Source organism: Arthrobacter sp. S39 (assembly GCF_004320525.1).
Lineage (GTDB): Bacteria > Actinomycetota > Actinomycetes > Actinomycetales > Micrococcaceae > Arthrobacter.
In genome coordinates this window covers 1-55,157 of the sequence record NZ_SIHX01000007.1, presented here as the reverse complement: position 1 = coordinate 55,157, position 55,157 = coordinate 1, and the positions used below count along the sequence as shown (strand labels likewise).

The following is a 55,157-nucleotide window of genomic DNA, read 5'->3' as shown; positions in this document are numbered from 1 at the left end:
GTCGTCTTCGAAGACTACGATTTCCCCGGCCTGAAGACGGAGAACGGCGTTGCTGACAATGAATGGGGGAAGTCCGCCTGGTTCCTGGACAGTGAGGGCAACATTCTCAACATCTCCCAACGGAAGTAGCCCGGCCACAAGCCCGCGCGGGCACCGCGCCCGCGCGGGCTTGGCCCTGCAGGGTGAGGAATACACATGGGCGCGATCGAACACTCGGTCTGGATCAACGCCCGGCCTGTGGATGTGTGGCGGACGTACGTTGACCCATCGCGCCTGCCCGAATGGCAGACCGGCTCGCCCGTCATCGCCGAAATTCACGGTTCCGGAGGCCAGCCCGGCTCCACCTACACATCAACCCGGGGCCCGGGAACCGCCCGGACCATCGTGCTGTCCGCGGATCCGCCGCGCAGGATCGTCACCAGGACCGTGGCCTACTTCGGGCTGAAGTTCGACGTCGGTACGCACTTTCTGCCCGAAGCCGACGGCACCCGGCTTCGGCTTCGGGCAGACACGCACTGGCCCCGCGGGCTGGGGCTGGGGGGCAGGCTGGTTGAACTAGCCATCCTTAGCGGCTCAGAGGCACGTAAGGAGCTCGCCAACATCAAGGCACTCGTGGAGCGGGAAGCCGGAGAGAAAGGGACCGGGGAGCCTCCGGTTTAGCCGCGTCCCCGGAGGGCCCTTTAGAGGTGCGCGGTCAGCGCGCCGACGTCCCGCCGTACACTGTCCGGTTCGGCGTCGGCGGGCATGTTCGCCTGGTCCCGGACGCCGTCGAAGGAACCGGCCGGGTCCTTGTCCAGAGTTCCGAAGACTGGCTCCAGGTCATCCTGCGCCGGCCCGTGCTCGGCAACAAGTTCGAACGTCAGGTGGTCGGCGGCGTCCGAGGCGAGGCTGTCCACCAGCACGCGGGCAATCTGGTGCCGGGCAATGACGCCGTCCGCGGGGCTTCCGGCGTGGCGCGTATCGCCCTGCAGCGGGGTGATCTTCAGCTGGTCGCCGTCGTTGTAGTCGAACCAGCCGGGACGGACGATCGTGTAGGCGTTGCCGCTGGCGCGGACAATGCGTTCGCTGCGCCGCTTCCAGTCGTGGGTGCTGCCGCGCCGGGTGACCCCGATGGCTGTCATGAGGGCGATGCGCACGCGGCGGCCGCCGAGCGACTGGAGCACGTTCTTCACTGCTCCGTAGTCGACGGCTTCGGCCGCTTTGGCGTCGCCGTATGAGGAGCCCTGGGTGAAAACGACGGCGTCGATTCCGGCGACTGCGTCGGCGAGGGTTTCGGCCCGGGTCAGGTCGCCCACCACCTTCTGCGCGCCGGGGTCGAGCCGGCCTGCCCGTGATTCGTCGCGCACGAGGGCCCTCGTCTCGTAGCCCTGGCGTACTGCTTCCGCCACGACATGGCGGCCGACACTTCCGGTCGCGCCGACCACGAGTACGGTGCCGGGCTTGCTGGATTTCTCTGTCATGCGTGGCGTTTCTTTCTTATGATCTTTGGTCGAGGGTGGCGGGCGCGGGGAGTTCGCTGGGTGCGGTCGCGGCCCAGCTGGCGAGCAGTTTCAGGCGTTCGTCGCTGGCCGAGCCGGGTTCGGCGGTGTAGGCGAACATCGTCCAGCCGGGGTTGGCCGGCAGTTCCATCGCTTCGTAGCTGAGTTCGAGGCCCCCGACGACGGGATGGTGCATTCGCTTGAGCCCGGTCCGGTGGAACCGGACGTTGTGGGCGGCCCAGCGGGTGCGGAATTCCTCGCTGCGGGTGGCGAGCTCCCCGATCAGGTCCGAGAGGCTGCGGTCATGCGGCTTCCGGCCGGCGTAACCGCGCAGGACGGCGACGACGTCGTTGGCGTTCTGCTCCCAGTCCGGGAAGAACGTGGGTGCTTCGGGATTGAGGAACATAAAACGGGCCGTGTTGGCCGGCTGGACGTGGTCGGCCAGGACCGGGGCGTAGAGGGCGCGGCCCAGCGCGTTGGCGGCGATGAAGTCCATGCGGTCGTTGCGGACCCAGGTGGGGGCGCCCGTGACGGCGTCCAGGAACCGCTGCAGGCTGGGCCGCAGTTCCTGCGCCTTGGCTGCCCGCCTGCGGCGGGCGGGCCCGGGCTGGGCTGCACGGGCTAGGGCAAAAAGATGTGACGTTTCGGCTTCGTCCAGCCGCAGCGCGTGGGCGATGGAGTCGAGCACCTCATCCGAGACGCCGGAGAGGTTGCCGCGCTCGAGCCGGGCGTAGTAATCCACGCTGACGGCGGCCAGCGTGGCCACCTCTTCCCGCCGCAGGCCCGGCACGCGCCGGTTGCCGCCGACGATCAGATTCACCTGGTCGGGGGAGACTTTTGCCCGCCGGGAACGCAGGAACTCGCTCACATCATTTCGACTGTCCATGCTTTCAGGCTACGGCCGGCGACGGAGCCGTGGGAGGGCCTGTCAGTACACCCTTCCCCGCTACAAAGCCGCTGAAGGGTGGTCTGCCAGTACATGGAACAGCAGGCACTGCCGCCGTTTATCCGAGGGTGGTGAGCTTGATATATGAACATCACCACAGCCGTGCCACCCACCCGGGTCCGTCCCGCGGCGGTCTTGGCGATCATCCTTGTCGCCTACTTCATGATCATCCTGGATGCCTCGATCATCTTCACCGGCCTGCCCAGGATCCAGGCGGAGCTGGACCTGTCAACCACCGGGCTCTCCTGGGTGCAGAACGCCTACACGCTGGTGTTCGGCGGCCTGCTGCTGCTCGGCGCCCGCCTCGGGGACATCCTGGGCCGGCGCAGGGTGTTCATCGCCGGCCTCACCGTGTTCGCCATCGCGTCCCTGCTGATCGGGCTCGCCCCCAACGAAGCATGGCTGATCGCCGCCCGGGCTCTCCAGGGCGTCGGCGCGGCCGTCGTCGCGCCCTCCTCGCTGTCCCTGCTGACCGCGACGTTCGCCGCCGGCCGGGAACGGACCCGCGCCGTCGCAGCCTACGGCGCCGTGGCCGGAATCGGAGCCAGCCTCGGGCTGGTGGTCGGCGGCGCTCTGGCCGAATGGGTGTCGTGGCGGGCCGGGTTCTTCGTCAACGTGCCCATCGGCGCCGCCATGATCATCGCCGCGCTCAAAACCATCCCGGAATCCCCGCGCGCCACTGGCCGCTTCGACCTCCCCGGCGCCCTTTGCTCCACCCTGGGCATGGGCGCCCTCGTCTTCGCCATCGTCAACTCCACCGACGCCGGCTGGGCGGCACCGGAAACCGTCACCGCCCTCGCCGCAGCCGCGGTGCTCCTGACCCTGCTGGTGGTCAACGAAGGCAAAGCAAAGCAACCCATCATGCCGCTGCACCTGTTCGCCAGCCGGGAACGGGCCGGCGCCTACGCCGCACGGCTCCTCTTCGCCGGCACCATGATCGGGTTTTTCTTCTTCACCACCCAGTTCCTCCAGGGCGTCTACGGCTTCAACCCGCTGCAGGCCGGTGTGGCCTTCTTCCCCATGACGGTGGTGAACTTCTTCGTCGCACTGGCCGTCCCGCGGCTCACGCACCGATTCGGCAACGCCACGCTGCTGGCCGCCGGGCTCGCCCTGACCCTGGCCGGCATGACCTGGCTCAGCACCATCACCGCCGGCACCCCCTACCTTCCCGGCGTCGCGCTCCCCATGGTGCTGATCGGCGTCGGGCAGGGCCTCGGGTTCGCGCCGCTCACTTCCGCCGGCATCGCAGGAGCCAGCGCCCACGACGCCGGAGCCGCCTCCGGACTGGTCAACACCTCGCACCAGCTCGGCAGCGCCCTCGGCGTCGGCGTCCTGGTGGCGGTCTCGGCCAACGCCGGCTCACTCGCCGGGACCGTCGCCGTCGCCTATACCGGCGGGTCAATCATGCTGGCAGCGGCACTGCTCGTCGCCCTGGTGCTCATCGTTCCCGCCGAACAGGCAGCACGCCGCACCGCCCGAACCATGCCCTGACAGTACCTGTTCAGCGGAACCGTTCTGCGGTTACCTGATCAGTAGGACCCGGAAACTACGAAAGGAATCACCCCATGGCTACCTGGCTCATCACAGGATGCTCCACCGGACTCGGCAGCGCGCTTGCCCAGGCGGTGCTCGCCCACGGGCACAACGCCGTCGTCACAGCCCGGAACCCCACCACGCTCGAGGACATCGCGGCCGCCTATCCGGACACGGCCCTGGCACTGCCCCTCGACGTCACCGACCGGGACCAGATCAGCTCGGTGGTGCAGGAGGCGCAGACCCGTTTCGGCGGCATCGACGTCCTTGTCAACAACGCCGGGTATGGTTACCGCGCGGCGGTGGAGGAAGCGGACGACGCCGACATCCGGCAATTGTTCGACACGAACGTTTTCGGCGCGGTGGACATGATCAAAGCCGTCCTGCCGGGCATGCGTGCGAACAGGTCGGGGTCCATCCTGAACATCTCCTCGATCGGGGCGCGCATCACGCCGGCCGGATCCGGCTACTACTCGGCCACGAAGGCGGCGCTCGAGGGCCTGTCCGGCTCACTGCGCAACGAACTGAAGCCGCTGGGGATCAGCGTCACCGTCGTCGAGCCCGGCGCGTTCCGCACCGACTTCGCCGGCCGTTCACTCACGCAGTCGGCGACGCCGATCGCGGACTACGCGGACACGGCCGGGAAGCGGCGCAAGGAGAACGACACGATGGACGGCACCCAGCCGGGTGATCCGGCCAAGGCTGCGGAAGCCATCGTGACGGTCGTGAACAGCGGGAACCCGCCGTCGCTGCTGGTGCTCGGACAGGACGCGTTCGGCGCGTTCGGCGCCGTCGCCGAAGCAGAACGCGCCGATCTGGACCGGTGGCGGGACCTCAGCCTGAGCACCGGAATCGAGGACTAGCGTCGGCGCCCACGGCCTGGCGGGGGACCGCCGCGCTCATTGTTTGGACAGTGATTCGGGCAGCAGTCCGAGCTGTCCCAGGAACTCCATCTGGTCGAAGTAGAAATGGTGGCTGATGATTTCGCCGTTTTCCACCCGGGCGACGTCGCAGCTTCTGACCCGAACCTCCCTGCCGCTGGGCGGCAGGCTTTCGCCGGTGGGCAGGTTCAGCGGCCCGGTGTGCGTTCCGACGATGATGCCCTCATCGATCGCCACGTCGCCGGACTCGTGCCTGTCCGTGTAGTCGTACCTGACATCCGGCAGGGCTACCCAGAATTCGAAAAGGTAGTTGCTGATGGCGTCGCGGCCCCTGATTTCGCCCTGGTCGGGGGTGAATGCCACGGCGTCAGCGGCGTAGCAGCCGCTCAGGGTGTCTTTGTCCTTTTCCCCCATGGCCGTGGTTAGACGGTCCATGACCTCCCGTGCCTGTCCCATTGCGACCTCCATTTGAGTGGCGGCCACACGGAAGCGCGGGCCGCTTCGTGGTTTTTTGGCCCGCTGGTGCAGGGCCAGTTTAAGTACACGTCCGCCCCGAGGCGCTGTCAACGAGCCCGGCTACCCTGCTTTGGACGCGGGGCGAAGGTGCCCATCACAAACTTGTCCTTGTGGTGTCCGGGTTCCCGGGCCACTCTGTAGGTGTGGGCCCGATCCTTTGAGAAAGCGACGGCGGACGCCCCTTGGGGACGCCCGGACATCGCTGGAAAGGCAGCCATGGACGGCGACATAGAGCTGGAACTTGCAGCCGGTTCGGAGCCGGGCGAGTACTCCGTGCGCGTGGTCCAGGCTCCGGCGGGCGGCAACGCCTCCGGTGTCTTCCGGCTTGATGTGGAGGGCATCCTGGAGCGCCGGACCGAGCTGGAATCCACGGTCCTGGCTTCGGCGGTGGCGGCCCGCCGGACCACCCCCGTCGCTGAGCTTCCCGTCCGTGGAGTGGGCCAGCAGCTGTTCCAGGCATTGTTCACTCGGGAGGTCTACGGCACGTATCGTGCCAGCCTGGGTGCGGCGCAGCATAGCGGGCAGCAGCTGCGGGTGGTGCTGCGGCTGGCGGCGCCGGAACTCGCGGCGCTGCCGTGGGAAATGCTGTTTGACCCGGAAACGGAAACCTACCTGTGCCAGACCGAACCGCTCCTGCGGCACATTCCGGCACCGGACTATCACCTGAAACCCCTGGAGATCGTGCCGCCGCTGCGCATCCTTGGGCTGGTCGCGGCTCCCCGGGACCTGCCGTCGCTGGATGGGGAGGCCGAAAAGCGGCACCTCGCCGCGGCGCTCGGTGGTCCAATTTCCGAGGGGCGGATCGAGCTGGTCTGGGCGCCAGGCGGAACGTGGGAGGACATCCAGTCCAGCCTGCTGGCGGGACCGTGGCATGTTGTCCACTTCATCGGCCACGGGGACTACGATTCGCGCAGCGACGAGGGACGCATCGCCCTGGTCGGCGCGGACGGCCGAGCCGCCATGGTGCGCGCCATCCGTTTTATGGCCCTCCTGAGTGTTGCCGCGCCCCGGCCGCGGCTGGTGGTGTTGAACTCGTGTTCGTCGGGCGAGTCAGGGCAGGAGGACCTGTTCTCCGGCACCGCATCCACACTGGTCCGCAGCGGCATCAGCGCGGTGGCCGCCATGCAGTTCGCCATCAGCGACGTCGCTGCCATAGCCTTCGCGCAGGGCTTTTATGCCGCGATCGCCAGCGGCCGCGGCGTGGACGAAGCAGCCCGGATCGGCCGCATCTCCGTGATGGCCAGCCCGGATGGGACCCTGGAATGGGTCACGCCGGCCCTCTATGTCAGGGGCGGATCCACGCAGCTGTTCACCCTTTCGGCCCCGCCGAAGCCGCCCGTTCGGAAGCAGGCGGACCAGGAAACGGAGGGCCAGCAACAGCGGCTGGACGAGCTTCCGGACCGACTGCAGGACGACGCCCGCGAGCGTGCCCGGCTCAGGTCGCGGCAGGCACAGCTGCACGCGCTCTACGTCCAGGCCTCCGCAGAGCTGCGCGCCAAGCACTATGGTTTGGCTCTTGAGCTACTTGATGACCTGCTGACCTTAGATCCTGATTACCGCGACGCTGCAGCCCTCCGCCTCTCGGCAGTACAACGCCAGGAGCGCGCCGAAGCATATGAGCGGGCCGTCGAAGCCGAGGAGGACGAGGACTGGTCCACGGCCATCAGCGAATTTTCCAAGCTCCAGGATGACCCGGCCTTTGCCGATGCCGCGGCCCGCAAGGAACGGGCGGAGAAGCGCCAACGGATCGCAGACCTGCAGGCCGAACTCGACTACCACGCCGGGAGCGGCAACTGGGAAGCGGTCCTGGACGTCGCGGCGGAGCTCGAGGCTCTGGATCCGGCCGCCGCGGACCCGGATGGACTGACGACGGCGGCGCGGGGCCACCTTGGAGCCGCGGCGGAACCGCCCGCGACGCCCGTCAGCCGTGCTGACCGACAGTCTCCGGTCCCGCCGTCGCAGGCAATCAGCGGCACGGACCGCCCGTCGCCGGTTCCGTCGTCGGACCGTCCGTCCGCTGAACCGGCCGAGGCGCCGTCCGAGCAACCGCAGGGCTTGGACTTCCGGCTCCTGGGATCCGGAGGATTGCTCCTGGCGCTCGCCGGAGGCCTGCTCGCGTTTTTCTACAACTACCTGCTTTGGTATGACGAAAACGACTGGTGGTACAACCGCGGGTCGGGCACCATTCAGTTCATGTACGGGGTCCTGGCGCCGGCAGGCTATACGCTGCTGCTGCTTTCGGGACTCCCTGTCCGGACGGTGCTTGGCCGGGTCGCGCTGGGTGTTGCCATCGGCGCGGAGGCGCTGATGGGGCTTGTGGGGTTCGAAGTCGAGGCCCAGCCGGCGGCACTGGTTTGGAGCTTGGTGCACGCAGTTTTTGGAGTCTGCGCCGGCATCCTGGCCATCCGCGGCGGACACGCCGTGGCTGGGTGGGTGCTGCTGGTCTCCGCCGGATCCCTGCCGCTGGTGTGGGCCGGGCTGGAGGAGTCCGCTGTGATTGGCGTCGGTTTTATGGTGCAGGGCATGGTTGTCGCGGCATGCGGAGCCGTTTTCCTGGTGCTGGCGGTGCAGATGAGAAAGGGTCGGTCAGGGCATGACAAGGCTGGTTGAATTCCCCACCGCGGACGGCGGCACCGTCCTCGTGGAAGTTGCTGACGCTGCGGGCACGGTGGTGACCCGGGGCGGGGACAGCCATACGGGTGTTTTTGCGCGGGCCCAGCAGACCTTCGAGCGGGCCCTCAGCAACGTCCGGCCCGCCGTCCAAGGGGTCATCGACGAGCTTATGAACCTGCCCAACCAACCCGATGAGGTTACCCTCGAGTTCGGCCTCGACCTCCATGCCGAAGCCGGGGCTTTCATCGCGGCCGCAAGCACCAGCTCGAATTTCACCATCACGCTCACGTGGAGCCGCAAAGGTGAGGAAACCGGAGACGGCGGAACCGCGTAAACGCACGTGGATGGCCGGCCCCAGTATCGGCGGCGGCCCAATACCTGGCAGACCGCGGATCTCCGGCATCCGCCAGCGATTGTGAAGCGCATGACTTTCCGTGCGACGAGTTTCCTCAAGATCGGCTCAAGGCTCCATCAGCGTTGTCCGAAGATCGTCGAAGAATTGGTTTTGCCGCGAATCTGGGAAATAGGCTCCTCACCAGCAGCAACATTGGCTTAAGCAAAGGGCCCGGCTATCGCCGGGCCCTTTATTTAATGGGGGAGAACAATGCCGAACTACGAGATGCTTATGCGGACGGCAGGGGCCGTCGCCGCGTCGGTTTCTTTGGCATTTGTTGTCGGGTGCTCCGCCGGTTCGCCGGGGACCGCAACGCGGGAGCCGCAGGCCGCTTCGTCGGCGACCGATGCCTCGTCGGCCGCGTCTGAGGCGAGCGCAGCTGCACAAGCCACGCCGGCGCCGTCGGGCTCTCCGCTTGATCCCGAGACCCCCTTCGTTGTGGCGAACGGCGTCAGCGTCACCGCACCGAAGACGCAGCCTGCCTTCGCGACGAAGGCGGCCGACCTGCTGGCCACTTTGCCCGTCAAGGGCCGCGCACCCAAGACGGGATATGACCGTGCGCTGTTCGGGCAGGCCTGGGCGGACGTGGACCGGAACGGCTGCGATACCCGTAATGACATGCTCAAACGCGACCTGATGGGCATCGCCTATACCAACAGCGTCCCCTGCAAGGTGCAGTCCGGAATGCTGGCGGATCCCTACACGGGCACCAGCATCAGCTTCCTGCGGGGGACTGCCACCAGCAGCGCCGTGCAGATCGACCATGTGGTGGCCCTCAGCGACGCCTGGCAGAAGGGCGCGCAGCAGCTGACCACGGAACAGCGGACGGCGTTCGCCAACGATCCGCTGAACCTCCAGGCGACGGACGGTCCCACCAACATGAAAAAGGGCGACGGCGACGCCGCCACCTGGCTGCCGCCGAACAAGGGCTTCCGGTGCGAGTACGTGGCCCGGCAGGTTTCGGTGAAGGCCACGTACAGCCTGTGGGTAACCCAGGCGGAGCACGACGCGATGGCCAGGATCCTCGGCGACTGCGCCGGCCAGCTGGCACCGACCAACGAGCAGGCGCCGGTTGCTGCGGCGGCACCTGAGCCCGCGCCCGTGGTGGCAGCTGCACCCGTGGCGCCGGCCCCGGTTGCTGCTCCGGTGGCTCCCGCCCCGGTTGCCCCCGCGCCCGTTGTCCCGGCGCCGGCTCCCGCAGTTCCGGCCGCCGTCTACTACGCCAACTGCACGGCTGCGAAGGCCGCCGGCGCGGCCCCGATCTTCGCGGGACAGGCCGGCTACCGGTCCGCGCTTGACCGCGATTCCGACGGCGTGGCCTGCGAGAGCTGACCGCGCCCCATTGCCTTGGGGTTATTTATGCCCCATTTGCATCACCGTCACAAACATTCCTAGGGGAAAAAAATGACAAACAATCCTTATGCTCCTGCAGTCCAAAAAGGCCGCTGGAAACCGACTGTGCTCTTCTGGATCGTTGCGGCAATAGTGCTGCTGGTCCTGATTCCTTTCGCCATAGCCGGCGGAGTGGGTATGGCCTTGTTCATCCTTGGCCTGGTTGCCCTGCTTACCGGGCTCTATGTGCTGCTGTTCAAGCGCCGGTCATGGGTTGGCCTGCCGCACCGCAAATCCGGTGGAATCGTGGCAATTGCCGGATTTGTCGCCTTGATTTTGGGTGCGGGCGTGGTCGGTGCCACCGCCGCCCCGGGCGGAAGTACCGATAAAGCGTCCCTGGCCAGTACATCCCAAAAGTCCGCAACGGCAACGCCAAGTGCGACCCCGACGAATCCGGCGAACTCGGCCTGCCTCACCGCAGCCGAGACGCGAAAGTACAACGACCAGACACTCATCTGCACCTCGGGCAGCGACCAGCGTCTGGTGTGGATGACCGAGGCTGACTCGAAGCGGGTGGTCGCTGAGAAGGCTGCCGCTGACAAAGCCGCCGTTGATAAGGCGGCAGCCGAAAAGGCTGCTGCTGAGAAGGCTGCGGCAGATAAAGCGGCCGCAGACAAAGCTGCGGCAGATGCGGCTGCCGCGCAGCTGGCCGCCGAACAGGCCGCTGCACAGAAAGCTGCGGCCGAACAGGCAGCGGCCCAGCAGGCCGCGAAGCAGGTCCCCGCAGCTCCGGCCGCACCAGCTCCCGTTGCGCCAGCGCCCGCCGCTGCCTACTACCCCAATTGTGCGGCGGCTAAGGCTGCCGGTGCGGCGCCGTTGCGCATTGGGCAGGCGGGCTACCGTGCAGGCCTGGACGGCGATTCCGACGGAGTTGCCTGCGAGAAATAGCCGCCTCGCGTAAGCCGTTTAAAGTGCCGCGGATACCTTCTCCCTCGAAAGTATCCGCGGCACTTTGCTGTTTGAGGCCCCTGCAGCGCCAGCGGGACCAGCGGAGCAGTGTGCTGGGGCAGTCCGCCCCTTCATCCCTCAGCGGGCGTCGGCGTGGTTCTCGTCCCGCTTCATTTCGATCAGCTGGATGAGGTTGCCGCATGTGTCATCAAAGACGGCCACGACTGCGTTGCCGATGTCAGTCGGCGGCTGCGTGAACACCACGCCCTTGCTGGTCAGCCTGGCGTGCTCGGCCTCGATGTCCTCTACAGCGAATTGAGCGAGCGGGATGCCGTCTTCGGCAAGGGCATCCCGATACGGCTTGACTGCCGGGTGGCCCGACGGTTCCAGCAGCAGCTCAGGACCGTCAGGCGATTCCGGCGATACAACGGTGAGCCAAAAGTCATCGCCGAGGGGGATGTCATGGCGTTTCGTGAATCCGAGCACGTCTGTGTAGAAGGCCAGCGCCGCCCGCTGGTCGTCGACGAACAGGCTCGTCAGGGCAATTTTCATGGTTCGGTCCTCTTTCTGGTGGGCCATCGGTTAGTGATCGCGGCGAGTGGCTCAGGGTTGAAGTAGTGGAACTTGGAACGTCCGCGCCGCTCCGTCTCGACGAGGCCGGCCGACTCAAGCACACCGAGGTGCTGCGAGATCGCCTGGCGTGAATGGCTGAGGCCATGCCGCATCGTGAGCGTTGAACAGATCTCGAACAGGGTCTGGCCGTCGCGCATCGACAGTTCGTCAAGGATGGTGCGCCTGGTCTCATCATCCAGAGCTCGGAACACATCGACCATGGATCCAATATAGGCAAGTGGCGGCTTGCATATCAAGGGCAATTATCCGTTTTCGGATGGCGCGGACAGTCAACCTCAGCCCAAGGAACGGAAGAATGCCGTCGTATCCTCGGCCACGCGCTCCGGGCACTCCCACAGAACCAAGTGCGCCACATCGGGGTAGACCTTCATTACCGAGCCGGCGATCCTGGCGGCCAGGGTTTCCTGGTCGCCGGGCGGCAGCAGGTTATCCTCGGCGCCGCACAGGATCAGCGTGGGCGCCAGGATGGTTCCCGCTTCAGTGGGCGGGGTGGCGTCGCACAGCCCATTCAGGATGGCCTTCCACACGTGTGCTGGCATTCTGAGACCGTCGCGCACGCGGTCCTCGAGGAACCACGGTGGAACATCATGCAGCAGGCGGAACCAGGAGAGGGAATCCCGGACCCAGTCCTCGTTGAGGGGGTCGGTGAGTTGGTCCACCTCATCGGCGAAGGGTGCCCGCCCGTGGAGGCTCACCGGGCAGCCCGCCAGCACCAGCGCCCCAACTTTTTCAGGATGGGCGACGGCGAGTTGCTGGGCAACGTACCCGCCGCTGGAGGAGCCGACGACGGCGGCACGGGACACGTCGAGCGCGTCCAGGATCGCCGCGGCATCCTCAGCCTGTTCCCCCAGCGAGTAGCCGGCCTGCGGTTTGTCTGCCTCGCCCTGGCCACGGAGGTCCGGAGCGTACATCCGAAAGCTGGTCAGCAGGGGGATCAGACGGTCAAAGCTGCGCCGGGATTCGCCCCACGCGTGCAGCAGGAGCACCGGTTCGGCGCCGGCGTCGCCCTCGATCCGGCACGGGACCGTGATGCCGGTGCGGAGCTTGAGATCTCGGACTTCGGAGTCCATAACAGTAGGCTACGCCGCGTGGCCGGGGCTTCGGCAACGGGGGCTTCTGCTGAGCTGACGGATTATCAACAAGGGTGTAACGCACCGGTAACGTGCAAATTCCTAGAGTCTTCCTGAACCAGTAAAAGTCCCTCCACGTTTACGCAGGCGGACACCAATGGGGGACGTCATGAACTTCGACCCGCAGAAATTCTTTATCGGTTTGATGGACTTCTTTTCGATACTGCTGCCGGGTGCGCTCCTCACGTATTTAGTGATTGACGAAGTAGGACTGGTGGTATTGGGTGACCGGTATGACCGGCTCGCCAGCGCCGAGGCATGGGCGGCATTTCTGGTGGCAAGTTATCTCGTGGGCCACCTGGTCTTCCTGCTGGGTTCATGGCTGGACGGGATCTATGACCTGCTTCGCAGCCGGACGCTGAACCGCCAGGTTTCGGATGTTGCCAACAGGGGGCGGTTGCTGGGCTGGCCAGCACGGGTCTGTGTTGCGCTGGTGTTCAAGCGTGAGCGCAACCTGGCAGTGGACCGCGTGGTGAAGATCAAGGAACAGGCACTTGGTGGTCTGCAGGCGAAGGACGCCATCAACTCGTTTCAGTGGTGCAAGGCTTTGCTGAATGTCGAAAGCCGGGAGAGCCTGGCCGTGGTGCAGCGTTTCGAAGCTGATTCGAAATTCTTCCGGTGTTTCACGGTGGTGCTGCTGGTCCTGCTCGCAGCGTGGCCTTTCCACCAGAAATGGACGCCCGCCGGAATCCCTGTTGTCCTTGGCCTACTGCTGCTGGCGTTGTGGCGCTACATGGAGCAACGCTACAAGGCCACCAACCAGGCGTACTGGTCCGTCATCACGCTTGAGGCCCGGAAGGGCAAGATCACCATCGATAAGGCGGTGCCGGCCGCCGGCGCTCCTCTGCTCGCGGGCGGTGTGGTGTCCCGGATGCGGCGCGGCGAGGTTGAGTATCTGCTCGTGGAGGCGACGGGGGATCCATCGCAGTGGGTACTGCCCAAAGGGCACGTCGAGGAGGGCGAGCAGCATCGCGAAACCGCCGTGCGCGAGGTCCTTGAAGAAACCGGCGTGTGGGCGGGCATCGTCGACTTCCTGGACGATGCCGAGTACGTGGTCGATGGATCCGCGGTCACCACGCGCTACTTCCTCATGCGTGCATTGGGGCGCGGGCTGCGCAAGGACAAGGAACGGCGCGCTGAATGGTTGAGCCCGCAGCAGGCAGCAGCCCGGGCGACCTTTCCGGAAACACGCAGGCTGTTGGAAGCCGCGGACCTGCGGCGCGCGGCCAACGACGCCGTTTAAGGTGCGACGGCGTGGGGTGGGGGCCGTCCGTCCCTCACTTTGGCGAGCAGCCAGACCGTCCGCGGAACCGGCCAGAGAATGGCCAACGCGAGGATCGGCACCAGCGAGATGCCGACGTCGGGAAACTGCCGGACGATGACAAAGAGGTGCGTGTCGAACCGGGCCGGGGCGTAGGTGAGGCACAGCCAGAGGGCGAACGCGTCGAGAGCGAGTGCGACGGCGCCCCACGCCAGGGGTGCCCAGCGTCGCCGGGGCGGGGATTGCCTCCGGAGCAGGAACCGGAACGCCAGCCACAGGCTCAGTAGCTCCGCCAGCAGAAGCACAAGGGAGACCGCCCAGCTGTAGCGCTGCAGCCAGTCCTCGAACACAACCGCCGGCACGGGGGAATGCCCGTAAAGGATCCGCAGGATATTGGTGTCGATCGCCTTCAGCCGTGACGGGGCCGCGGTGTCGTTGCCGTTGATGACCAGGGCCACGCCGAGGCCGGACTCCGGAACCATCGCCAGGTAGGTGTGGCTGTTGCCCCATTCCCCCTGATGCTCCACGAGCCGTGGCAACGCGCCATCGGGGACAGGCGGTGCCGCGGGATCGGCGGACTCGAACAGCGGCCGGGTGAACCAGCCCATGGCGTAGCCCTTGGACCCGTCCACCTGCACGCGCGGTTCGAACATCGCCGCCACGCTCTGAGGCCGGAGGATCCGGGCGTCGCCGTACCGTCCGTTGTCCAGCAGCGCGACCAGCTGATGCCCCAGGTCCTCGGCCGAGGCATACAGGGTGGACGACGGCATTCCGGCGGCGGGTGCGGGCACATCGGTCCTGAGCCAGAACGATCCGAACCACCGGGAGTAGCCGGCGGCAGCGTTGTCTGCGCGTGCTGTGGCCCGGGTCGGATGGCTGTGCGCCATGTCCAGTGGCCCGAAGACGTGCTGCTTGAGGTAGTCCCCGAACGGCTGACCGGAGACCGTCTGCACCACGACGCCCAGGATGTTGAAGTTGGCGCTCGCGTAGTGGAAGGCCGCGCCCGGTTCGCCGGCCAGGGGGGAGCCCGACAGGGCCCGGACCGCTTCCTCGAGGGCTTCCGGGCGTTGATCGTCTGAGGCCTCGAAGGCCGTGTCCTTCGAGGACATGCCGCTGGTCTGATGGAGCAGGTGGCGGACCGTGATCGCGGACGAGCGGTCGTCGTCGAGCGTGAACCAGGGCAGGTAGGTCTGCACCGGCGCATCCAGGTCCAGCTTGTCGGCCTCGACCTGCTGCATTACGGCGATGGCTGTCAGCGACTTGCTGGTGGAGGCCAGCAGCACCGGCGTTCGGGCGGTCATCGGCCGCCCGGAGTCATTGGCGTGCCCGAACGCGGCGGAGTGCACCTGGACCCCGTGTTGAACGACGGCGACGGCGGCACCCGGGATCCCGACGGCGTCGAGCTGGTCCTGCAGGTAGGAATCGAGCGTCCTGTAAGCCTGGCCGGGATCCGCGGTTTCCGAAGAGGACGGAGGAGCCGGCGACGGCGCCGCGGCGCCGAGGATCCCCATGGCCAGGAAGCACACAACGAGCCAGCGCGAAGACCCAGAAACAGTTCGCATGCCCACACCCGCGTTCGGCTGACCGTTCCTTCACGGTAGGGCCTGGCCGGGCGGAAAACAATCAGTAGAGAATGCGCTGGTACAGCATATGGTCCTGCCAGGAACCGGCGATCTTCAGGTACCTGGGCGCCAGCCCGATTTCCTCAAACCCGGCACGCTTCAGGACCTTCTGTGAGGCCGCGTTGTGCGTGAGCGTTGCGGCCTGGAGGCGGTGCAGTCCCAGCTCCTGGCGCGAGAACTCAATCGCGGCGGCGATGGCTGCCGAGCCGATTCCCCGGCCGCTGCACTCCTTGTCCACCCAGTATCCGACGTGGGCGCTGAGGAACGGTCCGCGCACAATGCCGGTGAGGGTCAGGGCACCGACAACCCGGTCCCCGTCCAGCAGGACAAAAGGAACTTCGGAGCCCTCGGCGTGCTGGGCCAGTTTGGACTCGATGACCTGGCTTTGCCGCTCGACAGTAAAGAACTCGTCCGCGCGTTCGGGTTCCCAGGGCGCCAGGTGGTCCCGGTTGAGCAGGTAGGCGTCCTTCATCGGCTCAGCGTCGGAGGCGCGCAGGGCCCGCAGGTGAACGCCGCCGGTCAGGGGGTATGTCTTTCCAGTCACCCCGCGACTATAGCGGGCGGCCCCCAGGGCGGCGTCTACGTGGCAAACATCCTCGCCAACGACGTCGCCGTCATCGAAGCGGGCGGCACGGCGGTAGCGCGCCGGATCCCGGTGGGCACGGCACCGCAGGAGGTTCTCGCCGCGCCCGACGGGACGGTGTATGTGACCAACAGCCTGGACGACACGGTTTCCGTCATCCCGGCGGGATCGGCGTCCGTGTCGGCGACGGTTCCCACCGGCGACGACCCCGGCCGGATGGTTGTCCGGGCCGACGGCACGGTGGTGGTGGTGAACAGGGGCGCGAGGTCCCTCACGCTGATTCCCTCAGGGCCGGCGGGACCTGTTTCGCCCGCGCCTGCCGAGGGCTCGTCGGCGGGTGCCGCGGCGGCGCCGCAAGGGGCTGCCGGGGAGTACGACGGCGGCGCGCCGGGTCCGGGACTCCCTGCCGTGGCCGCGGGGACGGCTGCGTTGCTGCTGGCTGGCGCCGCCACGCTCGTTGCCGTGCTGCGCAGGCGGCGCGTGAGGAACTCAGCCGGCAGTCCGGCGTCGGCCTGGACTTTCGAGTAAGACCCTTTCCGGGCAACCGGCGCGGACCGGCGGGACAGTTGGCCCTCGGCAAAACGGGCTACCGCGCGTACGTTTGCCTCATGCAGAAGATATCGATCGATGCCCTGGCCCGCCAGCAGATCACGGCCGCCGTGGCTGCCCCCAGCGGGAGAGCGGCCGACACAGCCTACGGCGGGCACGAGAAGCAACTGCGCCAGACCGTCATGGCCTTCCGGGCGGGCACCCAGCTCAGCGAGCATCAGAATCCCGGCGAGGCCACGGTCTTTGTGCTGAAGGGATCGGTCTGGCTCAAGGCGGGCGGCGAGTCCTGGCAGGGCAAAGCGGGGGACCTCCTGATTGTTCCGGAAGGCCTGCACAGCCTCGAAGCCGAGGAGGATTCGGCGGTGCTGTTCACGGTGGTCAAGACCGGCCGGTAGTGGCGCGGGCTATCCCAGCACCACTTGATTGATTTCCGCGAGCCGGTGAAGCGCGATCCCTGTTCGCTGCTCTTTGACCAACGGGTGGTCCACCGACGGGTCGAGCTGGATGGCCGGAACCAGTCCCGGTTCCCTGTTGTGCACCAGAGCTGGAATCGACATCGTTGACGTCTCGTAGGGCAGCTCGTTGCACAGCCAACCGAACATCGGCGCCAGGAACGCACGGGCCGGATTTTCCCAGTGGTGGGCGATCTGTTGCATGTTGTCCTCGCTCAGTGAGACCCACGCCGACCAGGCAAAGACATCTCCAGGGGCGTCCGTGACAGGGATTTCGATGTGTCCCCTGAGGAAGTAGTGCCATTCGCCTTCGATGTTGAGCACGCACATGTCGGCATTCAGTTCGCCGCCCTCGCGTGCCGCGGGAGGGGCCTGGAGCCAGGGATCCGGAGCCTCAGCGCCGAAGACCGTCGCGAGTCCGTCATGTTCTTGTGCACAGATTCCGCATTTCCACATAGCTCTGCCCTGGCCGTCCATTGGATCCCCCTAGTTCCGTTGTCACGCCTCGCTTCCCGTAGCCTACCTTCGCCCTGCGGCGAGGCTGGTTATGCAGGGCGGGCGAGGCTCAACGTAAAGGAAAGCCCGGCAGCAGCGTGCAACACGCTGTTGCCGGGCCGATCAATGAATCAGAGCCATTCATTTCGCCTGGAATTGATTACTTGGTGACGTGGACAACAACTGCTTTGGAAGTCGCCTGCTCGGCTCCGGCATTATCAACGCCTGTGACAGTCCAGTTGCTGAGCAAAAGAACGGTCTTGCCGGTATCAGAGTTGTAGATAACCTTCTGGAACCCCAGCGCTGACAGGTCGTCATCGAGTGCCTCAGCGTTCATCCCCACAACGTTGACGGGAATGAGCGCGGTCGCAGGAACAGCTGGAGCAGCCGCCGGGGCGACGACGACGGCTGGTGTGGGAGCCGCCGGAACGGTTGCTGTCGCTGTCACGGTCGCCGTAGCCGTCTCCGTGACCACATGGGTCACGGCGGGCGCTGCCTGCGGAGATCCACCGCCGCAGCCGGCCAAGGCCAGGCAGAGAAACGTGCTGGCAGCAAGCGCTGTTATGTTTTTCAAAATATTCTTCCCCCTGAGAACTTAACTATTTGACTAAGTCATTCTTTGCCCTCCAGGAATTCAGTTGGCTTTATTATGCGAATCCTCGGTAAACCTTGCGTCTACCTTGAGCTGGATTGTCGCATTCTGGTATTGACCGAAATTCAGTGATCCAGTTAGCTGGACTCCAGCCCGGGAGATCGCCCGGCGGCAGAAAAAATGGGGGCAACATGGCAGCAGAGCAGCTTCGTGACGACATCCAGCAGGCCAAGAATAAAGCCGGGGTCACATGGGGGAGCAACAGGGAGTTCCGGAAGCTTGAATCCCATCTTTGGGAGGGCGAGAAGGTTGAACAGATATTGACCGGCCAGTACGCGGGAGGTCTCGGTATCCTGGTGCTGTCGGACCGCCGGATGTTCTTCCTCAAAGACGGCGTCCTGAAGCAGGTATCTGAAGATTTTCCCTTCTCCAAGATTTCATCCATACAGTGGAACTCAGGCCTTGCCCTAGGCTCTGTCACCGTATTCGTGTCGGGCAATAAAGCCGAAATCACGAGCGTAGCCAAGCAGCTGGGTAAGGCTTTCGTAGACGCCGCCAGGGACCGTATCGCACCCTCCGCCCTGCGGGCTCCTGAAAGCCAATCTGCAGCAAATTTTGTGGCTCAGGAAGTGGAGGACGTCTACGCAAACCTAGCCAAGATCGGCCAATTACGTGACGCCGGTGTACTTACGCCCGAAGAATTCGAAACGAAAAAAGCAGAGCTTTTGGCCCGCATTTGAAGCCTCCGTCCTGACACTTTGGAATATACAAAAACCGGCTCCCGCACTATAAAAAGCGGGAGCCGGTTTTGCATCAGCCCTGGCGTGAAACGCTGGCCGGTCGTCGGTCTCTTAGCCCTGCACCTCGTACGCCTTCGGCAGCTTCAGCCCGCGGTCCTCCATGAGCGTGCGCAGGCGGGTGGGGTAGTCGGTGATGATGCCGTCCACGCCCAGGTCCATCAGGCGCTCCATGTCCGCGGTGGTGTTCACGGTCCACGGGATGACGGGCAGGCCCAGGCCGTGGGCTTCGGCGATCATCGCGGGGGTGATGGAGCGGAACGTGGGGGAGACGACGTCGTACCCCTGCGCGGCTGCCGCCTTGGGGAGGGAACCCTCATAGTCATCGATGTCGATGCCGCCCAGGTTGGGGCTGGCGCCGGGCTGGCCCACGCCCATCCAGGCGTCGCCGCTGGAGAGCGCCACCAGCGGGAGTTCGGGCGCGATCTCCTTGGTGAGGTTCAGCGAAGACCAGTCGAAGGACTGCAGGGTGGTCCGGTCCGCCATGCCGGAGGCCTGGATCTCGGCCACCACGGCGCGGGTGAGGGACTCCATGCCGGCGCCGCCGATCTCACTGCTTTCCACCTTGGTCTCCACGTTGAAGCGGACCTTGGCGGCGCCTGTGTCGCGGACCAGCTGGTGGACGTCCTTGAGCTCGGCGATCCGGTTGCCCTCGACGACGTCCTGCTCCGGGTATCCGGGCAGCTGCACGACGCCGCAGTCGAGCGTTTTGATCTGCGCGAGGGACAGCTCGGCCACCCGGTTGCCGACGTACGGGAACTCGGGGTCTCCGGCGGTGGCGGGTGCGGTGTCCGCGCACTTGGTGGCCTGGATGGTGTCGTCGTGCCAGACGATGACCTTGCCGTCCTCGGTCAGGTGGGTGTCCAGCTCCAGCGTGCTCACGCCCAGCGCCAGCGAGTTCGCGAACGCGGCAAGGGACTCCTCGGTCCATTCACCGCGGCCGCCGCGGTGGCTCTGCAGGTCGAAAGAGCCGTTGCGCTCGTTCACCTTGATCGCGGACGTTGCGGTTCCGGCAGCGTTCGACGGCGGCGTGCCGGCTTCGTTCTCCGGGGCGGCGACGGCGGGGCTCGCCAGGGCGGCGATCAGGGCGGCGGCTGCCGCTGCAGTCAGGACTGGGCGCATGGGTGGTTTCCTCCTGGGGTGACGGGGACCGGCTGATGGCCGGTGACCCGTCCACGCTAGGGAGGGCAGGTTGCGCGCTCGGGGCCTTGAGTTGGAGGGGAGGTTAACGCAGGGCGGAGGTGACACGGGGTTGTTCGGCCGGCTGTCCGCCGCAATAGACTCGGAGCATGCCAATCTCGCGCCTTGACCAAGGTATCCACACTCAGCCGTCCGCCCTCGAGCAGTACGGGGCCGATCTGTGAGCGGCGGTCTCGTCGCCCTGCTCGACGACATCGCAGCCCTGGCCCGCATAGCGGCCGCCTCGGTGGACGACGTCGCGGCCGGAGCCGCCAAAGCGGGGGTCAAGGCCGCCGGCGTGGTCATCGACGACGCCGCCGTCACCCCGCAGTATGTGTCCGGCGCGGACCCGTCCCGCGAACTGCCGATGATCAAGAAGATCTTCTGGGGCTCTCTCCGGAACAAGCTGCTGATCATCCTGCCGGCCCTGCTGCTCATCAGCGCCTTCGTCCCATGGGCCATCCCGTTCATCCTCATGGCGGGCGGCACGTACCTCTGCTACGAGGGCGCCGAGAAGGTCTGGCACAAGCTCCGCGGCCATCACGCCGCGGACGAAGATTCGCCCGCGGTTGAACGCGGCCCGGAGGCCGAGGCCAAGGTTGTCAAAGGCGCCATCACCACCGACTTCATCCTCTCCTGCGAGATCATGGTCATCTCCATGAACGAGGTGGCCCAGGATTCCTTGGTGTCCCGGGCGATCATCCTGGTGGTCGTGGCCCTGGTGATCACGGTGGCCGTCTACGGTGCCGTCGCACTTATCGTCAAGATGGACGACATCGGGATGCACTTGGCGGCAAAAGATTCCGCCAGCTCCCAGCGCACTGGCGAGCTGCTCGTCAAGGGGATGCCCGCCGTGCTGGCCGCGATCACCTTTATCGGGACAATCGCCATGCTTTGGGTGGGTGGCCACATCATGCTGCAGGGTGCACACGACCTCGGCTGGCACGCACCCTATGACCTGGTCCATGTCCTCGAGCACCCCTTCGCCGGGATCGCAGTGGTGGGCGGCTTCCTGGCCTGGCTCGTCAACACCCTGTGCTCGGCTGTCGTCGGACTCGCCTGGGGCCTCGTCGTCATGGCGATCGTGCATCCGCTGCTCCACGCGCTGCCGTTCGGCAAAAAGAAGGGCGGGCACGAGGAAGGCGACATCCGCGCCGAACTTGCCGGCTACCGGCCGACGAAGCGCGACGAGGGCCCGGCCTCCTAGCCAACAGGTAGCCCTCGGGCTGTGAATCAGGCGAAGCCGAAGACCGGCGGGAAGACCACCACCACGATCGCGGCCCAGGCCCCGTAGACCGGCAGGTACCGCGTCTGCCAGCGCTCGAGCTGTGCGAAGGCGCGCCGACCGCGCAGGAATCCCACGGCGAGCCAGGCCGCCCGGGCCAGGTGCACCAGCAGCAGGAGGTTCAGGCCGAGGGCGGCGATCTTGTTGGGGCTGAAACCGAATTCGGCGATGCGGGTCAGCATCGCGGTCAGCATCACGGCGTCCACGGCGAGGGCCGCGCCGACAAGCACCAGCTGCAGGGCATCCGCGAGCCTGGGCGGTGCGAGCGGATCGCGGGCTGAAATCGAGTAGAGCAGCAGGCACAGGACCAGCACCAGGATCGCGTCCATGAGGATCAGCAGGTCCCGGTGGACATCGGCGAGCCCGCCGGCAGCCGCGAAGACGCCCAGGAGGGTGAGCAGCATAACGACCGTCAGGGGCGTGAACACCCGGGTCAGGACGGGGGCGATGTTCTCGACGACGTTCTGCTTGGCCTCGACGAGCCACGCGGCGACGATGAGCGCCCCAGGCATCGCGAACGGCAGGATCCAGTCCTGCACGATGGGCTCCAGGTCGACGCCTGCAACCTGCAGCGCCATGAACGTGAGCACCACCAGGACGGCACCGCCCAGCGCCAGGAGTATGTAGTAGATCGCGAGTTCACCCGTGAACCTAGCGAAGTCCATGCGCCGGCGGTCCGAACGCCACCTCCCGCCGGCATATGCCACCCCGGCCAGCAGCCACAGGACCATGGGGGCGTGCAGGATGGCGAGAAGCTCGGTGGAACCGCCGGACGCGAAGGGATAGACGTTGACAACAACCGCCAGCGCGGCGAAGGGGACCAGCAGCATCGCCGCCACCCGCGGCGTGAGCCGGCGGGTCCACACGAAGTAGCCGGCGAGGAACGGGAAGACCAGCAGGCCGAGGTTGCGCGCCAGGGCTGCGCCGCCGTCGAGCCAGACCAGCCCGGCTTTGACCGCAATGCCGGCCCCGACGGCGAACGCGAGCACCACCGCCAGCTCGCGCCACGGCGGCGCCCCGCCGTCGTCGGACCCCTCCGGGACGAGCACGAGCTGCTTCCAGAGCCGGTCAGAGTGCTCGCGGGCAAATTCGCGCGAGACGGCGTCCAGGTTGCCCAGGCGTTTGATCGCGACAAGGAACGCTTCCTCGTCATCGAGCCCGGTGGCCTGGCGGTCGGCGATCTGCCCGCGCAGGTGGTCCTCGAGTTCGTCGATGTCGGCGGCGGAGATCGCCTGGCGGCGCTGGACATATCCGCGCCACTGTTCGATCTGGGCCTCCAGATCCGCGTGCTGCTCCATCATGCCCATCCCGCGGCCGGGGCGGGCGGCTGCTGGGCCGTCTGCCACACCTGGCGCAGTGCCGAGGCGACGATGGACCACTGCTCCTGCCGGTCGGCCAGTGCATCCCGTCCGGCCGGCGTGATCGCGTAGTGCTTGCGCCGGCGCCCCGCCTCGGAGGTGCCCCACAACGACGACACGTAGCCGAGCCGTTCCAGCCGGTGAAGCAGCGGATAGAGCATGCCGTCGGTCCACTGCATGCCCCCGCCCGAGAGCTCACTCACGCGTTTGAGGATTGCGTAGCCGTACAGGTCGCCCTCCGTCAGGATCCCCAGCACGAGCGGGGTTGCCGACGCGGCGACCAGGTCCTTATCGATGCGCATGGCACCTCCTATACCTAGAACTGTAAGGCATTGGAGCATAGCAGTTCTAGGTATGCCAGGCGGTGGTCCAGTTAGTGCGTTTCTGTCCGCTCCTCGATGGGCCGCGGGCTCTTCCACACCGACTCGCGCGGGCCCGGCGGGTAGGCGGCCGTCTTTCCGGCCCAGGCAATGACCAGTGCTGCGATGACAGGGAGGGCCGCCGCGGCCGGGACCAGCAGCGGGCCGGCCACCACCAGGGCGGCGGAGCCGTAGAGGGCGCCGATGGTGATGCCCATCTGGATGGTGAGGACCGTGAGGCCGTTCGCGGCGTCCTTGTTCTCGCGGCCGGCGCGGAGGATGGCCGACTGGTTGTAGATGCCGATCGCGCCCAGGCCGGCACCCCACACGCTCATCAGCACCAGCGCGAAGGCAAGGCTGCCGCCCACGAACGGCAACAGCAGCATCGAGATGGCGATTGCCGCCGTCGTCATCAGGAGCGAACGGCGCGGGTGCGAATCGACGGTGAGCCCGGCGATCCAGATGCCGAGCAGGCCGGAGACGCCGAGCACGGTGAGGGAGAGGGTGATGGCGAAGTCGGGCAGGCCGGCGTCGCGGATGTACGGGGCGATGTAGGTGAAGAGCGCGAAGTGGGCCAGGACCAGCAGCGGCCAGGCGATGGCCACGGACCTCACCCCGGGCTGGGCGATGGCCGCGCGCAGGGAGGGCCGGGCTTCGCCGGCGGCATGCCGGACGGACGGGAGCAGGAAGAATCCGAGGACGGCGAGGACCAGGCTGAAGCCGGCCAGGGCCAGGAACGACGCGCGCCAGCCGAGGAAGCCGCCCAGGGCGGTGCCGAGCGGCGCGCCGATGGCCAGGCCCAGGCTGTTGCCGCTGAAGACGATGGCCAGGGCCTTGCCCACCTTCGCGGCCGGGACCACGCGGGCGACGTACGGGGCCATGGTGGTCCAGAGCAGTCCGTGGGCAAGGCCGCCCACCAGCCGCGCGATCATGGCGGCGGTGAAGTCGGGCGCGAGGCCCACCAGGGCATTGCTGAGCGCGAACGTCAGCACGAGCGCCACGAGCAGGGGGCGTTTTGGGACTTTGCCGAGCAGCCGTGCGGCGGGCACCACGGTGACCACGATGACGGCGGCGTAAGCGGCGGCGAGGTAGCCGGCCACCGGTTCGGAGACGGTCAGGCCGGTGCTGATCTGCGGGAGCAGGCCGGATGGGAGCAGTTCGGTGGTGATGGCGGTGAAGGCGATGGTGGCCAGGACCATCATGGCGGCCAGCGGGAAACGCTGGGACGCCGGCGCGGAAGTCGCGGAGGACATGGGGAAGTTGTTCCATTCAAGGAGGAGGGGGCTGGAACCGGGCTCTGCGGGCCGAACAATTCCTCCATAAGTTTACCGGGTGAACGGGGTTGTTACGTGCGTGTCAGATGGTTCGAAAGCGACTAGTTGAAAGTAAGGCTGAGGCTTGAGCGATGGTGCCAAAAGTGGCACCATAATTGCTCAGGCGAGTATGAGATTGAAGCAGACAAACGCTCGACATTCCGGGCACGGCAAGCCATAGCCGCCATATCGGAGCAAGGAGAAGTAATTGTCCACTCGAAAAGCAGCCGTACCGACGCCGGTGGCGCAGTACCGATACTCCGTGCAGTGGTCGCCGGAGGATCAGGAGTTCGCGGCCACTGTTCTTGAATTCCCTTCGCTGTCGTGGCTGGACGAGGATCAATTCGAGGCGCTTCGCGGTGTTGAACGATTGGTGGCCGATGTCATCGATGAACTTACCCAGTCCGGCGAGCCTGTACCTCAACCAATTTCGACACAAACGTTCAGTGGCAGGCTCAATCTCCGGGTACCCCCTGAGCTTCATCGGAAGCTGGCAATTGAGGCCGCTAATCACGGAGTGCCCCTGAATAAGTACGCCACCGAGCTGTTGACCGCGTCGGGAAGTTCGCCGGTTACTCAGGAAGCTTGGTTAGATCATCGGAAGAACAGGTAGAAGACCACTGCCAGGCCGGGAACGAGCGCCTGTCCGACAGCACTGGTGAGCAGCCGCTTCTCCGTAATCCACAACCAGATGCCGAGGAGGACATGGGCCGTGCAGCAGAAGATCACGATTGCAGACCCGCTGGCAGCATCGCCGGAGAAGTTCAGCATCCACAGTCCTGCGACGATGCCCAGCGCAAACGCGATGTTGTAGGCGCCAATGTTCATCGCCCACATGCGGACGGCCGGAACATCTTCAGGTTTGATCAGAAAGATCCGGTAAAAGCGGCGGTCGCCGTGAGAGGCAATCTCCAGAAGGCCGACGGCGATCAGGGCCAGGGCGGTCGCCCCGGCAAAGATCTGACTCAGTAGGTTCATCCGCACACTCCCAAGCGAAGACCGGCATATCACGCTGCCTTTCCGTGCAGGATAGGCCGTTGACGCAAGGGCCTTCAAGTGCCGGTGGGCTAACAGGCTTTCAGAGGGGCGGCCAGTCCGCGGCGCCCGGTCCGTCGAACGCTGCGCTGGTGCTGCCCTGGGGTACCACCACGTGGACGGCGTTGCGCTGGACGGTGAAGTCGGTGGGCGTGGTGGTCGCGATCTCGCCGTCGAGGTTCACCGGCAGCGGCTGCCCGGTGACCAGACGGACGGCTCTGGTGGTCAGGTGGACCACGCGGTCGTGTTCGATGAAGCTTCCGTCCTTGAGCAATCGTGCGATGTTCACGTGCTCGCGGAGCGGGCCTGCCAGGATCGCGTAGATATCCAGAGTGTGGTCGTCGATCCCAGCCGTGGGGGAGACCGTGTTGCCGCCGCCGTAATGCCGGCCGTTGCCGACGGCCACCTGCAGCAGGCTGTCAAACTCCATCGGCTCGTGGTCCCCCTCGGGAAACTCAAGACGGGCCCCGAACGCCTTGTGCCGGGCATAAGCCGTTAGGGTGGCGAAGCTGTACGCCAGTGGCCCGATGTACCGCTTCAGGCGGGGGCTGAGGGCTTCGGTAACAGCCACCGAGAGGCCCACGGATGCGACGTTGAGGAAGGGCTCACCGTTGGCCCGGCCAAGGTCGATGTCCACCACCTTGCCCTCTGCAATGGTGGCGCAGGCCTCGGCAAGATTGCTCGGTATCTCCAGCGTGCGGGCGAAGTCGTTGGCGGTGCCCAGTGGAAGAACGCCGAGCGCAACGTTGGTGCCGGCGACCCGGCCGGCGGCGTAGGACACGGTCCCGTCGCCGCCGCCCACAACGATCAGGTCGTGTCCGTCCGCAAGCACCCGGTCAAGGGTCCCGGCGAGGTCTTCCCCCGAGTGCACATGATGCACGGAGGAGATGGGCACGCCTGCCTTGCGCATCGTGTCCACCGCAAGTTCGTGTGCCGCGCCTCGGCGTGATCCGGCGTTGATCACCACGGCGGCAGAGCGGGCGTCCCGGGCAGCTGTCATGTGGGACATGCTAGGCCGCTGACCTGTGAATTCCCGCAGGGGGACCGGGCGGACGTCCCGGAAGCACGACGGCGGCGGGCATCGTTGAGCGTGTGTGGCGGCGGTCCGGGGGGACTGAGTGCCAGTGGCTCCGGCCCTAAGCTGGCCGTGATTTGAGGCGGTCGTCGTTGGCATACTTTGGGGATCCGCGGGCGGGTTTGAAGTACCGCCAACAGACGGAGACCCAGACAGCGGCGAATATCAAGCCGACTGCTGTGTCGGTTGGATAATGAACCCCCCAGTACAGTCGGGAAAGGGCGATGCCCAGCACGATGAGCGGCGCGAGGATGAAGCCGAGGTGGCGGAGGCGGGAATGTGCCCAGGCCCGGAGCAGCAGGGCTAGCCCCCCGTATGTGACGACGGCGGCCGCTACATGCCCTGATGGGAAGGAAGAGGTGGGTGGAAGTCCTTCGGACAGGTGGTCGACATCCGGTCTGGGCCGGCGGACGATCATTCCTGAGATCAGATACATGGCGGTCTCACCGACTGCCGCCACGAGCAGGAACACTGCCGGAGCAGTTCGCCTCGTGATCGCAACGGCAAGAGGTGCGGCAACAAGCAGAATTCCCACAATTCCGGGCGTATTGCCAAGGGATCCAGCCACAGCCGCTAGGGCGCTCCACGTCTCATCGCGGTGTTCGGCCAGCCATTGAACCGCTGCCTGGTCCAAGTGCCGAACAGAGTCGATCCCGGTGACAAGGAAGCCCACGCCGGTCACCCCACTTGCAATGAGCACCCAGATGCCGGCGAGTTTAAGAGCGCTGCTTCTCCCGCCCGGTAGTGGCGGTTCCCCTACGGATGCCGGGGCCAGCGTGGTCCGATCCTGTACAGGCAGTCCATGCCACCAGGGTGTCCGTGGGCGGGCGTGCTGCTGCCACCGACGAAAGGCCCACAAGGTAGCGCCAAGCCAGGCGATACCGATCAACCAGCCACCGAGTTGCGGCCCGAGTGCGACGGCTCCGGCGAGCATCCGCAAGATTTCGAACGCGATCACTGGCGGCATTGTTCCGACAACCGCCCACGTCCTGCCTCTCGCCGGGAGGGCAGGAAGGAAGACCAGGAGCAGCACTCCCAACGAAACAGCGAGTTGTATCGATCCGCTGGAGAACACGCTCCCGCCCAGGGAGTTCGCACTGGTCAAGAAGGACGCTAGAACGGTCCCGCCGCCGGCGAGAATAAATATCCCTACCGCAACGGCGGCCACATATATCGCAGATGCAGAGAGTCCGCGTATCTTCAGCCACAGCACCACCACCGGCAGGATCAGCCACCCAACCTGCGCAGCGATCTCGGCGACGAAATCGGCGGTATCCCACAGTACTTCTACGAGCCCGCTACCAGAGGAGACGGCAGTTGAGGGCAACGGCGTTACTAACTCGAACACAAGGCCCAGAACAGTCAGCGTGAGAAGAATCCAGGCACAACGTACGATGAATCCGCTCATTCCCTAGCATCCTCTCAAGACCGCTGCCGGAACGAGCCCGTTATCCTGCTCACCCACACGGACAAGAAATTTGTGGTGCATCCTAGGCGTGAACGGGTAAGGGAACCGGTAACGGGCGAAACCATTGATGATTGCACCGTAGCTTTTCCGGAGCGTTTGTCGCCAAGAGTCTGTCTGCCCTCGGTCCGGGCGAAGAAAGTATTCCTTCCGGACGACGACCGCTGTGTAGGCCACATGCAGATCCTTATCTGCGCCGTGAGGCGAGAATCCCAGGTCCGGCAACCAATGATCCATGTCGCGGTCTCTTCGTTCAAGCCAGCCTTCAGCCATGGCATCTCACAAGTAAGTATCTGCTCAAGAGGAAGTTTTGTCACACACCGGGAGTGGCAAGGGCGCCAGGGTGAACGAACCTCCCCTTTGGCGGCTCGGGGCCTGTCTGGTACACCTCGCGGCCATCGGGACCGAAGCTACTTGTAGGGCTGGATCGGTGTGTCCCGACTCTGCGTATTGACTGCCCGTAGCCCGAGGAATAGCGTCTGCTTTAGCGGGGTCATCCACCCCGTTTCCACGGGACATGGGGCCGGATCTGGGCCGCTCCTGCACGGCGATGGAGCCAGGTGAGGAGGATCTGTGTGGACGTCATCCTGCACCACAGTTTCATGGCGATGAACAGCCGATGGGATAGGAATCCAGGAAAGGAATGACCATGCCGAAATACATGTTTGAAGGAACCTATGTGGGTGACGGAGTCAAGGGGCTCATGCAGGAAGGCGGCACCAAGCGGCGTGATGCGCTGGCGGAGGCCCTCAAGTCTGTCGGCGGGTCGCTGGAGAGTTTCTACTACGCGTTTGGTTACTACGACGTCCTTGGCGTTTTTGAGGCGCCGGACGATGCAAGCGCCGCAGCACTGTCGCTGCTGATCAATTCGACGGGGAACGTCAACGTCCGCCTGAAGCCGCTCATGACCGTGGAGGACATCGACGAGGCCGCCAAGAAGACACCGTCCTACCGGGCCCCGGGACAGTAGGGGATCCTGGCACCATGGCAAGCGGGCCGGCGTCGTGAAGTACGACGGCGGCCCGCCGGCCGTGCGCTGCGGTCACCTTCGGGTACTCCCGGCAGGGGTCCGGCTCAGACCAGCTGAAGCCCGTCCGCCACCACACGGCCGCGGTGGATCACGGTGCGGCCCGGCAGCCGGTCCATCACGGCGGCCGTCACAGTGTCTCCCTCCACCAGCACCAGCTCCGCAGGGTCTCCCACTGACAGCCCGGGCCGGTCCGCCACCGAGGTGAGCCGCTTCGCCGCCGGGTCGATGACGCTGGAACCGCCGACTGTGGCCACAGCCACGCAATGCTCAATCAGCTCGTCGGCCCGGAACTTGCTGGTGAACGCCAGCTGCCACGTCCGGTCCAGCATGTCCGCGTTCCCGTACGGGGACCAGTAGTCACGCTGGCCGTCCTGGCCCAGGCCCACCCGGATCCCGGCGGCAGCCAGCTGCTGCAGCGGAAGCGGGGCGCCGGCCGGGGCGATCGTGGCCATGGACACGTCCAGGGAGCCCATCTCCTCGATCAGCTCCTGGAGCTGGCCGGCCGGCAGGTCGGCGAGCCCGTAGCCGTGCGAGATGGTCACCAGCCCCTGCATGCCCAGAGCCTTGGTCCGTTCCAGGATGAGCTGGGCGCTGAACAGCCCCAGCTGGCCGGGTTCGTGCAGGTGGATGTCCACCGGGACGCTGTACTTTTCGGCGAGGCCAAACACGATGTCCAGGTGCCGGACGGGGTCCCGGTCCAGGGCGCACGGGTCGATGCCGCCCACCACGTCGGCCCCCAGCTTGAGCGCTTCCTCCAGCACATCGGCGCTGCCCGCCTCACGCAGCAGCCCGGCCTGCGGAAACGCGATCACGGCGACGTCCGCCCGGTCCCGGTGCGCTTCGCGGGCAGCAAGGACCCCCTCGAACCGCTCCAGCCCGGCGTCCACATCCACCTGCGCGTAACTGCGCACCCGGGTGGTGCCGCGCTCGATCATGGCCCCCAGCGTGAGGGTGGCCCGCTCGGCCACGGTGGCTTCCGCGCCGCGCCAGTTGTGCCGGTCGTTGAGCATCATGTTCCACACTCCCGGCGCTCCGGTGTGCGGGCGGAACGGCAGCCCCAGCAGGGTGGAGTCGAGGTGGACGTGGACGTCGGAGAATGACGGCAGCAGGATCCGGCCGCGGCCCTCCACCACTTCGGCGCCGGCAGCGGAGCCGGCAACGGCGCCGCCTGCCGGAGCAGCCCCCTCCGGGGTGACGGGCCCGACGGCGGCGACCACCCCGCCGTCGAGCGTTACGTCAGCGGGGTCCCCGCCCCAGGGACGGACGTTGCGGAGAACCAGGGTCATTTCTTCAGTCCTGTCGTGGAGAAGTCGTAGAGGCCGTCGGCGCGCTGGGTCCAGTCCAGTTTGGTGTCCACGGCGAAGTTGTTGGCGGGCACGTACAGCGGGATGTAGTAGCCCTGGTCGTTGCTGAGGCCCAGGAGCTCCTCAAACACGGAAAGCCGGTCCTGGCCCTCGACGCCGCGCTGTTTGACGGCAAGTTCGGCGGTCTTCGGGTCCTGGGCGTAGTTGTTGTTCCCGGCCTTCTCGTAGAAGTCGGTCAGCGGCAGATCGCCGTCCACGGTGGACGGTGCCCAGGTGTTCAAGTAGATGCCTTTCATCTGCCGGTTGCGGACTTTCAGTGTATGGCTGGCCTGGTCAGCGCCCACCAGGTTGACCTTGATCCCGGCGGTGGTGAGGTAGCCCTGGATGGCCTGGGCCACCTCGCCGCTCAGCGGGATCCGGCCGTCGAGGGCGTACTCAAGGTCGATGCTTTCGCCGCTGTATCCGGCCTCGGCCAGCAGCTTCTTCGCCCCGTCCGGGTTGTAGCCGCCGTCGGAAAGCCCGCTGACGAAGCCCTCCACAGCAGGGGCCAGCATCTGCGTGGCCGGTTCGCCGAGGCCTGAGAGCACGGTGTCCACGATGGCCTTCTTGTCGATGGCCATGCCAATGGCCTGGCGGATTTTCGCATCGGCCAGGACGCCGGCCGTGGAGTTGACGCCGAGGAACACCACGCCGTTGGACAGTTCGGACTGGACGGTCGCCGCGCCGGACCCCTTGACCGGCGCCACCTGGGCGGGGCTGATCTGGGCCACGTCCAGGGAGCCGGAGAGGACACCGTTGACCCGGGACTCGTCCGAGGCCACCGGCACCAGGCTGAGCGCGTCCAGCTTGGCGGCCTCGCCCCAGTACGAGTCGTTGCGCACCAGGTCGTAGGCCACGCCGCGCTGGATCTTCTCGAACTTGAACGGGCCGGACCCCACGGGCGCTGCCGCGAAGGCCTCCGGACCCATCGCGGCGTAGGCCTCGTCCGGGACGATCGAGATCAGTGACGTGTTGCGGGGGAAAGCGGAGAACGGGGCTTTCATGGTGAAGCGGACGGTGAGCTCGTCCACCTTTTCCACCGAGGCCAGTGAACTGAGGTAGCCGAAGTTTTCCGAGGTGGGGTCCTGGAGGATGCGGGTGAAGGAGAACACCACGTCATCGGCGGTGAGCGGTTCGGCGTTGGTGAAGGTGACGCCGTCGCGGAGCGTGAAGTCCCAGGTGGTCAGGTCCGCGTTGGGCGTCCACTTGGTGGCGAGCTTGGGTTCCAGCGAGCCGTCCGCGGTGATTTTGGTGAGCTGGTCGAAGGTGTTGAAGAAGACGGAGAGGACCACCAGGCTGCCGGTTTTGACCGGGTCCATGGAGGTGGGGTCCGTGGGCAGGGCAGCAACGATCCTGCCACCCGTGCCGGCCTCGCCGGTGGAGTTCGAACTGGATTCGAAGCCGCCGGCGCAGCCGGTGAGCATCAGCGCGGAGGCGAGGCCCACGGAGAGGGCAGGCAGGGCGCGGCGGAACGGGGAGCGGGCAGGGGACATCGGCATGGGTTCTCCTGGAGGGTGTGGTTGGCCGGTGCGGCCGGGGGCTGCCGGGATGGGTGGGGCTGCGGGTGCCTAGGCGTGGACCAGCAGGCAGGCGGACTGGTGCGCCGGGCGGACGGGGAAGTCCGCCTGGGTGGGCACCGGGGGAAGGAGGTGGGGTACGACGGCGGCGCAGGCGTCCGTGGCGATCGGGCAGCGGGTGCGGAAGGCGCAGCCGGAGGGCAGGTTGGCGGCGTCCGGCAGGTCGCCGCGGAGCACGATCCGCTGCCGGGTTGCGGCGGCCGACGGATCCGCCACGGGTGCGGCGGACAGCAGCGCCTGCGTGTACGGGTGTTGGGGGTTGGTGAAGACGTCGGCCACGGGTCCGGTTTCCACGATCCTGCCCATGTACATCACGGCCACCCGGTGGCTGATCTGCCGCACCACGGAGAGGTCGTGGGCGATGAACAGGTAGGACAGGCCCAGCCCGGCCTGCAGGTCCTGGAGCAGGTTGATCACCTGGGCCTGCACGGAGACGTCCAGGGCGGACACCGGTTCGTCCAGGATGAGCAGTTCGGGCTTCAGCGCCAGGGCCCGGGCAATGCCCACCCGCTGGCGCTGGCCGCCGGAGAACTCGGAGGGCCGGCGGCTGCCCATGGCTTCGGTGAGCCCCACCTGTTCGAGCAGCGCGTTCACGGCGGCGGCGGTGTACTGGCCGTTGATCCGCAGCGGCTCGGCGACGATCTCGTGCACGGTCATCCGCGGGTCCAGGGAGGAGGAGGGGTCCTGGAACACCATCTGCATCCGGGCGCGTTCCTGCCGGCGGCGGCCGTTCAGCAGCCCGGCGAGGTTCCGGCCGCCCACCGCCACGGTGCCGGCGGTGGGTTTATTGATGCCCAGGATGGTGCGGACCAGGGTGGATTTGCCGCAGCCGGATTCACCCACCAGACCCAGGGTTTCGCCGGGGGCCACGTGCAGGGAGACGCCGTTGACGGCTTTGAGGGTGCGGCGGCTGAACAGCGGGCCGCGGGCCGGGAATCCGACCATCAGGTCCTGGACGGTCAGGACGTCCAGGAAGGGCGGGGCCGGGGTGTCGGTTCTCATGCCGGTTGTCCTTTCAGCAGGTTTAGGGTGCTTTCGCCGGCAAAGTGGCAGGCCGCGGCTGGCCCGGCGAAGGGTGCCGGCCCGTCGGCGTCAGCTGGGGGAGTGGGCAGCAGCGTGAGCACCGGCCGGGCTGTTGTGCATTCGTCCCGGCCGCTGCCGAGGTGGCAGCGCGGCTGGAAGGCGCAGCCGGCGGGCCGTTCGGCGGCGGCCGGGGGCGCACCCGGAATCGCGAAGGCGCGCCCGCCGGCGGTCCCTTCGCCTAGGATGCTGGCCAGCAGCCCGGCGGTGTACGGGTGGGCGGGGGAGGTGAACAGCCGGTGCACGTCCGCGGTTTCCACCACCCGGCCGCTGTACATCACCGCCACCCGGTCCGCGGCTTCAGCCACCAGCCCCAGGTCGTGCGTAATCAGGATCATGGCCGAGCCTGCCCGGCGCCGGGCTTCGGCCAGGACGTCCATCACCTCGGCCTGGACCGTGACGTCCAGTGCGGTGGTGGGCTCATCGGCGATCAGCAGGCCGGGATCGTGCGCCATGGCCATGGCGATCATGGCCCGCTGCCGCATCCCGCCGGACCACTGGTGCGGATAGGAGGCGGCGCGTCCTTCCGGATCGGGAACGCCGACGGCGGCCAGCAGGCTGTGCACCTTGTCCGCGGTCTGCCTGCGGTTCAGTCCGGAGGCGTGCAGCCTGACGGCTTCGGCCAGCTGGCGTCCCACCCGCTGCAGCGGGTTCAGGGCGGACATCGGGTCCTGGAACACCATGGCCAGGTCCTTGCCGCGGAGGCGGCGCATCTCGGATTCGGGCAACCGCGCGAGGTCCCGGCCACGGAACAGGATCCGCCCGGAGGCGATCCGCACGCCCGGCGGCAGCAGGTCCATGATGGCCAGCACCGTCAGGCTTTTGCCGGAGCCGGACTCGCCCACCAGGGCGAACACCTCATCCTGGTGGACCTCGAAGGTGACGCCGTCCACCAGCCGCACCGGGCCGTCGTCGCCCGCTACTTCGATGGTGAGGTCCTGCACTGACAGCAGCGGACCCGGGTAGGTGGTGCTCATGCTGTGCGTCCTTTCCGGAGGAGTGCGCCGGTGGTGCCTTCGGCGGTGAAGCGCTGGCTGGTGAACTGGGCGCCGGCCACGGTCAGGAACATCACGATGCCCGGCAGGACGGCCAGCCAGGGGTTGGTGCCCAGGTACTTCTGGCCCTCGAAGATCATGGATCCCCAGCTGGGGACGGGCGGCTGGACGCCCAGGCCCAGGTATTCGAGCGAGGACTCGATGAGGATGATCGTGGCGATGTCCGTGGCGGCGATGATCAGGATCTGGGAGAAGACGTTGGGCAGGATGTGCTTGCGGATCACCCAGCCGTGCCCGCCGCCCTGGGTGAGCGGCGCCAGGACAAAGTCACGGTTCCGCAGCGACCGGGCCAGGTTCCGGCTGACCCTCGCGTAGCCCACCCAGTAGGTCAGGCCCAGGGTGACGATGGTGACCGTGGCGCTGGGTCCGGTGACCGCGGCGACGGCGATCAGCAGCAGCACTACGGGCATGGCCAGGTTCACGTCGGCCAGGGTGGTGATGGCGGAATCGAGCCGGCCGCCGAAGTAGCCGGCCGCCATGCCCAGCCCGGTGCCGATCACCGCGTTCAGGATGACGACGGCGAGGGCTATGCCCAGGGTGACAAAGCTGGCCAGGGACAGGCGGCTGAGCATGTCCCGGCCCAGCGAGTCCGTCCCCAGCAGGTGGTCCGGATCGGTGAAGGGCTTGCGCATGGCGGCGGAGAGGTCCTGGCCGAAGGGGTCGTAGCCCGGGAGCAGGGCGCCGCCGGCGGCGAGCAGGAGCACCAGGCCCAGCATCATGCAGCCGGCCACGAAGGCGGGGGACGCGCCGGGGCGCTTGCGGCGGCCGGCGGCAGGCCGCCGTCGTGCTTTACCTTGCTGGTCCCCTTGGGGGCTGTCCCTTTCGCTCGTGGCGGGAAGCACTGTGGGGTCGGTGGGCAGCAGCTGCTGGGTCATGCCAGGCTCACTCTCGGATCGATCTTGGCGGCGAGCAGGTCCACGGCCAGGTTCACGGTGACGAAGATCAGGGCCACCACCAGCAGCCCGGCCTGGACGATGGGGAAGTCGCGCTGGCTGACGGCTTCGGTGAGCACCTGGCCGAGCCCGGGCCAGGCGAAGACGGCCTCGACGACGACGGTCCCGCCGAGGAGGGAACCGAGGTTCAGGCCCGCCATGGTGAGCACCGGCAGCACGGAGTTGGGGAGCATGTGGGAGAACAGGACCCGGGCCCGGCTTTGGCCTTTGGAGAAGGCTGTGCGGACGTAGTCCTGGCTGGCCTGGTCGCTGAGGGCGGCGTCGATGAGCCGGACGTAGAGGACGAACTGCCCGGTGGCGATGGTGAGGACGGGCAGCACCAGGCTTGCCGGGCTGGTCCGGCCGAGGGAGGGCAGCATGCCCAGCGCCACGGAGAAGAGCAGCACGGCGAGCAGGGCGAAGAAAAAGTCCGGGACGGAGTGGCGGAGGGAGCCGCCCCAGATGAAGAGGGAGCGGAGGGTCCGGCTGCCGGTCAGCTGGATGGCGGTGGCGGCCAGCACGGCCAGGAGCAGGCCGAGCAGGAAGGACCAGAAGGCGAGTTCGAAGGTGGCGGGGAGCCGTTCGGCGATCAGTGCCAGGGCCGACTCGCGCTGGCGGTAGGAGTTGCCGAAGTCGCCGCGGAGCACGTTGCCCAGGTAGGTCAGGTACTGCACGTGCAGGGGTTCGTTGAAGCCGAGGGCGCCGTTGAGGGCGTCCACCTCCGCAGCCGTGGCGTTGTCCGGCAGGAGCAGGCCGGCCGGTTTGCCCGTGGCGCGGCCCAGGATGAAGGCGAAGGTCAGCACGCAGAAGAGGGTGAAGACCGCTTGGCCTGTGCGTTTGATCAGGTACTGGGGCACTGTGCCCCCTCTCAGGAAGTTGTTGTTGCTTTGCCCCTGGAGCAGGGGTTCCGATGACAGCGTAAGGGCGGTTTTTGGGCTTTCGGCCGAGTTGACCGGAACGTCATCGAGGTTAAACATGCCGGAAACTTTTGAATACCAAATAGCGCAATATTGGTGCTGGAAGTGTTGAAAGTGCATGCTTGGAATACCAAAAGACATTTTCTGACCGAAAAGAGCGAGGAGGAGCCGTGACAGACACAGAGCCTTCAGAGGCCGGAGTCGGCCTGTCCGAACGGGTGGCCGAGGCATTGCGGGAACGCATCATTTCCGGGCGCCTTCCTGGCGGCAGCAAGCTCAATGAGCGGGAGCTGTCCGCGGAGCTGGATGTTTCCCGCATCCCCCTACGGGAGGCCCTGCCGCTGCTGGAGGCCGAGGGGTTCATCCACTCGGAAGCGCGGCGCGGCAGCTTTGTGCACACCTTTACGCTGCGGGATGCCGTGGAGGTTTTTGACCTTCGCCTGCGGCTGGAGCCGTTCGCGGCGCAGTGCGCGGCGCTCCGGGTGGCGGGCGGCGCCAGTCCGGAGGACCTGCTGGCCTCGCTCGAGTTCGCCCGGACCGGTGTTCCGGGGGAGCAGGCGTCCGGCCGCAACTCGGACCTGCACGAGGAGATCGTGCGCCTGGCGGACCACGACCTGCTGCGCCGGCTGTCCAGTTTGCTCAACGGCCGGGTCCGGTGGCTGTTCCGGCTGACACCGGAACGGGACACACACGGGATGTGGGAGGAGCACGCCGAGCTGGTGCATGCGATCGCGGAGGGCCGGCCGGCACTGGCCGAGGCCCTGGCCGGTGCGCACGTGGAACGGGGGCGGCACGCCTCCCTGCCGCACCTCAGCGGGCGGCTGCCCAGCGAGCCGGTGCCCCGGCGTGCGCGCAAAACCCGCAGCCCTGCCTAACTGATTCTTTCCGGTCCCCTTCTTCCCACCACCCGACCCGAGGTACCGATGACACTTGTACTTACTGCTTCCGTTCTTGAAACCCTGGCCGACATGCCGGCCACCATTGCCGCCGTCGAGCACGCCTTTGCCGCGATCGCGGAAGGCGGGGCCTGCCAGCCGGCGCCCACCTCCCTGCACCTGCCGTCCTCTGACGGGCGCTTCATCCTCATGTCCGGCCTCGGCGATGCCGAGGGGCTGGCCGGGGTGAAGCTGCTGGCCGATATTCCGGCAAACCGCGACGCCGGGCTGCCCACCCAGCGGTCCAGCATTGTGCTCTCTGACCAGCAGACGGGGGAGTGCCTGGCCCTTCTGGACGGCCGGGTGCCCACGCGGGTGCGCACCGCTGCCGCCAGCGCGGTGGCCAGCAAGTATTTGGCCCGGCCCAACAGTTCGACTCTTGGTTTGATCGGTGCCGGTGCGCTCGCGGTGGCGCATGTGGAGGCGATGCTCTCGGTGCTGCCGATCGACACGGTGGTGGTGTGGTCGCGCAGTGCGGCCACCGTGGAGGCGTTCCGGGCGAAGATCAGCCACCTGCCGGTGAAGGTGGTGGCCGCCGGCGCGATCCGGGACGTGGTGGAGGCAGCGGATGTGCTGTGCACTCTCACGCCTTCGGTGGAACCGCTGGTGCGGGGGGAGTGGTTCCTGCCGGGGCTGCACGTGAACGCGGTGGGCGCGCGCCCCCGTCCGACGCACCGGGAGATCGACTCCGAGGGCATGGCCCGGTCCAGCCTGTTCGTGGACAGCATTGCGACGGTGACCGAGAAATCCGGGGACCTGCTGATGGCCGTCTCCGACGGGGCAGTTGCCGTGGGCGATATCCGGGGCGAGCTGGGGCAGGTGGTGGCCGGCCAGGTCCCCGGCCGCCGGGACGACGCGGACATCACCCTGTTCAACTCCGTGGGCATCGGCATGCAGGACGTGGCGGTCGGGCGGCTGCTGTACGACGCCGCGGTTCAGCGGGGGCTTGGGGTGCGGGTGGACATGGCGGGGTGAGTGCCGCCGTCGTCCGGAAGCGCACGACGGCGGCGCTTGCGTATCAGCCGAAGGTACCTACAGGCAGCGCGAGATCGCCCAAGGAAGAAGCAGCTGAGGGGGAGCGCGCAGCGATTAGGAATGTAGCGAGTCGACGGCAGTGGACGCAGCTTGGATGCTTTCCAAGCCACGGCGGCCCGCTGGTTGGTACGGCAGGAACAGAGGTTAAGGGTGTTCCGCGGGAGGAAATAAGGACAGGTAGGGCAATCGCGGCAACGCAGGCAGGCGCGGACTGCCACAGGCGCCGATCGGATGCCACCGCGGCCAACGCCAGCAACACAGCCATGACAGGCATGTATGGGACATGCCGGCCCGAGCGCCGCCCGCCGCCATGCCGGAAGAACACCAGGACCAGCTGAAATACGCAGTCCGCTCCGGAGCCCTGCCACTGGCCAGTCTGTTCTGTGACTGGCCAGTTGAGCTCGCACAACAGGGGAGTGCGTATTCGCTGGCCCTCCGGGCTCTGCGGGCCGGGACCGCGGTGGTTATCCTCATAGATGGCTACGGTATCCTCCGTGATCCCGCAGGGCGCTTCTTTTTCCTCTATTGCGCCGTGGCCACCGCAACATTGGGGGTTGCGGTGTTTGCCTTCTCAACGGTCCGGCTGAAGAACATTCACGCCGTGGAGGGCCAGCTGCGCGAACAGATCCGCCTACTTGATGGCCGGGTCTGAAGCCGAGGCTTCCGCCAAAACAGTTATAGGCGGCTCGTCGCCACGAACCTGGCACGGCAGCAGGGCGGTTTCAGAGCCTCATTCTGCCTACGACGACGAGGGGTAGAGGAAGACGTCTACGGAGTCGCCGCGGTAGTGGAACCGGACGACGCTCCCCTTCGGGAGGCCCATCACGGCATCATCACCCGAATGGGTTTGCCCGCCGACGTCTGCAAAAAGATCGACCCCGGGCGGCACACAATTGGCGCCGTCAACAAAAGGACCGGAACGATCGATGAGCATGAAGCACCGGTAGCCCCGTCCGTCCACGAAGAACCAGGGTTCGAATCCCCGATACTGTTGATAGCCGCGGAAGCTGGATTGGCCGGCAGCTTCCCCCCAAGGGAATTCCAGCGTTGAGAGGAACGACAGCATTGTGAAAACGGCGGTGTCAGCCTCGTCTGCGATCGGACGCAACGTGGCATCGGGATGCGGTCTAACGATCCATGCCACGGTGAACACAGCGGCAACAAAGACGGCAACAAAGACTGCCAGCGCGGTGGCCGTAAATGAGTAACGGCGGACTTGTGTCGCAATGCGACGACGCCAGGCTGAGGACATCAATCCAGTGCTGGGCTCCGCCACGGGTGCGATGCTGGTTGCTGGTTCCGGCCATTCTTCAATGAATGTGTTCCAGGTGGAGTGAGCAACTGACCCGGAATCCGGGGCTGCAGCGGGTGCTGTGACTTCGGTGCCGGCGGCGGCGCGAAGACTCGCAGTGCGTGCCGCCTCCAGTTCCGCCAGTCTTACCAGTGCTGCAGGGTCGGACTGGATATCTGCCTGCCGACCGTATGCCCTCCTGCGGAGCTCGTCCAGCTCGCGCTCAGCGTCGGACCGGGGTGAGGATGGGTCCATCAGCCCGCCTCCGGGATGAGGTAGACGTAAGCATCAACCGTGTCGTCACGAAGTACGAATCGGATGATGCCGTCACCGGCGCGTCCTTCGAATCCTTCAAACCCATCCCGGGATGAGGCGACGTCCATCATGAGATCTGCTGGAGCCGGAGCACAGCGAACGTCTGAGAGATTACCGCTCGCCCGGTGCAGTGCCACCAGACACGGCGAGCCGAACGCGTTCACCCCGGAATAGATCTCGAGACCGAGATACGGCCCGTATCCGCGGAGGGTTGAAGCCTCGATCTTCAACAGGGGTGCTCCCCTAAGCAGCAGTCCGGGGAGCCGGTTATCGACCGCGGCCCCGCTCGGATGAAGAGTGGCATCAGGACGCGGCTCGGATAACAGCAGGGTCGTCGTAACGATCCCTCCCGCGAGGACCAGTGCGGCACCGGCCCAGTACAAGCGACTCCACCTTGGCAGCGGATGTTCTATCGAGGCAGCGTCCACGGGGGCCTCCGAATCAAGTTCGTGCAACCTCGCTAGGCCTGGAGGGTCGACACTGATGTCTGGATCCGGACCGTATGCCCGCCTGCGGAGCTCTTGAAACTCGCGGCCGGCGTCCGAAGGGCGCCTGAAGCCTTCCACAGCTGAAAAGTACACCCGTCTGGCGGAGCGGGTCTATACGTCTCCAAATCGAGCCGTTGGAAACCGCCCAGCGCAGTTTGGCTCGTGGCCCCCGGGACTTATTCGGTTGTAAAGTGTGGTGGCTTGAAGTGCCTGCTCTGCGTGTTTCGGTCCTGTCCCCGAGTTAGTGGGTTACTGTCACGGCAAGATAGCCACGTCGTGTCGAGGAGGAACTACTTGGAAATTTCATCCCCCGCGTCCAGCTCAATTGTGGGCAAGCTCCTCGAAGAAATTTCGTGGGAGAAAGCCAGAGACTATAGGGCCGGTGGGCAGGGACGTGAAAATGTCTTGACCGCAGAAGTGCTTGTAGGCCTGGATTTTTTGCCCAGAACCCACTTCCTGGGAGATGTCATCCGGGCGGCGCACGGTGCCGATGAGGCCCGGAACCAGCTTGCCGCTGAGGCGGAGGAATTGCGGATGCATTTTCTTCCAGGCGATTCCAGTCTCGGTTCGAATGGCCGCAACGCGAAATTGGTTGTCCAGCCTGACGCTATTTTCGAGACTCCGAGCACATACACGCTCGTTGAAGCCAAACGGATCAGGTACGGTAGTTTCCAGCCGGAACAACTGGCCCGGGAATACATCTCGCTTATGTCCAAAGCCGGCTCCGCTACCCCTCTTCTTTTCCTTTTGGGGGTTACGCCGCCGGTTCGCGTCAAAGGCCACGGCCAACTCGAAATTGCCGAAGCTGTGGGACGATTCCTTGGCCCCGTCTTGGACCGTGTCGGCGACCCTACGCTCCCTTCCGCGTCCGGGCTAATGGCGCACATACCGGAAGTCTTCTGCTGGATATCGTGGCCGGAATTGGATGAGTGTGTGCGCGACGCGGCGGCAACGTATCTGGCTGGTCCCCCTTCTGGCGATGCTTCCGTCCAGCGCATCGCCGCCTTTATCCGGAATGCAGTCGCCTGGCATGCCTGATCCCTTCGGTGCCCGGTCGGCCAGCGGGCGCCCGCCACGGCGCACCTGTATCCTGAGGAGGCAGGTTGAATGGCTAAAGCGGCCATCAACCACGCTCGGTTCGCGGCCGGATGACGGTCCGGAATCCTGGGCCGTCGCCTTCCATGTCGTGGATCACCGCCGCAATCGTCAGCCGCCGATCGGCTCCTCTGACGCTGGGATTGGATCCTTATCACTACCGACACGCCAGCTCCCTTGGGAATCCCGACGCCGGCCCGCAAGCCCGAGCGCGCAGCTGCGGTGGATGATCCCGCCGTCGTGACGTGGGCCGAGGCCGGTGAGAGCATGACCGCGCGGTGGCGTTCGGCGAACGGCAGGCCGGCGCCGACGCGCGTTGAAGTGGTCGACGACTCCCTCACGGCCGATGAGGCGAACCGGATGGCGTCGCAGGGGATCGCGATGCTCTGGCACGGTGACTTCCACAACGCCCGGCAGATCCTCAACGCCCTGGACCGGCGGGTAGGTGCCGGAAAGAAGGATACCGCAGCGACTCCGGCCGAGAAGTTCTACCGTCACCGCCAGTCAGCCTCGCACCGTGCCCGTATTCTCGGCCTGCTGCTGATTCCCCTTGATCCAGGCCCGGTGGTGCCGCTGCGCCGCGCGCCCGACATCGGGGAGGCCGCCGCCGAAGCCTACGGTGATGTTGGCGAATCCTCCGTGGTGTCGCTGCATGAGCTGGTGGGGGCCATCGGCGCCCACGAGTGGCGGAAGAAGGGCATTTACGTCGATGCCCTGCAGGACCGCATCCACCCGCACTACGGCACGTTCTTCCCCACGCGGAGTGAGTATGTGGATCTCGTGGCCGCCGCGCCGCTTCCTTCTGACACGCTGGCGTTCGACGTCGGGACCGGCACCGGGGTGCTCGCTGCCGTCCTTGCCCGCCGCGGCGTCCGCCGCGTGGTGGCCACGGACAATGAGCCGCGTGCCATCGCCTGCGCCGCCGAGAATTTCCGGAACCTCGGTGTCGAAGACCGTGCCGAGGCGGTCCTGACCGACATGTTCCCGCCCGGACGGGCACCGCTCATCGTGTGCAACCCGCCCTGGATTCCTGCCACGCCGCATTCGTCCCTGGACAACGCCGTCTACGACCCCGGGAGCAGGATGCTGTTCCGCTTCCTGAACGAACTCCCCGACCACCTGGAGCCGGACGGTGAGGGCTGGCTTGTCCTCTCCGACCTGGCCGAACACCTTGGCCTGCGGACGCGTGAGGATCTGCTGGCCGCCATCACGGCGGCTGGGCTGAAGGTCGTGGAACGGCTGGACACCAAGCCAACGCATCCGAAGGCATCGGACCGCGACGATCCACTGTTCGAGGCGCGCACGGCCGAGGTCACGTCGCTGTGGCGGCTAGTTCGGCTGTAGTCCGGGGCAACGTCCGTCAGCGCTGCAGGCCGGCCCTGATCTGGATGAGGGTGAGGTCCAGCAGCGGCGTCGGGACGTTGAGGCTGCGGGCCCTGCGTGCGAGGTCGCCGAGGATGTGCTCGGCTTCCGAGGGCAGCCCGGCGCTGAGGTCCCGGTACAGGGAGGACGTGAAGCCCGATCCCGGCTCGGTGAGTATGCCGACCGCCTGTGCGTGAGCGGCGTCGGAAACGGGATGTCCTGCAGCGGCGGCCACCGCTTCGGTTTCGCTGATGGCCTCCAGGATCCTGGACTGCCCGCCGGCCTCGATGATCCGTCCCACCGGCGCCCGGAACAGGCAATTGACTATCCCCGCGGCAGCGATGAAGGCCCATTTGTCCCACAGTGCGCCCAATACGTCGTCCACTACCGAGAAGCCGACGGCGGGCACGTCCAGCGCCTCGGAAATATCCGTGGGGACAGGGTTTCCGTTCAGCCCGCCCACCATGAGCGAAGTGAGGGGCACCTGCTGGCGGACCACATCGCCGTCGAGGGTGGCGACGATCCGGGCCAGGCCGCCCAGCACCTGGCCCGGGTACAGCTGCTCAAGCCGGTCCACATGGGCCATGCCGTTGAGGATGGGAACGATGCTGGTCCCAGGCCCGACGAAAGCGCCAAGCTCGCCGAGGACGCCGTCGAACGCGGTGGCTTTGACCGTGACCAGGATCAGATCGAAGGCCTCCGACCCGTCCGGTGCCGTGATGGTTTTCACCGGGTGCGTCCGGTCAGCGGTGGGGGAGATGAAGCGCAACCCGTCGCGGCGAAGGACCTCCTGCTTGCGCGGCCGCACCAAATAGGTGACATCCCGCCCCGCTTCCTGCAGGAGCGTACCGAACGCCCCGCCTGTGGCTCCGGCTCCGACGACGAGTATCCGCATGGGTGCATACCTTTCCGGGTGTTCAGGGATGTTCAGCAGACTGAGCAGCCAGTAAACAGCTGATGAGGCTTCGTATCCGATGTTACGTCGATGCCCTGCAGGACCGTATCCACCCGCACTACGGCACGTTCTTCCCCGCCCGGAGTGAGTATGTGGATCTCGTGGCCGCCGCGCCGCTTCCTTCTGACACGCTGGCGTTCGACGTCGGGACCGGCACCGGGGTGCTCGCTGCCGTCCTTGCCCGCCGCGGCGTCCGCCGCGTGGTGGCCACGGACAATGAGCCGCGTGCCATCGCCTGCGCCGCCGAGAATTTCCGGAACCTCGGTGTCGAAGACCGTGCCGAGGCGGTCCTGACCGACATGTTCCCGCCCGGACGGGCACCGCTCATCGTGTGCAACCCGCCCTGGATTCCTGCCACGCCGCATTCGTCCCTGGACAACGCCGTCTACGACCCCGGGAGCAGGATGCTGTTCCGCTTCCTGAACGAACTCCCCGACCACCTGGAGCCGGACGGTGAGGGCTGGCTTGTCCTCTCCGACCTGGCCGAACACCTTGGCCTGCGGACGCGTGAGGATCTGCTGACCGCCATCACGGAGGCCGGGCTGAAGGTCGTGGAACGGCTGGACACCAAGCCAACGCATCCGAAGGCATCGGACCGCGACGATCCACTGTTCGAGGCGCGCACGGCCGAGGTCACGTCACTGTGGCGGCTTGTCCGCCGCTAGCCACAGGCTGCTGAGATCAAAAACCAGGCCCGCGCCGCCACCGGCCCGCCCCGGAACGGGAACTTACGGGAGCCATGTCCTGCCTAGCCGGTTTGCGCACCGTCTCCGGTGTCATCCCACATGACATCCAGATTGTGGAAGATCACGGGTCCGTCGCACAGGGGGAGAAAGTGCCCTCGTCCGGCCAGCCCTTCTGCGCGTCCGCCGTCGTAATGGAAAACGTTTATCACCGGCACTAAGGCATACTGAACAGGAGTTTTAGGGACCCGCCAGCTTCTTGGCTGACGGGTCCTGTCTGACGGAAATGAACCAACGTGGGTTCGCCCGGCCGCGGTATCGCGTGCCGGGATTTTTGTGTGGAAGAGGAGCGAACGTGACACGTATTGGCATTGTGGCCGAGTTAAGTCGCGAGAGCCGGGTGGCGGCAACGCCCACCACGGTGAAGCAGTTGTTGGGGTTGGGTTACGAGGTTGTGGTCGAGAAGGGCGCGGGGGAGTCCGCGACGTTCCGTGATGAAGACTATGCCGAGGCCGGTGCGCTGATTGTTGGTGCTGATGAGGCGTGGGGATCCGCGGTGGTGCTGCGGGTTAATCCGCCCACCGAGGAGGAAATCGGCCAGCTGGCTCCTGGTGCGACGCTGATCGGTTCGCTCAGCCCGGCTTTGCGTCCGGACCTGGTAGAGGCACTGGCTGCCCGTCCCATTACGGCGCTGGCGCTGGATGCGGTGCCGCGTATTTCGCGCGCGCAGTCGATGGATGTGCTCAGTTCGATGGCGAACATTGCCGGGTACCGGGCCGTGATCGAGGCGGCTCATGAGTTCGGGTGGTTCTTTACCGGGCAGGTGACGGCGGCGGGCAAGGTTCCGCCGGCGAAGGTCCTGGTCGCCGGTGCCGGTGTTGCCGGTCTGGCCGCGATTGGTGCTGCGTCCAGCCTGGGTGCGATCGTGCGGGCGACGGATCCGCGCCCTGAGGTGGCTGATCAGGTGAAGTCGATCGGCGGAACCTACCTCAAGGTGGAGGTGGAGGAGGAGATGAAGTCCTCCGACGGGTACGCCAAGGCCACGTCCGAGGCGTACAACCGGCGGGCCGCGGAAATCTACACCGAGCAGGCAGCGGAGGTGGACATCATCATCACCACCGCGCTCATCCCGGGACGGCCTGCCCCGAAGCTGCTCACGGCCGAGGACGTTGCCGCCATGAAGCCGGGAAGTGTGATCGTTGACATGGCCGCGGGCCAGGGCGGAAACGTGGAAGGCTCGGTCGCCGGGGAACGCGTGGTCACCGACAACGGCGTGGTCATCCTGGGCTACACCGACCTCCCCGGCCGGTTGCCGGCCCAGGCGTCCCAGCTGTACGGGACCAACATGGTGAACCTGCTCAAGCTCCTGACACCGGACAAGGACGGCCAGCTGACTATCGATTTCGACGACGTGGTGCAGCGTTCCGTGACGGTGGTGCGCGAGGGCGAAAGGACCTGGCCGCCGCCTCCGGTCCAGGTCTCCGCCGCACCCGTGGTGAAGCCGGCCGCCTCGGCCGCCGCCGACAGTACTGCGCCGAAGAAGAAACCAGGTCTCAGCACCGCCGGTAAGGCCGGGCTCTTCGCCGCCGGCATCGCCGCGCTGTTCCTCGTGAACGCTGTTGCCCCGGCGCCGCTGCCGCAGCACTTCACGGTGCTGATGCTCTCGGTCGTGGTCGGTTTCTATGTGATCGGGAAGGTTCATCACGCCCTGCACACCCCGCTGATGTCCGTGACGAATGCGATCTCGGGGATCATCGTGGTCGGTGCGCTGCTGCAGGTTACCTCGGACAACATCGTGATGCAGGTTCTTGCCGCGGTCGCGGTGCTGCTGGCCAGCATTAACATCTTCGGTGGTTTCGCCGTGACCCGTCGCATGCTCGCCATGTTCTCGGCCGGGAAGGCCCGTTCATGAGCGCCGTCACCGAAGCAACCGGAACTTTCTTGAGGAGCCTTACCGTGTCTGACACCGTCTCCGGTCCGTTGACCGCCGACTCCATCGCGGGGGCTGCCTACATTGTCGCTGCCGTCCTGTTCATTCTCAGCCTTGCCGGGCTGAGCAAGCACGAGAAGGCCCGTGCCGGCGTCGTGTACGGCATCACCGGCATGGTCATCGCCCTGGCCGCGACCGTCTGGCTGACAGTCCAGGGCGCCTGGGGCACAGGCCCTGCCCTGACCGGTTTGGTCCTGCTCCTGGCCGCTGTGCTGGTTGGCGGGGCCATCGGGCTCTGGCGCGCCCGCGTGGTGGAAATGACCGGCATGCCCGAACTGATCGCGCTGTTGCACAGCTTCGTGGGCCTCGCCGCGGTCCTGGTCGGCTGGAACGGGCACCTCGAAGCCCCGGCGTTGTCCCCGGACCTGATGGCGGTCCACCATGCCGAGGTGTTCATCGGCGTCTTCATCGGCGCGGTGACCTTCACCGGCTCCATCGTGGCGTTCCTGAAGCTCTCGGCCCGGATGAAGTCCTCACCGCTGATGCTGCCGGGCAAGAACGCGCTCAACCTCGGCGCCCTCGCCGCGTTCGTGGCCCTCACCGTCTGGTACGTCAACGACTCCCAGCTCTGGCTCCTGATCGTCGTCACCATCCTTGCCCTCGGACTGGGCTGGCATCTCGTGGCCTCCATCGGCGGCGGCGACATGCCCGTCGTCGTGTCCATGCTCAACAGCTACTCCGGCTGGGCCGCCGCAGCCGCGGGCTTCCTGCTGAACAACGACCTGCTGATCATCACCGGCGCCCTGGTCGGCTCCTCCGGTGCCTACCTGTCCTACATCATGTGCAAGGCCATGAACCGGTCCTTCATCTCCGTGATCGCCGGCGGCTTCGGCATCGCCGCCCCGACCACCGGCGGCGACGCGGACCAGGGCGAGCACCGCGAAATCACGGCCGAAGCAACCGCGGAAATGCTGGCGAACGCCTCGTCCGTGGTCATTACCCCCGGCTACGGCATGGCCGTCGCGCAGGCCCAGTACCCCGTGGCCGAACTCGCCCACCAGCTCCGCGAGAAGGGCGTTAATGTCAGGTTCGGCATCCACCCGGTCGCAGGGCGCCTGCCCGGGCACATGAACGTGCTTTTGGCCGAAGCCAAGGTCCCCTACGACATCGTCCTGGAAATGGACGAAATCAACGACGACCTCGGCGACACCTCCGTGGTCCTGGTCATCGGCGCGAACGACACTGTCAACCCCTCAGCGGCCGAGGATCCGGGCAGCCCCATCGCCGGGATGCCCGTCCTGCGGGTTTGGGAAGCCGAGAACGTCGTCGTGTTCAAACGCTCCATGGCCGCAGGTTACGCCGGAGTCCAGAACCCCCTGTTCTACCGGGACAACTCCCAGATGCTCTTCGGAGACGCCAAAACCCGCGTCGAAGACATCCTCCGCGCCTTCTAGGTAAGACGCCCCGGATAGATAAAGCGAGGGAAACGGGCGACGGCGGCAACCAGCCGCCGTCGCCCGCTCCCTTGAACGAGAGTTACCCAGCCACCGCCGCCTTCGCCTCCTGCTTGGCTGCCATCCATTCGCTCAGCCACGGGGCCCGCACGCTGGAGGTGATCCGGCAGTCGGCCACGAAGGTTCCCCTGGCGCCGGCGTCGATCCAGTCCGTGAGCGCCGAGAGGTCCGCCAGCGAGCGGATGATCGCCGACTCGGCACCGAGCGCGCGGGCGATGCCGCTGAAGTCCACTTCGGGGATCAGCATCGGCTTTTCGGTCAGGCCCTGGGAGCCGTACTGGTGGATTTCGGCGCCGTGCGCCGATCGTTGTAGATCACCACGACGGCGCCACTCGCCGCTTCAATGGATCTGCGGTTCCCGAGCTGGACAGGTCATTGGCCGACTCCTGCGCGTAGGTACTGCTGGTCGCCTCATTCTGGGTGTTGGCACCTATAAGACGGCGTTGCGGCTGGCTGGACGACTTCCTGTTTACCGGCCGCATTTCATATTTATGGTGCTTTCGCTACCAATATGACACCAGCGGGAGCCAATTACTCCCGCGCTATCGGGCCCCGACGGCGCGGAAACAGCGCGGCTCTGGTGACATAGCATGCGTTGAGTGCATACCGGAATCAGCCCAGGGACATCCGGAGGCGCTCCACACCGTCTGCACCTTCGGGTACGAGGCCCATATGCTCGGGGGTGTTTTTCAGATGGCCGAGCATATGTGCAAGGTGATCGCGTTCTGCAGGCTGATAGGTGACGCCGCGCAGGTCAGCGGCGCCCACGACGGCGGCCAGCGTCAGAAAATCAGTGATGTGCCGCTCTCGAAATTCATCATTCACAATTTTCAGGGCGGCGGCTTTACCGATCAAGCTGCCGAGCAGCGATGGGCGGTTCACTCGACCGGTGACCGACCCAGCAGTGACATCAACTGTTTCCGCCCGGTCCAGTGCCTGCTGGGTGGCGGGTGCCGCGATCGTCGTCCCACCTGTCACACCACGGCGGCCGGCTGCCCGCTCTCCGAGATGGCGGGGAATGAGGACATCCACGATGGCTTTTCCGCGGAGCCATCGGTGCTGGTGGCCCTCAAATGACTCGCCCGCAGATTCGAAGCCGAGCTTCCTCAACAGTGAAGTGAAGTCGCGGAGCATCGTAGGGTAGGCCCGGATGTCGAGGGCAAAATCGGCATCACTTGTTGCCCTGACAACAGGGGCGCTCCGTTCAATCGCGTGCAGGTAGACGGACTGTCCGCCGACGAGGACCCAGCCTTGTGGCATACCAGCATGGATCTCGAACACCGCCTGCCAGGCTTCCTGCTGCTCGACAGGCATTGCCGGGAGTTCAATCGGCATGAATGCTCCTGACCAGTTCGCGGGCGGCTTCTTGTTCCCGAGCACCTGGGCGTTCGGCCAGATCCGCGGCTACGACCAGTAGCGGAAGCTCAGCGGGTACGTCATCAGCTGCATGCAGGACAACGTTGGCCCGCTGCCCGGGCTTGGCCTCCACCAGGAACCAATCCCTTACCAGGGCATCGACGTCATCCCGGCTTACATAGGCCTCGATCTCGGAATTTGCGAGCAGGCCCGATTCCGGGTGGGACACGCCGGACGGCCGGAGCCGGGGATCCTTCTTCAACTCCGGGATATCGCCGCCGCTGGCGGAAAACTCAAGTCTGTCGGCACGGTTGGCGAGCAACGCCAGCAGGAGGGGGACGGAGAAGGCTGCGTCCTCCCACCGTTGCAGCCTGTGGTTGAGGCGATACTTCTCAACGGGAGAGACGGGCACGAGAAAATCGGACTTGGCGTCTTTCCAAGCATCACTGGCCGCAAGGACAAACAGCCATGCGTTACGCTCCGAAAGTGGCCTGCCAGCGGGTGCCCCGGGCTGATACTGGGATGCGTCCGCTTCATCAACCAGCCATCGACCGCCCACCCTCTGCCCGCGGATACGGCCGGACTGCACAAGGTGCCGTGCACGGCTTTCGTTTACATTTAGGCGCTTCGCCAATTCGGGGATACTCAGCGGCATGTCAAAATTATATCGATAGCGCTACGAATATGAAATGCGACTCTGGGTGGTTGGGCCGGGAGGCAGTATTGCGCTGATCTTTCCCCACCCCGTGCTGGCCAGCCGCCTTGAACGGGGTCGGGGCGGGGTAGTCGGCGAGATCCCTCGAACGTGTGAATTCAGCCCTCCTACCCCGCCACCGCCGCCTTCTCCTGCTCCTTGGCCGCCATCCACTCGCTCATCCACGGAGCCCGGACGCTTGACGTGATCCGGCAGTCGGCCACGAAGGTACCTTTCGCGCCGGCGTCGATCCAATTGGTGAGCGCGGAAAGGTCCGCCAGCGAGCGGATGATCGCCGACTCGGCACCGAGCGCGCGGGCGATGCCGCTGAAGTCCACCTCGGGGATCAGCATGGGCTTTTCGGTCAGGCCCTGGGATCCGTACTGGTGGATTTCGGCTCCGTAGGCCGCATCGTTGTAGATCACCACAACGGCGCTGCTCGCCGCCCCGATCAGCGATTCGAGGTCGGACAGGCCCATCAGGAAACCGCCGTCGCCGGAGGCCAGCACCAGGGTGCGGCCGTCCTCCAGGGCGCGGGCCGCCCCGACGGCGCTGGCCAGGCCCAGCCCGATGGCCTGGAACGCGGTCCCCACCATGACCAGGTCCTGCGGCCTCGGGATCCGCCAGTACATGGGTGCCCAGCCGACGAAGTGCCCGCCGTCCTGGACCACCGTGCGGCGCTCCGGCAGCACGGCATCCAATGCCGTGGCCAGGGAGCGCGGGTCCAGCCGGCCGTCCGGGGTCTCGTCGAAACCGGGGTGGTGGGCCGGTCCTTCGGCCAGGCGCTGGCGGGCTTCCGCGCGCCACGCTTCTGAGCAGGCGCCCGCCGAAGCGCCGTCATCCAGCATCCCCAGGATGCGTCCCGCGGCAGACTTCACGTCCGCGCTGACAAACGTGTCCACCCGGGGGTGCGTGGGCTGCAGGGCGGCGTCGATCTGGATGACGGTGCTGTCCGGGCCGAGCAGGTGCCCGAACCGCATGGTGAAGGGGCTCAGGCTCGCCCCGGCCACGAGGACCACATCGGCCTCACCCATGAGGCCGGCCGCGGTGTCCGTGCCGAAACCGCCGGCGACGCCCAAGTACCCCTCGCCTTTGAGGAGGTTGAGCGCCAGGGCGGTTCCGGCAGTCAGTGCGCCGAGGCGGTCGGCGAGCTCGCGGAGCTCCGGGCCGGCTCCGGCGAGGTGCGCACCGCGGCCGGCGAGGATCAGTGGCCGCTTCGCGCCGGCGAGCAGGCGGGCTACGCGCCCCAGGCCGCCGTCGACGTCGTCCGTCACCTGAGGTGCCAACGGCGCCGGAAGCTCCTCGTCCCCTGCGTCGAGTGCCGCGAGGTCGTAGGGGATGGCAATCACGACGGCGGTGCGCCTGGTGAGTGCGTACTCCACCGCCTGCTGCGTGATGGCGCCCGCGGCGTCGCGGGTGACGGTGAACGTGGCCGCGCCGAGGCCTGCGGCGATGGCCGCCTGGTCCACGTCCTGGGGCCGGGCGCCGCTGCTCGGCGCGTCCCCGGTGACCAGCACCACGGGGATCTGCGCCTGGACCGCCTCCGCGAGGGCGGTGAGTGCATTGGTGTAACCGGGGCCGTAGGTGGTGGTGCCCGCGGCGAGGCGTCCAGAGGTCCGGTAGTAGGCGTCGGCCGCGGCGATGGCGGCACCTTCATGGCGGACGGCGGAGAAGCGGAGGCCCAGCTTTTCCGCTGCGTCCAGGAAGTAGACGTTGCCGTTGCCCATCACGCCGAAGACGTCGCTGACATAGCTGCTGAGAACCTGCGCCACGCGGCCGGAGACGGTAAGAGTAGTCATGCAGGAATCTTGTGCGCTGGTTCCCAGATAGGCAATAGAGCCGATATTGATTGGGATATTTGGCAGCAGTCGGAGGCTCAAGTGAAAATATGCCCACCTGTGGCGTGCATCACCTGCGCTTACTCCGAAGGGCGCGCCTCCTGCTCTGACAGCCGGCTCAAAAGGCCGTCGTAGCGGGGCGGCATCAGTTCAACCACGGAGATGGCCGTGCTGGTCCGCTGAATTCCGTCGATGGCCAGGATCTGGTTGGTGATGCGGTAGAGATCGGCCGTACTCCGGGCCACCACCTTGGCCATGAGGTCCGCGTCGCCGGTGGTGGCGTGCACCTCGATCACCTCCGGGATGGCCTCGAGCCCGTTTTCCACCGCTCCGGCCCGGGTCTGGCTGATGGCCAGTGAGAGGAAAGCCATCAGGTCATAGCCGAGTGCGGCGGGGTCCAGCCTGCGGCTGAAGGAGCGGAGGGCGCCGCTGCGCTCGAGCCGTGACAGCCGGGCGTGGACCGTGTTCCGTGCGACGCCGAGCGTCCGCGAGAGTGCCAGGGCGCTGGCTTCCGGGTCCTTGTCGAGGGCGAGGATGATCCTGCCGTCAAGGGAATCCAGGGTGCGCGGGTTCTGGATGGTCATATTTTCACCACAGTCAGTAGAAGTTGAGCAGAAGTCCCAATGGGTTGAGCGTATCTTGCATTGTGGGCCGGGTCACAACATAGTCGTTCCTCATGACCCGTGATCAACTCCTGACCGCACCGGACACCGCGCTTCCCACCCTTCGCGGCGCGGTGGCCGGCCTCCCGCCCTACGTCCCGGGCCGGCGCAGCGCCGGCCTGGACATTGCGGCCCTCGCCAGCAACGAAAGCCACTACGAACCGCTGCCCGCTGCCGCCGCTGCGGTGGCCGCGGCGGCCGGTACGATGAACCGCTACCCGGACAGTGCCGCCGTCGAACTCCGCGAACGGCTTGCCGGCCACCTCGGCGTCACGGCCGGAGAGGTGGCGGTGGGACCCGGCAGCGTCGGCGTCCTGCAGCAGATCATCACCGGCCTGTGCGACGCCGGGGACGAGGTGATCTTCGCGTGGCGTTCCTTCGAGGCCTACCCCATCCTCGTTGAGCTGGCAGGCGCCCGGCCGGTCCGCATCCCGCTGGACAGCGAAGAAGGCCACGACCTCGATGCCATGGCCGCGGCCGTCACCGCCCGCACGAAGGTGATCCTGCTCTGCACCCCCAACAACCCCACCGGCGTGCCGATCAGCCATGAACAGCTCGAGGCTTTCCTGCAGTCCGTCCGCTCCGACATCCTCGTGGTGATCGACGAGGCCTACGTGGAATACGCCGAAGCCGGCAGCGGTCCCGATTCCCTGGCGCTCTACCGCCAGTACCCGAACGTCTGCATCCTGCGCACCTTCTCGAAGGCCTACGGACTCGCCGGCCTGCGCGTGGGCTACGCCGTGGCGGCGCCGGCCATCGCCGAGGGACTGCGCCGGACGGCCCTTCCCTTCTCCGTGAGCGCGCTGGCCCAGAAGGCCGCCGTCGCGTCGCTGGACGCGGGGGAGGAGATGGAAGCGCGGGTCGCGGCCGTCAGGCAGGAGCGTGCACGGATGGCCGCGCAGCTTGAGGCCCAGGGCTGGAAGCTGCAGGCGAGCCAGGGCAACTTCCTGTGGATCCGTGCCGATGCGGACCTCCAAGCGAGGCTGGTGGAGGCGTTCGACCGCGCGGGCATCCTGGTCCGGGCGTACCAGGGGGACGGCGTGCGGATCACCGTCGCCGATCCCGCCTCCAACGACCGCGTACTCCGGCTCCTTGAGGCGCACGCGGCCTCGACAATCGACTGACCTGTAACCCCAACCCGTTCCACCTACAACCAGAGGACTCCCCATGGAACAACAGACAAAGACGTCTGGCCGCGCACTGGGCGCGGCACTGAAACCCCGCCAGCTCACGATGATGGGGCTCGGAAGCGCCATCGGCGCGGGCCTGTTCATCGGCTCCGGCGCCGGCATCCAGGCTGCCGGCCCGGCCGTGCTGATCTCCTACCTTGTGGCCGGCACCCTCATCATCCTGGTGATGTGGGCCCTCGGCGAGATGGCGGCCGCCAATCCGGACAGTGGTGCGTTCTCCGTCTATACGGCCAAGGCCTACGGGCCGGTGGCCGGTGCCACGGTGGGCTGGCTCTGGTGGCTGCAGCTTGTGGTGGTCATCGCGGCCGAAGCCCTCGGTGCGGCGGGCCTGCTGGCGACCATCTTCCCGGCCCTGCCGGTGTGGCTGATGGCGTTCGTGTTCATCGTGGTGCTCACCGCCGTGAACCTGACGAGTGTGAAGAACTTCGGCGAGTTCGAGTTCTGGTTCGCCCTGCTCAAGGTGGCGGCCATCGTCGGGTTCCTCCTGGTGGGCGCTGCCCTGCTCTTCGGCTGGCTGCCGGGCGTCCAGTCGCCGGGCCTGTCCAACTTCACCGGCGCCGGCTTCGCACCCAGCGGTTTCGCCGGGATTGCCACGGCACTGTTCGTGGTGGCGTTCGCATTCGGCGGCACCGAGATTGTCTCCGTGGCGGCAGCTGAGACCGCCGAGCCGGCCCGCAGCGTGAAGAAGGCAGTCCGGACGGTGCTGTGGCGCATCCTGGTCTTCTACATCGGTGCCATCTTCGTGATCGCGGCCGTGGTTCCGGTGGGTTCGGCGGGGCTGAAGAGCCCGTTCGCCGCAGTGCTGGACGCCGCGGGCATGCCCGGCGCTGCCACCGCCATCACCCTCGTGGCCGTCGCAGCACTGCTTTCCGCGCTCAACGCCAACCTCTACGGCGCCTCCCGGATGGCGTACTCCCTCGCCGAGCGGGGAGAAGCGCCGCGTCTGCTCGCTTCCGTGTCCAAGGCCCGGGTTCCGGTGGTCGCGGTCCTGGCCAGTGTTGCTTTCGGCGTTGTCACGGTGGTGCTGGAGCTGGCTTTCCCCGAGATGGTTCTTCCTGTCCTGCTCAACATCGTGGGCTCGACATGCCTGCTGGTGTGGACCTCCGCGCTCCTCGCCCAGCTCGCGCTGCGCCTCCGCGCCGACCGCGACGGAACGGATCTTCCCCTGCGGATGCCCGGCTTCCCGTGGCTCACCGTGTTTGGTCTGGTCATCCTCGCGGCGATCTTCACGGTGGGCTTCATCGGCGAGGACTCCCGTCCCCAGCTCCTGAGCACCTTCGCACTCGTGGCGCTCCTGGCAGTCGCGAACTGGCTTCACCACCGTTCGGGCAAGGTTACGCCGGTAGTCGAGTCTTCGGATGGTGCCAAGCAGCCGGTGCTCGTCGACTGAATAAAGCCGGCTTGAACCAGTTCGTTGGTTCAGGGCAAACGGAGGGCGCGTCCGGTTTGACCGGGCGCGCCCTATCCGCCTGCTGGCTTTGCGAGGCAGGAGTGGGTGCGTGCGCGCGCGGCTTCTGTACGGTCCTGTGACCCACTCCATATCGGGCGGGTCCGGCTGACTGCCCGGGCAGGCGATACGGATGGCCCCCGAATCCCTGTGTTTTCGGGGTTTTCGGGGGTTGGCGGCACGCTCTGGGCTGGATTTGCTGTGGGGGTTGCGGGCGTGTATTGTTTTCTGAGTCGCCGCCGCTGATGCGGAAAAATTGCGACAAACCCCCTTTTTCAACGGCCTGGAAATGGCACGCTTTGTAGCGTGCCGGGTTTGGGTGGGGCCGGTTCGCCGGGGCGGTAAATCGCGGAAACGCCGATTTGCAAAGCTCCCCGAGTCCGGGTAGGTTTGAGAGGTTGCTCCGGAGCGATCCACGGCTGTTTGGTTGTGGTGGTGCCGGGTGTGTCTGTTGTTTGAGAACTCAATAGTGTGCCAAGTTTGTTGATACCAATTTATTGTATTGAATTGGTTGAATTGACTGGATTATGCCACCCCGTGGTGTGGTCTGGTTTTTACAGCTGGTTTCAAATTTTGCAGTGTGGTTGCCGCGTTTTCCCGTGGGGCCAT

General features: G+C 66.4%; 55 protein-coding genes and 1 pseudogene (1 of these 56 running past the window's edge). 25 read left to right on the top strand and 31 right to left on the bottom strand.

Going from position 1 to position 55,157, the window contains the following annotated elements; genetic code table 11:
• Positions 1-129, top strand: the 3' end of a protein-coding gene (locus tag EYS21_RS14975) for a VOC family protein (RefSeq protein ID WP_131134010.1). Its footprint begins 252 nt before the window's first position; 129 of the gene's 381 nt are visible here — the last part of the coding sequence; its start codon lies beyond the left edge, outside the window; the stop codon is at positions 127-129.
• Positions 130-195: 66 nt separating this feature from the next.
• Positions 196-660, top strand: coding sequence for an SRPBCC family protein (locus tag EYS21_RS14970; RefSeq protein WP_131134009.1), 465 nt, complete (start codon positions 196-198; stop codon positions 658-660).
• 20 nt (positions 661-680) lie between these two features.
• Here EYS21_RS14970 and EYS21_RS14965 read toward each other — a convergent pair whose 3' ends face one another.
• Together EYS21_RS14965 and EYS21_RS14960 are read right to left on the bottom strand one after the other, a co-directional pair.
• On the bottom strand, positions 681-1,460 hold the full coding sequence (locus EYS21_RS14965; RefSeq protein WP_131134008.1) for an SDR family oxidoreductase: 780 nt from the start codon (positions 1,458-1,460) through the stop codon (positions 681-683).
• 16 nt (positions 1,461-1,476) lie between these two features.
• Complete coding sequence (locus EYS21_RS14960; RefSeq protein WP_131134007.1) at positions 1,477-2,364, bottom strand: helix-turn-helix transcriptional regulator; 888 nt, start codon at positions 2,362-2,364, stop codon at positions 1,477-1,479.
• Positions 2,365-2,508: 144 nt separating this feature from the next.
• Between EYS21_RS14960 and EYS21_RS14955 the strand changes: the two genes are divergently transcribed.
• Both EYS21_RS14955 and EYS21_RS14950 read left to right on the top strand, forming a co-directional pair.
• Positions 2,509-3,915 (top strand): MFS transporter, encoded by a 1,407-nt coding sequence (locus EYS21_RS14955; RefSeq protein ID WP_131134006.1) that lies wholly within the window; start codon positions 2,509-2,511, stop codon positions 3,913-3,915.
• Between the two features lie 74 nt (positions 3,916-3,989).
• A complete protein-coding gene (locus EYS21_RS14950) occupies positions 3,990-4,820 on the top strand; it encodes an oxidoreductase (protein ID WP_131134005.1) in 831 nt (276 codons plus the stop codon).
• A 36-nt stretch (positions 4,821-4,856) separates the two neighbouring features.
• Here EYS21_RS14950 and EYS21_RS14945 read toward each other — a convergent pair whose 3' ends face one another.
• Positions 4,857-5,294: an ester cyclase gene (locus tag EYS21_RS14945; protein WP_131134004.1), complete on the bottom strand. Its 438-nt coding sequence runs from the start codon at positions 5,292-5,294 to the stop codon at positions 4,857-4,859.
• A 276-nt stretch (positions 5,295-5,570) separates the two neighbouring features.
• Here EYS21_RS14945 and EYS21_RS14940 point away from each other — a divergent pair, with 276 nt between their 5' ends.
• From EYS21_RS14940 to EYS21_RS14925, 4 genes are all read left to right on the top strand, one after another.
• The gene (locus EYS21_RS14940; RefSeq protein ID WP_131134003.1) at positions 5,571-7,964 is read left to right on the top strand and encodes a CHAT domain-containing protein; all 2,394 of its coding nucleotides are present in this window, start codon (positions 5,571-5,573) and stop codon (positions 7,962-7,964) included.
• The gene (locus tag EYS21_RS14935) at positions 7,948-8,301 is read left to right on the top strand and encodes a CU044_2847 family protein (RefSeq protein WP_131134002.1); all 354 of its coding nucleotides are present in this window, start codon (positions 7,948-7,950) and stop codon (positions 8,299-8,301) included. Before EYS21_RS14940 ends, EYS21_RS14935 begins: the two co-directional genes overlap by 17 nt.
• A 270-nt stretch (positions 8,302-8,571) precedes the next feature.
• Entirely contained in the window at positions 8,572-9,693 is a 1,122-nt protein-coding gene (locus tag EYS21_RS14930; protein ID WP_131134001.1) for a DUF1524 domain-containing protein, read from the top strand.
• Positions 9,694-9,765: 72 nt separating this feature from the next.
• Complete coding sequence (locus EYS21_RS14925) at positions 9,766-10,641, top strand: excalibur calcium-binding domain-containing protein (RefSeq protein ID WP_347559567.1); 876 nt, start codon at positions 9,766-9,768, stop codon at positions 10,639-10,641.
• 138 nt (positions 10,642-10,779) lie between these two features.
• On the opposite strand, the gene EYS21_RS14920 is transcribed toward EYS21_RS14925, so the two are convergent.
• From EYS21_RS14920 to EYS21_RS14910, 3 genes are all read right to left on the bottom strand, one after another.
• Positions 10,780-11,193, bottom strand: a complete 414-nt coding sequence (locus tag EYS21_RS14920) for a VOC family protein (protein ID WP_131134000.1) — start codon at positions 11,191-11,193, stop codon at positions 10,780-10,782.
• Positions 11,190-11,474 (bottom strand): metalloregulator ArsR/SmtB family transcription factor, encoded by a 285-nt coding sequence (locus tag EYS21_RS14915; RefSeq protein WP_131133999.1) that lies wholly within the window; start codon positions 11,472-11,474, stop codon positions 11,190-11,192. The genes EYS21_RS14920 and EYS21_RS14915 overlap by 4 nt, the downstream gene beginning before the upstream one ends.
• Positions 11,475-11,549: 75 nt before the next feature.
• Complete coding sequence (locus tag EYS21_RS14910; protein ID WP_131133998.1) at positions 11,550-12,344, bottom strand: alpha/beta hydrolase; 795 nt, start codon at positions 12,342-12,344, stop codon at positions 11,550-11,552.
• A 169-nt stretch (positions 12,345-12,513) separates the two neighbouring features.
• On the opposite strand from EYS21_RS14910, the gene EYS21_RS14905 reads away from it, so the two are divergent.
• Entirely contained in the window at positions 12,514-13,647 is a 1,134-nt protein-coding gene (locus tag EYS21_RS14905; protein ID WP_165478327.1) for an NUDIX domain-containing protein, read from the top strand.
• Here the strand turns inward: EYS21_RS14905 and EYS21_RS14900 are convergent.
• Together EYS21_RS14900 and EYS21_RS14895 are read right to left on the bottom strand one after the other, a co-directional pair.
• Positions 13,644-15,227, bottom strand: a complete 1,584-nt coding sequence (locus EYS21_RS14900) for a serine hydrolase domain-containing protein (protein ID WP_131133996.1) — start codon at positions 15,225-15,227, stop codon at positions 13,644-13,646. The two genes, EYS21_RS14905 and EYS21_RS14900, sit on opposite strands and share 4 nt — an antisense overlap.
• A 61-nt stretch (positions 15,228-15,288) precedes the next feature.
• Positions 15,289-15,831, bottom strand: coding sequence for a GNAT family N-acetyltransferase (locus EYS21_RS14895; protein WP_278184747.1), 543 nt, complete (start codon positions 15,829-15,831; stop codon positions 15,289-15,291).
• A gap of 39 nt (positions 15,832-15,870) precedes the next feature.
• On the opposite strand from EYS21_RS14895, the gene EYS21_RS14890 reads away from it, so the two are divergent.
• Positions 15,871-16,398: a hypothetical protein gene (locus EYS21_RS14890; RefSeq protein ID WP_242633446.1), complete on the top strand. Its 528-nt coding sequence runs from the start codon at positions 15,871-15,873 to the stop codon at positions 16,396-16,398.
• An 80-nt stretch (positions 16,399-16,478) separates the two neighbouring features.
• Positions 16,479-16,814 (top strand): cupin domain-containing protein, encoded by a 336-nt coding sequence (locus tag EYS21_RS14885; RefSeq protein ID WP_131133993.1) that lies wholly within the window; start codon positions 16,479-16,481, stop codon positions 16,812-16,814.
• Between the two features lie 9 nt (positions 16,815-16,823).
• Here EYS21_RS14885 and EYS21_RS14880 read toward each other — a convergent pair whose 3' ends face one another.
• Positions 16,824-17,348: a DUF2199 domain-containing protein gene (locus EYS21_RS14880; protein ID WP_131133992.1), complete on the bottom strand. Its 525-nt coding sequence runs from the start codon at positions 17,346-17,348 to the stop codon at positions 16,824-16,826.
• 178 nt (positions 17,349-17,526) lie between these two features.
• Complete coding sequence (locus EYS21_RS23600) at positions 17,527-17,940, bottom strand: hypothetical protein (protein WP_207307795.1); 414 nt, start codon at positions 17,938-17,940, stop codon at positions 17,527-17,529.
• 209 nt (positions 17,941-18,149) lie between these two features.
• Here EYS21_RS23600 and EYS21_RS23765 point away from each other — a divergent pair, with 209 nt between their 5' ends.
• Positions 18,150-18,698, top strand: a complete 549-nt coding sequence (locus tag EYS21_RS23765; protein ID WP_131133991.1) for a PH domain-containing protein — start codon at positions 18,150-18,152, stop codon at positions 18,696-18,698.
• A 111-nt stretch (positions 18,699-18,809) separates the two neighbouring features.
• On the opposite strand, the gene EYS21_RS14865 is transcribed toward EYS21_RS23765, so the two are convergent.
• Positions 18,810-19,877: a glycerophosphodiester phosphodiesterase family protein gene (locus EYS21_RS14865; RefSeq protein WP_131133990.1), complete on the bottom strand. Its 1,068-nt coding sequence runs from the start codon at positions 19,875-19,877 to the stop codon at positions 18,810-18,812.
• A 238-nt stretch (positions 19,878-20,115) separates the two neighbouring features.
• Here EYS21_RS14865 and EYS21_RS14860 point away from each other — a divergent pair, with 238 nt between their 5' ends.
• Complete coding sequence (locus EYS21_RS14860; protein WP_131133989.1) at positions 20,116-21,141, top strand: DUF808 domain-containing protein; 1,026 nt, start codon at positions 20,116-20,118, stop codon at positions 21,139-21,141.
• A gap of 26 nt (positions 21,142-21,167) precedes the next feature.
• On the opposite strand, the gene EYS21_RS14855 is transcribed toward EYS21_RS14860, so the two are convergent.
• The 3 genes from EYS21_RS14855 to EYS21_RS14845 form a co-directional block, all read right to left on the bottom strand.
• A complete protein-coding gene (locus EYS21_RS14855) occupies positions 21,168-22,520 on the bottom strand; it encodes a permease prefix domain 1-containing protein (protein ID WP_131133988.1) in 1,353 nt (450 codons plus the stop codon).
• On the bottom strand, positions 22,517-22,879 hold the full coding sequence (locus EYS21_RS14850; protein ID WP_131133987.1) for a PadR family transcriptional regulator: 363 nt from the start codon (positions 22,877-22,879) through the stop codon (positions 22,517-22,519). Before EYS21_RS14850 ends, EYS21_RS14855 begins: the two co-directional genes overlap by 4 nt.
• 71 nt (positions 22,880-22,950) lie before the next feature.
• Positions 22,951-24,189 carry an MFS transporter gene (locus tag EYS21_RS14845; RefSeq protein ID WP_131133986.1) on the bottom strand — a complete coding sequence of 413 codons (1,239 nt, stop codon included), beginning with the start codon at positions 24,187-24,189 and terminating at the stop codon, positions 22,951-22,953.
• Positions 24,190-24,457: 268 nt separating this feature from the next.
• On the opposite strand from EYS21_RS14845, the gene EYS21_RS14840 reads away from it, so the two are divergent.
• Positions 24,458-24,862, top strand: coding sequence for a type II toxin-antitoxin system HicB family antitoxin (locus EYS21_RS14840; RefSeq protein WP_131133985.1), 405 nt, complete (start codon positions 24,458-24,460; stop codon positions 24,860-24,862).
• Here EYS21_RS14840 and EYS21_RS14835 read toward each other — a convergent pair.
• The 3 genes from EYS21_RS14835 to EYS21_RS14825 form a co-directional block, all read right to left on the bottom strand.
• The gene (locus EYS21_RS14835) at positions 24,844-25,227 is read right to left on the bottom strand and encodes a DUF1304 family protein (RefSeq protein WP_131133984.1); all 384 of its coding nucleotides are present in this window, start codon (positions 25,225-25,227) and stop codon (positions 24,844-24,846) included. The two genes, EYS21_RS14840 and EYS21_RS14835, sit on opposite strands and share 19 nt — an antisense overlap.
• 100 nt (positions 25,228-25,327) lie before the next feature.
• Positions 25,328-26,284 (bottom strand): lipid kinase, encoded by a 957-nt coding sequence (locus EYS21_RS14830; protein WP_131133983.1) that lies wholly within the window; start codon positions 26,282-26,284, stop codon positions 25,328-25,330.
• 136 nt (positions 26,285-26,420) lie between these two features.
• Complete coding sequence (locus EYS21_RS14825) at positions 26,421-27,767, bottom strand: phosphatase PAP2 family protein (RefSeq protein WP_131133982.1); 1,347 nt, start codon at positions 27,765-27,767, stop codon at positions 26,421-26,423.
• A 706-nt stretch (positions 27,768-28,473) separates the two neighbouring features.
• On the opposite strand from EYS21_RS14825, the gene EYS21_RS14820 reads away from it, so the two are divergent.
• A complete protein-coding gene (locus EYS21_RS14820) occupies positions 28,474-28,794 on the top strand; it encodes a GYD domain-containing protein (protein ID WP_131133981.1) in 321 nt (106 codons plus the stop codon).
• 104 nt (positions 28,795-28,898) lie between these two features.
• On the opposite strand, the gene EYS21_RS14815 is transcribed toward EYS21_RS14820, so the two are convergent.
• The 6 genes from EYS21_RS14815 to EYS21_RS14790 all read right to left on the bottom strand — a co-directional run bounded on the left by EYS21_RS14815 (position 28,899) and on the right by EYS21_RS14790 (position 35,818).
• Positions 28,899-30,140, bottom strand: a complete 1,242-nt coding sequence (locus EYS21_RS14815; RefSeq protein WP_207307786.1) for an amidohydrolase family protein — start codon at positions 30,138-30,140, stop codon at positions 28,899-28,901.
• The gene (locus tag EYS21_RS14810; RefSeq protein ID WP_131133980.1) at positions 30,137-31,696 is read right to left on the bottom strand and encodes an ABC transporter substrate-binding protein; all 1,560 of its coding nucleotides are present in this window, start codon (positions 31,694-31,696) and stop codon (positions 30,137-30,139) included. The genes EYS21_RS14815 and EYS21_RS14810 overlap by 4 nt, the downstream gene beginning before the upstream one ends.
• 69 nt (positions 31,697-31,765) lie before the next feature.
• Complete coding sequence (locus EYS21_RS14805; RefSeq protein ID WP_165478326.1) at positions 31,766-32,776, bottom strand: oligopeptide/dipeptide ABC transporter ATP-binding protein; 1,011 nt, start codon at positions 32,774-32,776, stop codon at positions 31,766-31,768.
• Entirely contained in the window at positions 32,773-33,831 is a 1,059-nt protein-coding gene (locus tag EYS21_RS14800) for an ABC transporter ATP-binding protein (RefSeq protein ID WP_131133979.1), read from the bottom strand. Before EYS21_RS14800 ends, EYS21_RS14805 begins: the two co-directional genes overlap by 4 nt.
• The gene (locus tag EYS21_RS14795; protein ID WP_131133978.1) at positions 33,828-34,784 is read right to left on the bottom strand and encodes an ABC transporter permease; all 957 of its coding nucleotides are present in this window, start codon (positions 34,782-34,784) and stop codon (positions 33,828-33,830) included. Before EYS21_RS14795 ends, EYS21_RS14800 begins: the two co-directional genes overlap by 4 nt.
• Positions 34,781-35,818 (bottom strand): ABC transporter permease, encoded by a 1,038-nt coding sequence (locus EYS21_RS14790; RefSeq protein WP_165478325.1) that lies wholly within the window; start codon positions 35,816-35,818, stop codon positions 34,781-34,783. The genes EYS21_RS14795 and EYS21_RS14790 overlap by 4 nt, the downstream gene beginning before the upstream one ends.
• Before the next feature lie 110 nt (positions 35,819-35,928).
• Between EYS21_RS14790 and EYS21_RS14785 the strand changes: the two genes are divergently transcribed.
• The 3 genes from EYS21_RS14785 to EYS21_RS14775 all read left to right on the top strand — a co-directional run bounded on the left by EYS21_RS14785 (position 35,929) and on the right by EYS21_RS14775 (position 38,380).
• The gene (locus tag EYS21_RS14785; protein WP_131133976.1) at positions 35,929-36,633 is read left to right on the top strand and encodes a GntR family transcriptional regulator; all 705 of its coding nucleotides are present in this window, start codon (positions 35,929-35,931) and stop codon (positions 36,631-36,633) included.
• A 48-nt stretch (positions 36,634-36,681) separates the two neighbouring features.
• A complete protein-coding gene (locus EYS21_RS14780) occupies positions 36,682-37,668 on the top strand; it encodes an ornithine cyclodeaminase family protein (protein WP_131133975.1) in 987 nt (328 codons plus the stop codon).
• A 343-nt stretch (positions 37,669-38,011) separates the two neighbouring features.
• The gene (locus tag EYS21_RS14775) at positions 38,012-38,380 is read left to right on the top strand and encodes a hypothetical protein (protein WP_131133974.1); all 369 of its coding nucleotides are present in this window, start codon (positions 38,012-38,014) and stop codon (positions 38,378-38,380) included.
• Positions 38,381-38,467: 87 nt separating this feature from the next.
• On the opposite strand, the gene EYS21_RS14770 is transcribed toward EYS21_RS14775, so the two are convergent.
• A complete protein-coding gene (locus EYS21_RS14770) occupies positions 38,468-39,274 on the bottom strand; it encodes a hypothetical protein (RefSeq protein ID WP_131133973.1) in 807 nt (268 codons plus the stop codon).
• Positions 39,274-39,564, bottom strand: a complete 291-nt coding sequence (locus EYS21_RS14765; RefSeq protein WP_131133972.1) for a hypothetical protein — start codon at positions 39,562-39,564, stop codon at positions 39,274-39,276. Before EYS21_RS14765 ends, EYS21_RS14770 begins: the two co-directional genes overlap by 1 nt.
• 552 nt (positions 39,565-40,116) lie before the next feature.
• Here EYS21_RS14765 and EYS21_RS14760 point away from each other — a divergent pair.
• Positions 40,117-40,860, top strand: a complete 744-nt coding sequence (locus EYS21_RS14760) for a hypothetical protein (RefSeq protein ID WP_131133971.1) — start codon at positions 40,117-40,119, stop codon at positions 40,858-40,860.
• A 234-nt stretch (positions 40,861-41,094) separates the two neighbouring features.
• Positions 41,095-42,261, top strand: a complete 1,167-nt coding sequence (locus EYS21_RS14755; RefSeq protein WP_242633445.1) for a class I SAM-dependent methyltransferase — start codon at positions 41,095-41,097, stop codon at positions 42,259-42,261.
• A gap of 16 nt (positions 42,262-42,277) precedes the next feature.
• Here the strand turns inward: EYS21_RS14755 and EYS21_RS14750 are convergent, their stop codons facing one another.
• Positions 42,278-43,174: a 2-dehydropantoate 2-reductase gene (locus EYS21_RS14750; RefSeq protein WP_131133970.1), complete on the bottom strand. Its 897-nt coding sequence runs from the start codon at positions 43,172-43,174 to the stop codon at positions 42,278-42,280.
• Positions 43,175-43,257: 83 nt separating this feature from the next.
• Here EYS21_RS14750 and EYS21_RS14745 point away from each other — a divergent pair.
• From EYS21_RS14745 to pntB, 3 genes and pseudogenes are all read left to right on the top strand, one after another.
• Positions 43,258-43,899 (top strand): annotated as a pseudogene (locus EYS21_RS14745) (class I SAM-dependent methyltransferase); the annotation flags it as partial.
• Positions 43,900-44,272: 373 nt separating this feature from the next.
• Positions 44,273-45,829, top strand: a complete 1,557-nt coding sequence (locus EYS21_RS14740; RefSeq protein WP_131133969.1) for a Re/Si-specific NAD(P)(+) transhydrogenase subunit alpha — start codon at positions 44,273-44,275, stop codon at positions 45,827-45,829.
• Between the two features lie 68 nt (positions 45,830-45,897).
• Positions 45,898-47,301 carry a Re/Si-specific NAD(P)(+) transhydrogenase subunit beta gene (gene pntB / locus EYS21_RS14735; RefSeq protein WP_131134193.1) on the top strand — a complete coding sequence of 468 codons (1,404 nt, stop codon included), beginning with the start codon at positions 45,898-45,900 and terminating at the stop codon, positions 47,299-47,301.
• A gap of 82 nt (positions 47,302-47,383) precedes the next feature.
• Here pntB and EYS21_RS14730 read toward each other — a convergent pair whose 3' ends face one another.
• The 5 genes from EYS21_RS14730 to EYS21_RS14710 form a co-directional block, all read right to left on the bottom strand.
• Entirely contained in the window at positions 47,384-47,608 is a 225-nt protein-coding gene (locus tag EYS21_RS14730; RefSeq protein ID WP_242633444.1) for a hypothetical protein, read from the bottom strand.
• Between the two features lie 365 nt (positions 47,609-47,973).
• Positions 47,974-48,696, bottom strand: a complete 723-nt coding sequence (locus EYS21_RS14725) for a hypothetical protein (protein ID WP_131133968.1) — start codon at positions 48,694-48,696, stop codon at positions 47,974-47,976.
• Entirely contained in the window at positions 48,686-49,129 is a 444-nt protein-coding gene (locus tag EYS21_RS23760; RefSeq protein ID WP_242633443.1) for a hypothetical protein, read from the bottom strand. Before EYS21_RS23760 ends, EYS21_RS14725 begins: the two co-directional genes overlap by 11 nt.
• A gap of 410 nt (positions 49,130-49,539) precedes the next feature.
• Positions 49,540-51,210, bottom strand: coding sequence for a thiamine pyrophosphate-binding protein (locus tag EYS21_RS14715; protein ID WP_131133966.1), 1,671 nt, complete (start codon positions 51,208-51,210; stop codon positions 49,540-49,542).
• Between the two features lie 119 nt (positions 51,211-51,329).
• On the bottom strand, positions 51,330-51,833 hold the full coding sequence (locus EYS21_RS14710; RefSeq protein ID WP_131133965.1) for an Lrp/AsnC family transcriptional regulator: 504 nt from the start codon (positions 51,831-51,833) through the stop codon (positions 51,330-51,332).
• Between the two features lie 92 nt (positions 51,834-51,925).
• Here EYS21_RS14710 and hisC point away from each other — a divergent pair, with 92 nt between their 5' ends.
• Complete coding sequence (gene hisC, locus EYS21_RS14705; protein WP_131133964.1) at positions 51,926-53,035, top strand: histidinol-phosphate transaminase; 1,110 nt, start codon at positions 51,926-51,928, stop codon at positions 53,033-53,035.
• 43 nt (positions 53,036-53,078) lie between these two features.
• The gene (locus EYS21_RS14700) at positions 53,079-54,491 is read left to right on the top strand and encodes an amino acid permease (RefSeq protein ID WP_131133963.1); all 1,413 of its coding nucleotides are present in this window, start codon (positions 53,079-53,081) and stop codon (positions 54,489-54,491) included.
• The last annotated feature ends 666 nt before the right edge of the window (positions 54,492-55,157 follow it).

Coding starts and splice junctions, on each gene's coding strand:
- EYS21_RS14970 (WP_131134009.1), top strand. CDS start 196: ATGGGCGCGATCGAACACTCGGTCTGGATCAACGCCCGGCCTGTGGAT.
- EYS21_RS14965 (WP_131134008.1), bottom strand. CDS start 1,460: ATGACAGAGAAATCCAGCAAGCCCGGCACCGTACTCGTGGTCGGCGCG.
- EYS21_RS14960 (WP_131134007.1), bottom strand. CDS start 2,364: ATGGACAGTCGAAATGATGTGAGCGAGTTCCTGCGTTCCCGGCGGGCA.
- EYS21_RS14955 (WP_131134006.1), top strand. CDS start 2,509: ATGAACATCACCACAGCCGTGCCACCCACCCGGGTCCGTCCCGCGGCG.
- EYS21_RS14950 (WP_131134005.1), top strand. CDS start 3,990: ATGGCTACCTGGCTCATCACAGGATGCTCCACCGGACTCGGCAGCGCG.
- EYS21_RS14945 (WP_131134004.1), bottom strand. CDS start 5,294: ATGGGACAGGCACGGGAGGTCATGGACCGTCTAACCACGGCCATGGGG.
- EYS21_RS14940 (WP_131134003.1), top strand. CDS start 5,571: ATGGACGGCGACATAGAGCTGGAACTTGCAGCCGGTTCGGAGCCGGGC.
- EYS21_RS14935 (WP_131134002.1), top strand. CDS start 7,948: ATGACAAGGCTGGTTGAATTCCCCACCGCGGACGGCGGCACCGTCCTC.
- EYS21_RS14930 (WP_131134001.1), top strand. CDS start 8,572: ATGCCGAACTACGAGATGCTTATGCGGACGGCAGGGGCCGTCGCCGCG.
- EYS21_RS14925 (WP_347559567.1), top strand. CDS start 9,766: ATGACAAACAATCCTTATGCTCCTGCAGTCCAAAAAGGCCGCTGGAAA.
- EYS21_RS14920 (WP_131134000.1), bottom strand. CDS start 11,193: ATGAAAATTGCCCTGACGAGCCTGTTCGTCGACGACCAGCGGGCGGCG.
- EYS21_RS14915 (WP_131133999.1), bottom strand. CDS start 11,474: ATGGTCGATGTGTTCCGAGCTCTGGATGATGAGACCAGGCGCACCATC.
- EYS21_RS14910 (WP_131133998.1), bottom strand. CDS start 12,344: ATGGACTCCGAAGTCCGAGATCTCAAGCTCCGCACCGGCATCACGGTC.
- EYS21_RS14905 (WP_165478327.1), top strand. CDS start 12,514: ATGAACTTCGACCCGCAGAAATTCTTTATCGGTTTGATGGACTTCTTT.
- EYS21_RS14900 (WP_131133996.1), bottom strand. CDS start 15,227: ATGCGAACTGTTTCTGGGTCTTCGCGCTGGCTCGTTGTGTGCTTCCTG.
- EYS21_RS14885 (WP_131133993.1), top strand. CDS start 16,479: ATGCAGAAGATATCGATCGATGCCCTGGCCCGCCAGCAGATCACGGCC.
- EYS21_RS14880 (WP_131133992.1), bottom strand. CDS start 17,348: ATGGACGGCCAGGGCAGAGCTATGTGGAAATGCGGAATCTGTGCACAA.
- EYS21_RS23765 (WP_131133991.1), top strand. CDS start 18,150: ATGGCAGCAGAGCAGCTTCGTGACGACATCCAGCAGGCCAAGAATAAA.
- EYS21_RS14865 (WP_131133990.1), bottom strand. CDS start 19,877: ATGCGCCCAGTCCTGACTGCAGCGGCAGCCGCCGCCCTGATCGCCGCC.
- EYS21_RS14855 (WP_131133988.1), bottom strand. CDS start 22,520: ATGATGGAGCAGCACGCGGATCTGGAGGCCCAGATCGAACAGTGGCGC.
- EYS21_RS14850 (WP_131133987.1), bottom strand. CDS start 22,879: ATGCGCATCGATAAGGACCTGGTCGCCGCGTCGGCAACCCCGCTCGTG.
- EYS21_RS14845 (WP_131133986.1), bottom strand. CDS start 24,189: ATGTCCTCCGCGACTTCCGCGCCGGCGTCCCAGCGTTTCCCGCTGGCC.
- EYS21_RS14835 (WP_131133984.1), bottom strand. CDS start 25,227: ATGAACCTACTGAGTCAGATCTTTGCCGGGGCGACCGCCCTGGCCCTG.
- EYS21_RS14830 (WP_131133983.1), bottom strand. CDS start 26,284: ATGACAGCTGCCCGGGACGCCCGCTCTGCCGCCGTGGTGATCAACGCC.
- EYS21_RS14825 (WP_131133982.1), bottom strand. CDS start 27,767: ATGAGCGGATTCATCGTACGTTGTGCCTGGATTCTTCTCACGCTGACT.
- EYS21_RS14820 (WP_131133981.1), top strand. CDS start 28,474: ATGCCGAAATACATGTTTGAAGGAACCTATGTGGGTGACGGAGTCAAG.
- EYS21_RS14815 (WP_207307786.1), bottom strand. CDS start 30,140: ATGACCCTGGTTCTCCGCAACGTCCGTCCCTGGGGCGGGGACCCCGCT.
- EYS21_RS14810 (WP_131133980.1), bottom strand. CDS start 31,696: ATGCCGATGTCCCCTGCCCGCTCCCCGTTCCGCCGCGCCCTGCCTGCC.
- EYS21_RS14805 (WP_165478326.1), bottom strand. CDS start 32,776: ATGAGAACCGACACCCCGGCCCCGCCCTTCCTGGACGTCCTGACCGTC.
- EYS21_RS14800 (WP_131133979.1), bottom strand. CDS start 33,831: ATGAGCACCACCTACCCGGGTCCGCTGCTGTCAGTGCAGGACCTCACC.
- EYS21_RS14795 (WP_131133978.1), bottom strand. CDS start 34,784: ATGACCCAGCAGCTGCTGCCCACCGACCCCACAGTGCTTCCCGCCACG.
- EYS21_RS14790 (WP_165478325.1), bottom strand. CDS start 35,818: ATGTTTAACCTCGATGACGTTCCGGTCAACTCGGCCGAAAGCCCAAAA.
- EYS21_RS14780 (WP_131133975.1), top strand. CDS start 36,682: ATGACACTTGTACTTACTGCTTCCGTTCTTGAAACCCTGGCCGACATG.
- EYS21_RS14775 (WP_131133974.1), top strand. CDS start 38,012: ATGCCGGCCCGAGCGCCGCCCGCCGCCATGCCGGAAGAACACCAGGAC.
- EYS21_RS14770 (WP_131133973.1), bottom strand. CDS start 39,274: ATGGACCCATCCTCACCCCGGTCCGACGCTGAGCGCGAGCTGGACGAG.
- EYS21_RS14750 (WP_131133970.1), bottom strand. CDS start 43,174: ATGCGGATACTCGTCGTCGGAGCCGGAGCCACAGGCGGGGCGTTCGGT.
- EYS21_RS14730 (WP_242633444.1), bottom strand. CDS start 47,608: ATGCTGATCCCCGAAGTGGACTTCAGCGGCATCGCCCGCGCGCTCGGT.
- EYS21_RS14725 (WP_131133968.1), bottom strand. CDS start 48,696: ATGCCGATTGAACTCCCGGCAATGCCTGTCGAGCAGCAGGAAGCCTGG.
- EYS21_RS14715 (WP_131133966.1), bottom strand. CDS start 51,210: ATGACTACTCTTACCGTCTCCGGCCGCGTGGCGCAGGTTCTCAGCAGC.
- EYS21_RS14710 (WP_131133965.1), bottom strand. CDS start 51,833: ATGACCATCCAGAACCCGCGCACCCTGGATTCCCTTGACGGCAGGATC.
- hisC (WP_131133964.1), top strand. CDS start 51,926: ATGACCCGTGATCAACTCCTGACCGCACCGGACACCGCGCTTCCCACC.
- EYS21_RS14700 (WP_131133963.1), top strand. CDS start 53,079: ATGGAACAACAGACAAAGACGTCTGGCCGCGCACTGGGCGCGGCACTG.